Consider the following 57,671-nt stretch of genomic DNA (forward strand, 5'->3'; position numbering starts at 1 on the left):
GTGCAGGCCACGGTGACGAACATGCGCATGCCGGGCGACATCAAGCTCAACATCGGCGGCGACTTCCGCCGCTTCCGCGACGTGCAGAGCGGCATGCTGTGGCTGGTGCTGGCCGCGGTGCTCACCGTCTACATCGTGCTGGGCATGCTGTACGAGAACCTGATCCACCCGGTGACGATCCTGTCCACCCTGCCGGCGGCCGGCGTGGGTGCGCTGATGGCGCTGTGGATCACGGATACCGAGCTGTCGGTGATCGCGCAAATCGCACTGGTGCTGCTGATCGGCATCGTGAAGAAGAACGCGATCATGATGATCGACTTCGCCCTGGTAGCCGAGCGCGAGCACGGCAAGAGCCCGCTGGAGGCCGTGCACGAGGCCTGCCTGGTGCGCTTCCGCCCGATCATGATGACCACCATGGTGGCGATCCTCGCGGCGTTGCCGATCGCGATCGGCCTTGGCGAGGGCAGCGAACTGCGCCGCCCGCTCGGCATCGCGCTGATCGGCGGCCTGCTGATCTCGCAGAGCCTGACCCTGCTCAGCACGCCGGCGCTGTACGTGGTGTTCTCCTGTCTCGGCGCGCGCTGGAAGGCATGGCGTGCGCGCCGTGCCGGGCAGCGGCGCGCGGCCCCGTTGCGCCTGCCTGGCTGAATGGCCGGCAGCCGTTCTTGCCCGCAGGCGCGCCGCTGCCCGTAAGATGACAGCCCGGCGTCCGCCGGGTTGCCATCAGGGGCATGCAGCATGATTCGGTTTCCGTCGCGTTTCACGCGCAGCGGCGTGGTACGGGTATGCGCCGCGCTGGCCTTCGCGGCCTGCGTCTGGTCGACGGTGTGGCCGGAGCCGGAGCCGTTGCAGAAGCTGTTCGTGCTGGCGCTGATGCTGTGCGTCGCCGGTGCACTGCTGTGTGCCAGCTTGCGCCTCGCCTTTTCGCTGCTGCTGGGCGGCGGCTTGTTCTTCGCGTTGCGCTTCGTCTCCGACCTCAAGGAGAACTACCTCGAAACGGCGCTGATGCCGGCGGACTTCGTCTACTACGCGCGCTCCAGCCTGATCGCCACGCTGCGTCATTATCCGCACCTGTACCTGCTGAGCGTGGGTGTGCTGCTGCTGGTGCCGTTGCTGCTGGTGCTGGCGTGGCGGCTGGACCGGCCGTTGTCCGCGCAGCGACGCGGCTGGGGCGGGGCGGCTTGGCGCATCGGCGGCGTGCTGCTGTGCGCGGTGGCGTTCCGCGCGTGCCTGCTGCCGGAAGGCCCGTTCGCCGGGCTGCACAACCGCGACGTGTGGGACAAGCTTTCCGACGACGCCCAGCTCACCAACTTCTTCATCAACATCAACGACGGCGGCGTGACGATGCCGGCGATGTCCGACGACGCCACGGCGCAGCAGCAATGGGGCGCCACCGCGAGCGGCCGGCCCGGCACGCGGCCGCCGCCGTATCCGGACATCGTGCAGGTGCTGGAGGAAAGCACCTTCGATCCCTCGATCTACACGGCCTGCGACGTGCCGGGCTGCAAGTTCGCGCTGTTCCAGCCCGACGCGCGCACGCGCGGCACCGGCCTGTTGCGCACGCACACCTGGGGCGGCGGCACCTGGGTCAGCGAGTTCGCCGTGCATACCGGCCTGCCGCAGGACATCTTCGGCAAGGGCGGCATGTACGCGCCTTTCGTGCTGGCGCCGCACGTGCACGACACGCTGCCCGACCTGTTGCGCCGGCTGGGTTACCTCACCATCGCGATCTATCCCACCAACAGCGATTTCCTCAACGGCCGCGACGCGTACCGTGCCTATGGATTCGACCATCTCTACGGCGCGGAAGAGTTGGGCCTGGACGAATGGGACGAGACCGACGCGCAGATGTTCGCCGCGGCCAAGCACGTGTACGACAAGGTGAAGAAGCCGGGCCAGCCGGTGTTCGTGATGATCCTCACGATCAACCAACACGGCCCGCACGACGACAATCCGATGAACAAGCTGCCGTTGCCCTGGCGCAACATGGTGCAGGGGCTGGGCAGCAAGGACGAAAGTGCGCTGGATTTCGACACCTACCTGTGGCGCCTGCACGATTCCGACGTGGCGATGCGGGGTCTGGAGCACGATTTCCTCGACCGCGGGCAGCCCACCGTGCTGGTGCACTTCGGCGACCACCAGCCGTCCTTCGATGGCCTGATCCGCCCGCTCAAGCGCACGCTGCCGCCCGCGCTGGTGCCGCGGCGCGATTTCCTCACCTACTACATGGTCAAGAGCAACTTTGCCGGACCGCCGTTGCCAAGCTATCCCGCGCTCGACATCGCCTTCCTGCCGACCATGGTGCTGGAAGCCGCCGGACTGCCCGCCGATCCCTACTTCGCCGCCGCCGCCGAGTTGCGCGAGCGTTGCCAGGGCCGCTTCGACGACTGCCCGGACAAGGCGCTGCTGGCTTCCTACTACGCCTGGATCTTCGGGCGGCTGCACGTGTACGAGTAGGGCTGGCGCGATAGACCATGAACACGCAGGAACTCATCATCACCTGGGCCACGCCGGTGTTCTTCCTGCTGATCGGCATCGAGCTGCTGGTGGCGAAACTGCGCGGGCGCGACGCGTATGCCAGCAGCGACGCGATCAACAGCATCGGCCTGGGCGTGATCTCGCAGCTGGTGGCGGTGTTCACCAAGCTGCTGAGCATCGGCATCTACGCGTGGTGCGTGCAGCACTTCGCGCTGCTCAGGCTGCCGGTCCACAGCGCGCCGGTGTGGGTCGGCGCCTTGCTGGGCTACGACCTCTGCTACTACTGGCTGCACCGCATGGGCCACGAGGTGAACATCCTGTGGGCCGCCCACGTGGTGCACCACCAGAGCGAGCGCTACAACCTCTCCACCGCGCTGCGCCAGACCGGCAGCGGCGCGCTGCTGGGCTGGATCTTCTACCTGCCGCTGGCGATCCTCGGCGTGCCGGTCGAGGTGTTCGTGGTGGTGGCGCTGATCGACCTGCTGTACCAGTTCTGGGTGCATACCGAGCAGATCGGCCGGCTGGGCTGGTTCGACCGCGTGTTCTGCTCGCCGTCCAACCACCGCGCGCACCACGCGGTGAACGACCGCTACCTCGACCGCAACTACGGCGGCATCCTGATCCTGTGGGATCGCCTGTTCGGCAGCTTCGTGGAAGAGGACGGCACCGACCCGCCAGTGTACGGCACGCGCTCGCCGCTGCGCAGCTGGAATCCGCTGTGGGCGAACGCGGAGGTGTACTGGCGCACCGCGCAGGATGCGTGGCACGCGCAACGCTGGCGCGACAAGCTGCTGGTGTGGATCAAGCCGCCGGGCTGGCGGCCCGCCGACGTGGCGGCGCGCTTCCCCAAACCGGCTTTTGCGATGCCCGGCGAACGCTACGACCCGCCGATAGCCGTGCCGCTGAAGTTCTATGTGCTGTTGCAGTTCGCGCTGCTGCTGGGCATGGCCACCCAGTTCCTCGGCATGGCGGGCAGCGCCGCCTTGCCGGTGCTGCTGCTCTACGCGGCCTACCAGCTGGCTGGACTGTGCGTGCTGGGTGCCATGATGGAAGGCCGGCGCTGGGCCTGGTGGGTCGAAGGTCTGCGCGTGCTGGCCACCGCCGTGCTGCCGCTGGCCAGTGGACACTGGTTCGGCATCGGCCATCTGGATGGCCGAACCGCGTCGGCATTCGTGCTGGTGTTTGGCGCCAGCGCCTTGGCGTTGCCATGGCTGCGCGCTTCCTCGCTTGGTGCATCGCAGCGTGGGGAGTGCATGACCGCTGGCCCATGACCTCTGGCAGGGATTCGCTATGATCCGCCGGTTGCCCGCAGGAATGAGCCCATGCGTTTTCTGAGCCGAATGCTCCGCCACAAGTCCGTCGAGCAGTTGCAGAGCGAAGCCGGGCAGCGTGGCGACTTCCGCCGCGTGCTGGGTCTGTGGCAACTCACTGCGATCGGCATCGGCGGCATCATCGGCGTGGGCATCTTCGTGCTGGCCGGCCAGCAGGCGGCGATGAACGCCGGCCCCGCGGTGGCGCTGTCCTTCCTGATCGCGGGCGCGGGCAGCGCCTGTGCGGCACTGTGCTACGCCGAGTTCGCCGGGCTGATCCCGGTGACCGGCAGCGCCTACACCTACGGTTACGCGGTGCTGGGCGAGTTCGTGGCCTGGATCATCGGCTGGGATCTGTTGCTGGAATACGCGCTGGTGGTCGCGGTGGTCGCGATCGGCTGGTCGGGCTACGTGCAGGTGCTGCTGGCTTCGGCGGGTGTGCACCTGCCGGAATGGGCGCAGCAGAGCATGAGCGCGCAGACCATGCAGTACTACCTGCAGCAGATCTTCGGCGTGCACGGCGGCACGGTGATCGCCGCGCCCAGCGACGACCACCGCTTCAACGTGATCGCCGCCGGCGTGTCGCTGGCGGTGGCATTGCTGCTTACCGTGCGCATGGAATGGGGCGCGCGCTTCAATACCGTCATCGTGGCGATCAAGGTGGCCGGCGTGCTGCTGGTGATCGGCGTGGGCGCGTTCTTCATCCACACCGCGAACTGGCAGCCGTTCATCCCCGCACGCACGTTCGATGCGCAGGGCGTGGGCCATTTCGGCTGGGCCGGCGTGCTCACCGGTGCCAGCGTGGTGTTCTTCGCGGTGTTCGGCTACGACACGCTGACCACCGCGGCGGAGGAGGCGAAACATCCGCAGCGCGACCTGCCGCGCGCGGTGTTGCTGTCGCTGGCGGTGGCGATGGTGCTGTATATCACGGTGTCGCTGGTACTCACCGGCATCACCCATTACAGCAACTTGAACGGCGACGCCTCGGTGTCGCAGGCGTTCGAGTCGATCAGCCTGCACTGGGTAAGCATCGCGATCGCGGTGGCCGCGGTAGTGGGCGTCACCAGCGTGCTGTTCGCCTTCATGCTGGGCGCGGCGCGCATCTGGTTCGCGCTGGCGCGCGACGGCCTGCTGCCGGCGTGGTTCGCCAAGGTGAGCCCACGCTTCGGCACGCCGGCGCGACCCACCCTGATCCTCGGCGTGTTCACCGCGATCGTCGCCGGCCTGCTGCCGATCGGCGAGGTGGCCGAGCTGGTCAACATCGGCACGCTCAGCGCCTTCATCATCATCTGCTCGGCGGTGCTGGTGCTGCGCATCCGCAAGCCACAGCTGCCGCGCAGCTTCCGCATGCCGTGGATCGCCGTGCTGGCGCCGCTGGGCGTGCTGTTCTCGCTGCTGCTGATCTTCGGCCTGCCGTGGCAGGACGCGCACGGCTGGCAGCGCATCGGCGGCCTGCCCGCGATCACCTTCGAGCGTTTCGTGATCTGGATGGCGCTGGGCTGCCTGATCTACTTCGGCTACGGCATGCGGCACAGCAAGCTCGAACGGGGCGGCTGAGCGCTCCGGCATGCACATGCGCCGGCCTCGGGGCCGGTGCATGATGCCCCGATCCGGGAAAGGGGTATGTCATGCAGAAGCCGGGGGACTTGCCGGGTGAATCCGCTGCGGTCTGCGCAAACTGCGGTGCGCCGATGGGCGGCGAGTATTGCATGCAGTGCGGCGAGCGCCGCCTGCATCCGGACGAACACACGTTGCGGCATGTCGCGGGCGAGTGGTTCGAGGCGTTCTCGCATGGCGAAGGCCGCCTGCTCAATTCGCTGCGCACGCTGCTGTTCAAGCCGGGCGAGCTGACGCGCGAGTATTTCCGCGGCCGGCGCGTGCCCTACACGCGGCCGGTGGCGCTGTTCTTCGCGGTGAATCTGCTCTATTTCCTGCTGGCGGTCCTGCAGACCTTCAACACGTCGTTGAATACCCAGCTGGAGATACGTCCGCTCGCCGAGGTCAAGCAGGCCCTGGTCATGCGTCAGGTGGCCGGTGCCCCCGTCACCGGCGCGGAGAGCACCCGGCTGGCGGGCGCCTACTGGCGCTCGGAGAATCCTTCTGCATTGAACCCTCGCAAGAGCGCCCGGCCATCCGCCGTGGCATCGGCGAGCGGCGCTGTGCCTGCCCAGGAGGCCAAGGTGTTCGCGGCCCTGCAGGGCTATGGCAAGCGCTACGACGAGCGCACCGACGCCCTGTCGCGCGCACTCGTAATCGCGCTGGTGCCGATGCTGGCGTGCTGGCTGTGGCTTGCGCTGGTGCCGTGGCGGCGTGGCCTGGCCGAGCTCTCCATTTTCGCGACCCACACCTGGGCGGCGCTGCTGTTGATCCTGCTGGTCTTCGGTTGGGCATGGAGGGGCTTGGCGAATGCGATGCTGTGGTCCCGGGGCGAGCTGCCGGCATTCCTGCAGACCGACCGCTATGGCAGCGCGGCGCTGGGCCTGCTGATCCTGGCCTACGTCTATTGCGCGCTGCGGAACAACTTCCGGTTCACGTGGGTTGGCAGCGCGGCCCTGTGTGTCTGGACGATGGCTGGCCTGTACCTGTCGCTGGAGCTGTATCGCCTGCTGTTGTTCTTCGTGACGGTGTATGCGCTGCACTGAACGCGCCGGCGCAAAACAAAGTCGTTCGGGCGCTTCGTGATCTGGATGGCGCCGGGCTGCCTGATCTATTTCGGCTGAGGCATGCGGCACAGCCGGCTGGTGCATTCGAAGCGATAGTCGACCACGCTGCAGGTGCAGCATCGACACAGTCAGCCCGCGCCACCTTCCACCCGCGGTTTCGAGCGGCCAAGGGCCTTGTGCGACGTGGTAGTGCGGAGCACGGCGTGGCGGAACATCATTGCGGGCCGGCCGTCATGCCAGTCGCGTCGTCACGGGATGCTGGCGGTGCGGAAACCTTGACGCACCGGCATACGGGTTTTTCGGGTGCGATGAGCGCGCCGGTGCAGGTCCAGGTCCGGCGGAATCGATGATGAGGCGTGAACCCCGGCGGCGCAGCTTCTTGTAAGCTCGACACGAGTTGTTTGATCAGGGGAGCAGGATGACATTGTCAGCGCGGCGCATCGGCGCCATGTGCGCCCGGAGGGGTGTGGTCGTTTCAGGCGCGGTTTTCATCATGGCATTGGTGAGCGTGGGCCTGGTGTGGTGGCTGGATCCGGCGCTGCACGGCGCGTTTGACACGGCACTGCTGTGGCGCAATGCGCTGCCGGTGTTTTTGCTCATCCTGCTGATATACGGATTGGGCGGTCGTGCGCTGCTGGCGCTTTTACTGGGTGCGGGCTTCACCTGGCTCGTGTTCGAAGTGAATGCGATCAAGGAGTTCAATCTGAATGAACCTCTGATGCCGGGTGATCTGGTGCTCTGGCATCAGGTGTTGCACAACATGGGTTTCTTTGCGCATTACGCCGGGCATCGTCTTGCTTTGCTGCTGTTGGCGCTCGGGTTCGCCGTGATGCTGTGGGGCGCCTGGCGCCTGGAGCGCCGCTGGCGTCGCCCGGGCCGGGCGAGTCGCATGGCGTTGGCCGTGCTGTCGCTGGTGGCCATCATTACCTTGTACCGCGGGAATGGTTTCTGGTACGAGGCTTACGCGGGCGAGACGTCGATTCGCTTCCAGTTGTGGAGCCCGATCGACAACGTGCAGCATGTCGGCTTCATGGCAGGGTTGGTGCGGATGTCGCAGAGGGTGCGCATCGCGCTGCCGAAGGCCGATCAATCACTCGTTGAAGAGTTCGCCGCACGCCACGCCGAGGATCTGCAGGCACGCACGAAGCGCCAGCCGCCGGCCGAGTTGCCGGATATCGTGGTGGTGCAGAGCGAGGCGTTCTTCGATCCCGGCGTGTTGAAGGGGGTCGACTTCGATCAATTCGTGCCGAATTTCGGGCGTCTGGCTGCCACGGGCATCACTGGCAGCCTGACCACGCCCACCTACGGCGGCGGTACCATCCGCACGGAGTTCGAAACGCTCACCGGCTATCCGATGGAGGCATTTCCCACCATCGTCTATCCGTATTACGGATTGGCCGGCGCGTGGATGCCGAGCGTGCCGCGCCGGCTGGAGGCGCTGGGCTATTCGACGACGCTGTTCCATCCGTTTCGCAGCAGTTTCTGGAATCGTCGGCAGGTGATGCCCGAACTCGGATTCCAGCACAGCTATTACCGGGGATCCTTCGCCGGGGCCGCGCGCGCAGGCAAATACGTCTCCGACCACGCGCTGTTCGATTTCGTGCTGGCGCATCTCGACGATGCGCGACACGACCCGCAATACGCGATGGTGATCACGATGGAGAACCATGGTCCCTGGGACTCCGACGCGGGCGCGCTGGCCAACGTGCTGGATGGACACCCCTTGCCGCAGGGGCTTTCGGCGGCCGGTACCCAGGAGTTGACGTATTACCTGTCGCACCTGGTCAACGGCGACGCCGCGCTGGGCGACTTTGCAAAGCGCCTGCTGGCGCGGCCGCGCTGGACCGTGCTGCTGTTCTACGGCGACCACCTGCCCGCATTGCCGCATGCGTTCGCGGATCTGGGTTTCGATGACGACGGTGCGGAAGTGGAAGAACACACGCGCTACCTGCTGGTGTCGAACCGCCCGTTGACCCCGCGCACGATGAACCTCAGTTCCTATGAGCTGCCGGGTTTGCTGTTCGATACGGCGGGATTGCCCGAAGATGGTTATCTCGCGTTGAGCTCCGTCGCTCGGCAGGCGTGGGAGCAGGATCATTACCGGCATGGCCCGGAGTACGGTCAGGTGGAGTTCAATGGCGCGCGGCTGGAGGTGAGCTGCCGGCGCAAGCTGGATGCGGCGGGCCGATGCGGCGAGGGCAAACCCTGATGTGATTGCGCCAGCGGCCGGAAGGCGGCATGGATCATGGGGCGGTACATGCATGCCGCAATCGCGAAACGGTTGCAAACACGGCAGACCGGCCTTGTTCTCCGTGGATGCGCCATCGCGTGCCGCTGTTCTTCGAGGCGGCACGTCTCTCGACGGATATCGCCTGCGCAAAATCATGCGAGACGGCGCAAGTTCGCCGGGGTGACCTCTGGCAGGGTGGAGCATTGCAGGCTTCGCCTTACCATCGCCCGGTCACCCGCCGCTCGCCATCACGACGAACGACGCGTTCCTGCCGGCAGCGCGGCTTCCGCGCGGGCCGGTGCCTGCCCGGAGCTCCCCGTGAATCGTCATCCCTTCCGTTCCAGCCTGATCGCCGCCGCGGTGGTCGGGGCACTTTCGCTGTCCGTCGCCGCCACGGCGCAGGATGCCCACCGTGCCGCACCGCTCGACCAGCCGTATGCCGGCATGCTCACGGTGAACGTGGACCTCACCGACGCAGCGAAGCGGATGTTCCGCGTGCACGAAACCATTCCGGTGAAGCCGGGACAGTTCACCCTGCTGTATCCGGAGTGGATTCCCGGCGAGCACGCGCCGTCGGGCCCGATCCAGAACGTGGCAGGGCTGATCGTCACCGCAAATGGCAAGCAACTGGCATGGCGCCGCGACCTGCGCGACATGTACGCGATCCATCTCGACGTGCCGGCGGACGCGAGCCAGCTCGACCTCTCGTTCCAGTTCCTCTCGCCGGGTGATGGCGAGGGCAGCCTGTTCGGCGCGAGCGCCTCGTCCACGCCGAACCTGGTGGACATCGAGTTCAACCAGGTGGCGTTCTATCCGGCCGGCTACTACTCGCGCCAGATCCAGATCCAACCCACCGTGCAGTTGCCTGCCGGCTGGAAGTTCGGCACCGCGCTGCAGGTGGCCAGCCAGAATGGCGGCACCGTGCAGTTCAAACCGGTGAGCTTCAACAACTTCGTGGATTCGCCGCTGATCGCGGGCGAATACTTCAATCGCGTGGATCTGGCCCCGGGCGCGAAGGTGCCGGTGCACCTCAACGTGGTGGGCGATGGCGCGAAGGACGTGGAGCTCACCGACAAACAGCTGGAGCAGCAGCGCGCGGTGGTGAAGCAGACCAACCTGTTGTTCGGCGCGCACCACTACGACCACTACGATTTCCTGCTCACGCTGTCCGACCACACCGGCCACTTCGGCCTGGAGCACCACCAGTCCAGCGACGACCGCCTGCCGGCCGACTTCTTCACCAACGACGACATGCACACGCTGGCGGCCAGCCTGATGCCGCACGAATTCGTGCACTCGTGGAACGGCAAGTTCCGCCGTCCGGCCGACCTGTGGACGCCGAACTTCAACGTGAAGATGCAGGACGATCTGCTGTGGGTCTACGAGGGCCTCACCGACTACTGGTGCAGCGTGCTCACCGCACGCGCCGGCCTGTGGACGCCCGAGCAGTTCCGCGACACGATGGCGGACATCGACGCATCGATGAGCGAACGCACCGGTCGCGCCTGGCGTTCGCTGCAGGACACCGCCGATGCCGCGCCGCTCACCTATTACGGCGGCGGCGGCTGGGGCAACTGGCGCCGCGGCACCGACTTCTATCCGGAAGGCCAGCTGCTATGGCTGGACGTGGACACCAAGATCCGCGAACTGTCCGGCGGCAAGCACTCGCTGGACGACTTCGCGCACGCCTTCTACGGCATGGACAACGGCAGCTACGTCACCAAGACCTACACCTTCGACGACGTGGTGAACACGCTGAACCAGGTGCAGCCGTTCGACTGGGCGAAATTCCTGCGCGCACGGCTGGACTACACCGGCCCGGAACTCCCCGAGCACGGCATCGCGAGCGGCGGCTGGAAGCTGGTCTACACCGACAAGCCGAACGCGCAGACCAAGGCGATGGAGGGTCTCCGCCACGGCGTCGACCTCGCCGCCTCGATCGGCCTGTCCGCGTCGAAGAGCGGCAACATCTATGACGTGCAGTGGAACGGTCCGGCGTTCAAGGCCGGACTCGTGCCAGGCCTCACCATCGTGGCGGTGAACGGCAAGGACTATTCGCCTGACGCGCTGAAGGATGCAATCACCGCAGCCAAGGACGGCAGCGCGCCAATCGAGCTGCTGGTGAAGAACGTCGACGTGTACAGCACGGCGAAGGTCGACTACCACGGCGGCCTGCGCTACCCGCACCTGGTGCGCGCCGACGGCAAGGATCTGCTCGGTGCGATCATCGCGCCGCGCAAGTGACGGCATCGCCAACTCCAACGACAACGGCCGCCCGAGGGCGGCCGTTGCGCATGCACGGATGTCGTGCAGGCTTGCTCAGAAGCGATACTCGACCGAACCCGAGAACGCCGCCACGTTGAGGTGGCTCTGGCCGTCGCCGCGACGGCCGTACAGCAGGCGGTAGTTGTCGTAGTTGACGGCGAGGCTCACGTTCCGGGTGAGGTTGTAGCCCACGCCGGCGCCGGCGTACCAGCCGTTGTTCCAGCTCTTGCTGCGCGCCGCATCATCGCTGCCGACGCTCTCGCCCATGTAGCTCGTCGAGCGCATGTAGCCGGCATGGGCGGTGGCGAACCAGTCGCTGCTGCCGAAGTCGTACTTGCCATTCACGCCCACGGTGGCGGCGCGCGACTTGAGGTTGTTCTCGACGCCGTTGCTGACAGTCTTCGGACGGCCGAGGTAGACGTAGCCGATTTCCGGGCCGACGTAGCCGTTCCAGCGCCAGCCGAAACGCACGTTCTGGAACACGCTGTTGTCGTGGCTGAAGTCGGCGCGGTACTGGGTCTGGCCCAGATTGCCGGCGACGTAGAAGTTGTCCAGCGGGTTGGTGTTGCCGTTGCTGTTGTTGTCGTCCGCGCGCGCGGCCAGCGGGGAGGCGAGCAGGGCGGCGATGGCGGTGGTGACGAGTAGCTTGTTCATGGGGGACTCCACATCTTTTTGTTGTTCGCCACGGGCAGGGGAACCCGTGGTGCATCGCGCGGGGATACGCGAAGGCGTCGACGGTGGCGGCGCAGTCTTGCACCAGGCTTTCGCTTAACAATCCAGCACGGCCTTCGTTCAGCTCGATATGTCGCGCACGGGCGTGACCTCTGGCAGGGGAGCATGCCGCGCGGCAGGTCTAGCATCCGGGTTTCATGTCCGCGCCACACGTTCCGCGCGGCCGTTGCCCAAGGGAGAATCCATTGAAAGCCACACGTCTTGCCTCCGCCGTCGTCGCCGCTGCCATCGGCCTGGTCAGCCTCAACGTACTCGCCGATGACGTACCGCCGCCCAAGGACGTGACTTACCCGGGCACGCTGCAGATCAGCGTGGACGCTACCGATCTCGCGCACCGCGTCTTCCGCGTGCATGAAGTGATCCCGGCGCAGGCCGGCGCGCTGACCCTGCTCTACCCGCAGTGGTTGCCCGGCAACCACTCGCCCAGCGGCCCCATCGACAAGTTCGCCGGCCTGGTGGTGAAGGCCAACGGCCAGGTGATTCCGTGGGTGCGCGACCCGCTCAACGTCTACGCCTTCCACGTCGACGTGCCGCAGGGCGCGAGCAATGTCGAAGTGGACTTCCAGTACCTCACGCCGCAGAACCCCCGCGAGGGTCGCGTGGTGATGACGCCGGAAATGCTCGACCTGCAGTGGAATGCCAACGCGGTGTACCCGGCCGGCTATTACACGCGCCAGATCAAGGTCGATGCCAGCGCCAAGTTCCCCGCCGGCTGGCAGTTCGGCACGGCGCTGGAAACAGCCTCGCGCGACGGCGCCACCGTGCACTTCAAGACCACCACCTTCAACACCCTGGTGGATTCGCCGATCTATGCCGGCAAATACTTCAAGCGCCTCGACCTTGATCCGGGCGCCAAGGCCGCCGTGCACATGGACATCGTGGCCGACGACCCGAAGGATCTCGAGATCAAGCCGGAGCAGGAAAAGCCGTTCCACAACCTCGTGCAGCAGATGTACAAGCTGTACGGCGCGCATCACTACGACCACTACGATTTCCTCGTCTCGCTCAGCGACAAGATGGGCGGCGAAGGTCTCGAGCATCACCAGTCCAGCGAAGACGGCACGAGTGCCGACTTCTTCACCGCGTGGGACAAGAACGCGCTGGGCCGCGACCTGTTCTCGCACGAGTACAACCACTCGTGGGACGGCAAGTACCGTCGTCCTGCCGACCTGTGGACGCCCAACTTCAACGTGCCGATGCAGGACTCGCTGCTGTGGGTGTACGAAGGCCAGACCCAGTTCTGGGGCCAGGTGATGGCCTCGCGCGCCGGCCTGTGGAACGACGAGCAGGCGCACGACATGTGGGCCTACGTGGCCGCCACCTACGACAAGGGCCGCCCCGGCCTCGCCTCGTGGCGCAACGTGCAGGACACCACCAACGACCCCATCATCGCCCAGCGTGCGCCGCTGCCCTACCGCAACTACCAGAGCAGCGAGGACTACTACAGCGCGGGCCAGCTGATCTGGCTGGACGTGGACGGCAAGCTGCGCGAGCTCAGCCACGGCAAGAAGAGCATCGACGACTTCGCCAAGGCCTTCTTCGGCATGGACAACGGCAGCTTCGTCACCAACACCTACACCTTCGACGACGTGGTGAAGACGCTCAACGACATCCAGCCCTACGGCTGGGCGAAGTACCTGCGCGATCGTCTCGATGGCCACGGCCCGCTGATCGGTGGCTTCGAAGCACACGGCTGGAAGCTCGTCTACACCGACAAGCCCAGTGCCGCGGTGAAGGCGATCGAAGCGCGTCGCCACTTCGCCGACCTCACCTACTCGCTGGGCCTGTCGGTGGGCAAGGGCGGCCAGATCGGCGACGTGCTGTGGGACGGCCCCGCGTTCAAGGCTGGCCTCGCACCCAGCATGACCGTCGTCGCTGTCAACGGTCGCGACTACGATCCCGATGCGCTGAAGGACGCCGTCACCGCCGCCGCGAAGGACAAGAGCCAGCAGATCCAGTTGCTGGTGAAAGACTTCGACCAGTACAAGACCATCAACATCGACTATCACGATGGCCTGAAGTACCCGCACCTGGTGCGCGACACCAGCAAGCCCGACACGCTGACCGCGCTGTTCAAGGCCCGCTGATCGCGGTTTCCTCCCTCTCCCCTTTGGGGAGAGGGTTGGGGTGAGGGGGCGGCTCTTGCGTCAGCCACCCACGCAGACCCGGGTCGCCTCGCGTGGGCGATCCCCGGCATCTCGGCTATACTGCCCGTCCGCCGCGGATCGCAACGACCCGCGCGCAGTTCCGCAACACCACGCGCCCGTAGCTCAGCCGGATAGAGTAGTGGCTTCCGAAGCCATTGGTCGGGGGTTCGAATCCCTCCGGGCGCGCCATCCATCGACCAGACGTCGCGTGATCGAGTAACCGGCACATTTCTGCCGTGGCCCTGCACCACGAGGGATTTTTTGCGTTGCGGCATGGCAATTCGCGCGGGCGCGAGTACAGTCTCAGGCAGTCCCCGTGTCGCCTTCGCGGAAGATCACGAAAATCGTTCTTGCCAGGTTGGCATTTTTTTGATTAGGTGTATGTTAGCGCTAACACTCATTGGTGCAGGATACGCATGAGCTTGGTCGTCGGACTCGATGTAGGCACTCAGAGCGCGAAGCTCGTGGCGTACGACTTCGTGACGCATGAAGTCGTCGCCACGCATGGCCGTCCGCTCGAACTGAGCGCGGGCGACGACGGCAGCCGCGAGCAGGAGGCCGGCTGGTGGCTGGATGCGATCCGTGCCTGCTTCGCGGAGCTGGAGCCGGCACTGCGCGTGCGGGTCGCCGCGATCGGCGTGTCGGGGCAACAGCACGGCTTCGTGCCGCTGGATGCCGCCGGCCGCGTGCTGGCGCCGGCCAAGTTGTGGTGCGACACCAGCACGCAGCGCGAATGCGACGAGATCATGGCGGCGGCGGGTGGCGCGCAAGGCTGTGTGGCGCTGGCGGGCAACCCCATCCTGGCCGGCTACACGGCCTCGAAGCTGCCGTGGACGCGGCGCCACCGGCCGGAGGTCTACCGGCAACTGGCGAGCATCCTGCTGCCGCACGACTACGTGAACTTCTGGCTCACCGGCGAGCGCTGGATGGAGTGCGGCGACGCCTCCGGCACCGGCTGGTTGGACGTGCGTGGGCGGCGCTGGTCGGCGCCGCTGCTGGCCGCGACCGACGGCGAGCGCGAACTGGCCGCCTGCCTGCCGCCGCTGGTCGAGGCGGACACGAGTTTTTCCATCGCCCCGGCGATCGCCGACGAGCTCGGCTTGCCGCGCACGGTGCGGGTGTCGGCCGGCGGCGGTGACAACATGATGGCGGCGATCGGCACCGGCAACGTCGTCCCCGGCGTGCTGAGCATGAGCCTGGGCACCTCGGGCACGTTGTTCGCCTATGCCGACCGCCCGGTGGTGGACGATGCCGGCCGCTGGGCCGCGTTCTGTTCCTCCACCGGTGGCTGGCTGCCGCTGATCTGCACGATGAACTGCACCGTGGCCACGGAGAACGTGGCGCGCGCGCTGGGCTTCGACAGCCGCGAAGGCGATACGGTGATGGCGGACACCCGGCCGGGCGCCGGCGGGCTGACCCTGCTGCCGTTCTTCAACGGCGAGCGCACGCCCGACCTGCCGCACGCACGCGCCAGCCTGCACGGCATGGACGCGGGCAACCTCACCCGCGGCAACCTCTACCGCGCCGCGATGGAAGGCGCCACCTACGCGCTGCGGCATGGCTACGACGCCTGGCAGGCCGCCGGCCTGCGCTTCGATGCCATCCGCCTCACCGGCGGCGGCAGCCACAGCGCCGCGTGGCGGCAGATGGTGGCGGACGTGTTCGGGCTGCCGGTGGACGTGCCCGCACAGGCCGAAGGCGCCGCCTTCGGCGCGGCACTGCAGGCCCTGTGGGCGCTCGACCATGCCCACGGCGGCCGCACGGAACTGGCCGCCATCGCGCGCGAGCACGTGCGCCTTGCGCCGGAGCGCTCGACCTATCCCGGCACCGACGCCGCGGCGGTCTACCGAAGTCACTACGGCCGCTTCCTGCACCACCTGGAAGCGGCCGTGACCGCCCACGCGAACCAGTCCGCCGCCAACAGCGCCTGAGACCACGGCCGGATCCGACGCCACCCTCTGCAGACCAACCAAGGAACCGAACCCATGAGCGCTCCCTTCATCGGCAAACGCGAATACTTCCCCGGCATCGGCCGCATCCCCTACGAAGGCCGCGAGTCGGACAACCCGCTGGCGTTCAAGCACTACGACGCCGGCAAGAAGGTCGGCGACAAGACCATGGCCGAGCACCTGCGTTTCGCGGTGTGCTACTGGCACAGCTTCTGCAACGCCGGCCACGACCCGTTCGGCCCGGGCACCCGCGCCTATCCGTGGGACACCGCGGCGAGCACGCCGCTGGGCCGCGCCGAGGACAAGCTCGATGCCGCGTTCGAGTTCTTCACCAAGCTCGGCGCGCCGTACTACTGCTTCCACGACATCGACATGGCGCCGGATGCCGACGACGTGGCCGAGTACGAGAAGAACCTCAAGCACATGGTGGCGCTGGCCAAGGAGCGCCAGCAGGCCACCGGCATGAAGCTGCTATGGGGCACGGCGAACCTGTTCAGCCACCCGCGCTACATGAACGGTGCCGCGACCAATCCGGATTTCGCGGTGGTGGCGCGCGCCGCGGCGCAGGTCAAGGCCGCGCTGGAGGCCACCGTCGAGCTGGGCGGCGGCAGCTACGTGTTCTGGGGTGGCCGCGAGGGCTATTCCACGCTGCACAACACCGATACCAAGCGCGAGCTCGAGCACTTCGCGCGTTTCCTCGCCGCCGCGCGCGACCATGGCCGCAGCATCGGCTTCAAGGGCAATTTCCTGATCGAGCCCAAGCCGATGGAGCCGATGAAGCACCAGTACGACTTCGATTCTTCGACCGTGATCGGCTTCCTGAAGCAGCACGGCCTGGACCGGGATTTCAAGCTCAACATCGAGGCCAACCACGCCACGCTCTCCGGCCATACCTTCGAGCACGACCTGCAGATGGCCTCCAACCACGGCCTGCTCGGCAGCATCGACGCCAACCGCGGCAACGCGCAGAACGGCTGGGACACCGACCAGTTCCCCAGCGACCTGTACGACACCGTGGGCGCGATGCTGGTGGTGCTGCGCCAGGGCGGCCTGGCACCGGGCGGGCTGAACTTCGACGCCAAGGTGCGCCGCGAGTCCACCGACCGCGACGACCTGTTCCTTGCCCACGTCGGCGGCATGGACAGCTTCGCGCGTGGACTGGAAGTGGCGCATGCACTGTTGACGGCCTCGCCGTGGGAGCGCATGCGCGCCGAGCGCTATGCCAGTTTCGACCAGGGGCCGGGACAGAGCTTCGCGCAGGGCAAGCTGGGCCTGGCCGCGTTGCGCGACCTCGCGGCCGCCGGCGGCGAGCCGGTCCAGGCGAGCGGCAAGCAGGAGCGCTACGAGAACCTGGTCAACCAGTACCTGATGCGTTGACGGCGGATGCGCCGCGCTTCCATGTCGGATGCGTGGCGCATCGCCCGGGTTGCCGTTCGTGCTGAGCGCAGCTTGCGCGAGCAAGTGTACGCGGAGAGGGGCCATGGATGGCACCGGCTTTGGGGAGCGAGGAAGTCGAAGCATCCCTCAGTGCCCTTCGACTCCGGCCCTGCGGGCCTACGCTCAGGGCGAACGGTGGTTGGGACGCAGCGCACACTGGGAAATCACAGGCCGGCTGAGCCGGTCGAGGGGAGGGGAACCGGCTCATGGCAGCAGATACCTATGACACGCAGGGCACCGTGCTCGAAGGCGCCGCGCCCGCGCAGCGGACGGAGAACACACGGCTGATCGTGCAGGTCAGTTGCGTCGCCACGCTGGGCGGCTTTCTGTTCGGCTTCGACAGCGGCGTCATCAACGGCACCATCGACGGACTGAAGAAGGCCTTCCAGTCCGGCGCCAGCGCGACCGGCTTCGAGGTGGCCTCGATGCTGCTGGGCTGCGCGATCGGCGCGTTCTTCGCCGGGCGCGTGGCCGACCGCTGGGGGCGGCGCTCGGTGCTGATCGTCGCCGCCGTGCTGTTCCTGCTGTCCGCGCTGGGCGCCGGGGCGGCGCAGGCGGCGTGGTGGTTCATCGCCGCGCGGGTCGTCGGCGGCTTCGCCGTCGGCGCCGCCAGCATCATCGCGCCGGCCTACATCGCCGAGGTGGCGCCGGCGCGCTACCGCGGGCGGCTGGCCACGGTGCAGCAGATCGCGATCATCGGCGGCCTGTTCTGCGCCTTCCTCAGCAACTACCTGCTGGCCCAGGCGGCCGGCGCTTCCACCGGCACGCTGTGGCTGCGCCAGGATGCGTGGCGCTGGATGTTCTGGGTGCAGGCATTGCCCGCGTCGCTGTTCCTGGGCTCGCTGCTGTTCATCCCGGAGAGCCCGCGCTTCCTGGCGCTGAGGCGGCGCGACGACGAGGCCGTGGCGGTGCTGGGCCGGTTGTACGGCGCGGGCGAGGCCCGCGGCAAGCTGGCCGAGATCGGTGCTTCGCTGGCGGGCGACCGCCATCGCCCGCGCCTGTCGGACCTGCTCGACAAGGCCAGCGGCCGCGTGCGTCCGATCGTGTGGGTGGGCATCGGGCTGGCCACGTTCCAGCAGCTGGTCGGCATCAACGTGGTGTTCTACTACGGCGCGGTGCTGTGGCAGGCGGTGGGCTTCTCCGAGAGCGACGCGCTGCTGATCAACGTGCTGTCCGGCGCGCTGAGCATCGGTGCCTGCCTGGTCGCCATCGCGCTGATCGACCGCATCGGCCGCAAGCCGCTGCTGTGGATCGGCTCGATCGGCATGACGATCACCCTGGCCCTGGTCGCGGCGGCTTTCGCCCACGCCGGGCTCGATGCCAGTGGCCACCTGGTGCTGCCGCACGCAGCCGGCACGCTGGCGCTGGTGGCCGCCAATGCCTACGTGGTGTTCTTCAACATGTCGTGGGGGCCGGCGATGTGGGTGATGCTGGGCGAGATGTTCCCGAACCAGATCCGTGGCTCGGGCCTTGCGGTGGCGGGCGCAGCGCAGTGGATGTCGAACTTCGCGATCACCGTGAGCTTCCCGCTGCTGCTCGCCGGCATCGGCCTGGCTGGCACCTACGGCCTGTATGCGGCGGCGGCGGCGCTGTCGGTGCTCTTCGTGTTCCGTTGCGTGCGCGAGACGCGCGGCAAGGAACTGGAACAGATGGAAGGCTAGGGCGATGTGTCGTCGCCCTGTCCCCGGAAGGCATTCGCTGCGGACGGCTGGCGCGAAGCGTTGCCTCGTGTCAGCCGCGCGACTTGCCGCCGTCGACCGGTGGCGCCACCGAATCGCGCAGCACCAGCTGGTGTGCCACCACGTGGTCGACCACCACGCGGGTATCGCTGGGCCGATGGCGGATCGTGCGCAGCAGGATGTCGATGGCCGAGTCGGCCATGCTGGAGATCGGCTGGCGCACGGTGGTGAGTTCGGGCCACACGGTGGTCGCCGCCGAAGTGTCGTCGAAGCCCACGATGGACAGGTCGCGCGGCACCTCCAGCCCGCGCCGGTGCGCCACCGAGATCGCCGCGGCGGCCATGTCGTCGTTGCTGGCAAAGATCGCGGTGGGCGGCTTGCGCAGTGCCAGCAGCTTTTCCACCGCATCCAGTCCCGAGCGGTAGGTGAAGTAGCCCTGTTGCACCAGGTTCGCGTCCGGCGCGATGCCGGCTTCCTTGAGCGCGGCCTGGTAGCCCTCGAAGCGGCGCGTGCTGGCCATCTGGTTGGGGTGGCCCTTGATGCAGGCGATGCGCGTGTGGCCCGCCTTGACGAGGTGCTCGACGATCTCCTTGCTGGCCAGGTAGTCGTCGATGCGCACGCTGGAGATGTCGTGGTTGAAGTGGCCCGAAGCGATCGCCACCACCGGCACGCCGGCGCGGGTCAGTTCCTCGATCACCACCCGGGATTCGCACAGCGGCGGCGGCAGGATCACGCCGCCCACGCTCCTGGCCAGCGCGCGCGCGGCCTTGCGTTCGGCGGCGGCGTCGAACCCCTCCCAGTCGTCGATCACCAGCTGCGCCGCGGTGCGCGCCGCGCCGTGCAGCGCGCCCAGCAGCAGCTCGCGCAGGTAGGCGGCGCTGGGGTTGGTGTAGATCAGCGCGACGCGTGCGTCCTGCGCGGCGGCCAGCGAGCTGGCCGCGCGGTTCGGCACGTAGCCCATCGCGCGTACTGCCTCCATCACCCGCTCGCGGGTCGATTCACGTACCTTGCTGTGGCCGTTGACGACGCGCGACACCGTCATCGGCGAAACCTTGGCGTGCGCGGCCACCTCGTCGATGGTGACGGCCATGCCCTTGCGGCGAACCGATTTCCTGCCTGCCTGCTTCAATGCCGTTTCCCTCCAGCGGACGCGCGGCGACAGGGGTCACGGCGCGCTTGCCGCATCACTCGACACCCATCCTGACGACGGATCGGACATGCATGCATCTTGGCATAGGTTAGCGGTAACAGGCGCGGGCGACGACGAAGGTCGTGCCGGCGGAATGGCCCTGCGCGCGGAACCCGCGCGACGGGCGACGGGCTTGCGCCGGTTGCTCGCCGGCCTGTTGATGCTGGTCGCCGGCTTGGGCGCGGGACACGCCCGCGCCGAGGACGGCCATGACCTGTGGCTGCGCTATCGTCCGCTGCCGGCCGCGCAGGCCGACGCTGCGCGCGGGCACGCCACGCAGCTGGTCGCGGGCACGGCGAGCGCGACCCAGGCGGTCACCCGCGCCGAGCTGCTGCGTGGCCTGGGCGGCCTGCTGGGCCACGCGCCGGTGCCGGCCGACGCGGTGAGCCGCGACGGCGCCATCGTGGTCGGCACGCCGGCCTCGTCGCCGTTGGTCGCAGGCCTGCACCTGGACCTGCACGATCTCGGCCGCGAGGGCTACCTGATCCGCAGCGTGGTGCTGGACGGCCATCCGGCCACGGTGATCGCCGGCAACGACGATATCGGCGTGCTGTACGGCGCGTTCGGCCTGCTGCGCCGGCTGCAGACCGGGCAACCGATCGACCGGCTCGACCTGCGCGAGCGCCCGCGCGTGCAGCTGCGCGTGCTCGACCACTGGGACAACCTCGACGGCAGCGTCGAGCGCGGCTACGCCGGCGCCTCGATCTGGGACTGGTGGAGGCTGCCGGACTACCTGCCGCCGCGCTACACCGACTACGCGCGCGCGAATGCCTCGATCGGCATCAACGGCACCGTGCTCAACAACGTCAACGCCGATCCGCTGATCCTCAGCCACGCCTACCTGGAGAAGGTGGCGGCGCTGGCCGGCGTGTTCCGCCCGTACGGCATCCGTGTCTACCTCAGCGTGCGCTTCAGCGCGCCGATCGAGGTCGGTGGCCTGAAGACCGCCGATCCGCTGGATCCGCAGGTGCAACGCTGGTGGCGCGGGAAGGCCGACGAGATCTACCGGCTGATCCCCGACTTCGGCGGTTTCCTGGTCAAGGCCAATTCCGAGGGCCAGCCCGGCCCGCAGGACTACCACCGCAGCCACGCCGACGGCGCCAACATGCTTGCCGCCGCGCTGGCGCCGCACGGCGGCGTGGTGATGTGGCGCGCCTTCGTCTACGCGAACAAGCCCGGCGAGGACCGCATCAAGCAGGCGTACGGGGAGTTCAAGCCGCTGGACGGCAAGTTCGCCGCCAACGTGCTGCTGCAGGTGAAGAACGGCCCGCTCGACTTCCAGCCGCGCGAGCCGTTCAACCCGCTGTTCGGTGCGATGCCGAAGACGCAGTTGATGATGGAGTTCCAGATCACCAAGGAATACCTGGGCTTCGCCACCCACCTGGTCTACCTCGGGCCGCTGTACCAGGAGGCGCTGGCCGCCGACACCATGGAGCACGGCAAGGGCTCCACCGTGGCGAAGGTGGTCGACGGCACGCTGGACGGCCACGCGCTCACCGGCATGGCCGGCGTGGCGAACATCGGCGCCGACCGCGACTGGTGCGGCTCGGTGTTCAACCAGGCCAACTGGTACGTGTTCGGGCGCCTCGCCTGGGATCCCACGCTGTCCGCGCGCGCCATCGCCGAGGAATGGACGCGCATGACCTTCGGCAACGACGAGGCCGTGGTGCGCCCCGTGGTCGACATGATGATGGGCTCGCGCGAGGCCGCGGTGGACTACATGACGCCGCTGGGCCTGGCCCACCTGATGGGCCACGGCCACCACTACGGCCCGGAGCCGTGGGACGCCAGCGGCCCGCGCGCCGACTGGACGCCGGTGTACTTCCATCGCGCCGACAAGGGCGGCATCGGCTTCGACCGCACCGCCAGCGGCAGCGACGCCGTGGCCCAGTACGCGCCGCCGGTCGCCAACGAGTTCGCCAGCCTCAGGCAGATCCCCGACGAATACCTGCTGTGGTTCCACCACGTGCCGTGGAGCTACCGCATGCGTTCCGGCCGCACGCTGTGGGACGAGCTGGTGCGGCATTACACGCAGGGCGTCGAAGACGTTGCGCGAATGCGCGAAACCTGGGCCGGCCTCAAGGGCCACATCGATGACGAACGCTACCGGCAGGTGGCCACCTTCCTCGCCATCCAGCAGCGCGAGGCGCAGTGGTGGCGCGACGCCTGCATCGCCTATTTCCAGAGCATCAACGGCCTGCCGCTGCCGGCCGGCTACGCGCCGCCGGCGCATCCGCTGAAGTACTACCAGTCCCTTTCCTTCAAGTACGTGCCGGGGTATTCCGCATGGTGACCAACGCAGTGCCGACGAGGTTCCACTCCCGCATGCTCGCCGCCACGGCGGTGCTGCTGTGCCTGGGCACAGGCGCGGCGCACGCCGCGGACGCCGTGCTGCTCAACCCGCTGTTCCAGGATCACGCCGTGCTGCAGCGCGACCGCGCCGATCCGGTCTGGGGCCAGGCGAAACCCGGCGTGGCGCTGACGGTGAGCTTCGCCGGCCATACCGTGCATGGTCGCGCCGATGCCGACGGGCACTGGCAGGTCGCGTTGCCCGCCCTGCCCGCGGGCGGCCCGTACACGCTCACCGTGAGCAGCGCGGACGGCGCCACGCAGACGATCAGCGACCTGCTGGTCGGCGACGTGTGGCTGTGCTCGGGCCAGTCCAACATGGTGCTGCAGGTGAGGCGCACGCTGGATCTGGATTCCGAGACCCGGGATGCATCGAACGACCGCCTGCGCATGCTCACCGTGGACGACACCGCCAGCGTCACTCCGCAGGAGGAAATCCCGCGCACGGACCACTGGCTGCCGACCACGCCGGCCAACGTGCCGAATTTCTCCGCCACCTGCTACTACTACGCGCGCGAGCTGCAGAAGAAGGTGCCGGTGCCGATGGGCATGGTGGTGGCCGCCTGGGGCGGTTCGCGCATCGAGCCGTGGATGAGCGCGCAGGCGCTGCGCAAGGTCGGCGGCTACGACCAGGGGCTGGATCTGCTCGCGCTCTACGCCAAGGACCGACCGCGTGCCGAGCAGCAATGGGACCGCGAGTGGAAGGCCTGGTGGCTGTCGCGCCCCGGCGCCACGCCCGCCAATGCTCCGTGGAACACGGCGAGCCTGGGCGAACCGGGCTGGCAGCGCGCGCCGCTGGAGCGCGGCGCCTGGCAGCACTGGGGCATGCCCGCGCTGGCCGATTTCACCGGCATGCTGTGGTACCGCACCACGGTAAAGCTGGACAAGGCGCAGGCCGCGCAGGGCGCCGTGCTGGACCTGCTCGCCAACGAGATCGACCAGACCTGGGTCAACGGACACTGGGTCGGCACCGCCTACGGCAGCGTGCAGCGCCATTACAAGATACCGGCCGGCGTGTTGCACGAAGGCGTGAACCTGATCGCGCTGAACGTGCTCGGCACCTATCGCGACGACGGCCTGCAAGGCCCGGCGTCCAGCCGCGCGCTGAAGCTGGCGGATGGCACGTCCATCCCGTTGCAGGACTGGCAGTACCAGGTGGTGCCTTCGTCGTACGGCGCACCGCCGGACTTGCCGTGGCAGTCCACCTCCGGCCTCAGCACGCTCTACAACGGCATGATCGCGCCGCTCGGCCACTACGGCTTCCGCGGCCTGCTGTGGTATCAGGGCGAATCCAACACCGGCGACCCGGGCAACTACCGTGCCCTGCTGGAGGGCCTGCGCGACGATTTCCGTGCGCGCTTCGGTATGGCGCTGCCGATGCTGATCGTGCAGCTCTCCAGCTACGGCCCCTCGCCCACCCAACCCGGCGAAAGCGGCTGGGCCGACGTGCGCGACATCCAGCGCCGGGTCGCCGCGGAGGATCCGCACTCGGGCCTGGCCGTCGCGGTGGATATCGGCGAACGCTACGACATCCACCCCGCCAACAAGCAGGAGCTGGGGCACCGGCTGGCGCGGGTGGCGCGCCATGTGATCTACGGCGTCAAGGCATTGCCGCCATCCGGTCCGGCCGTGCGCTCGGCCACGCGCGACGGCGACGCGGTCACGCTGGATTTCGGCGACGTCACCGGCAAGCTGGTCGCCTACAGCACCGACCACCCCACCGGCTTCGAACTGTGCGGCGCGCAGCCCGGCTCCTGCCATTACGCCGTCGCCGGCATGCGCGGCGACCAGGTCACGTTGCACGTGCCGACTCCGGCGGACACGATCACGCGCGTGCGCTACTGCTGGGCCGACAGCCCGATCTGCACGCTCTACGACCAGGCGGGCCTGCCCGCAGGGCCGTTCGAGATTCCCGTCACTTCCCCTGCGAGCCGGCACTGACATGCACACCGCTTCCGAAACCTCCGCCCACGGCTCGGCGCGCGACCGCGAGATCGTCGCGGCGCGCGTCATCGTCACCAGCCCGGGACGCAACTTCGTCACCCTGAAGATCGAGACGCGCAGCGGCATCAGCGGCCTCGGCGACGCCACCCTGAACGGTCGCGAGCTGGCGGTGGCGTCCTACCTGCAGGACCACGTGGTGCCCAACCTGATCGGCCGCGACGCCGGCCGCATCGAGGACCTCTGGCAGTTCCTCTACCGCGGCGCCTACTGGCGGCGCGGCCCGGTGACGATGAGCGCGATCGCCGCGGTGGACGTGGCGCTGTGGGACATCCTCGGCAAGCTGGCCGGCCTGCCGCTCTGCCAGCTGCTGGGCGGCCGTTCGCGCGAGGGCGCGCTGGTGTACGCGCACGCCAACGGCCGCGACATCGAGGAGGCCAGCGACGAGGTGGGCAAGTTCGTCGAGCAGGGTTTCCTTGCCGTGCGCGCGCAGTGCGGCGTACCGGGCATCAAGAAGCCCTACGGCCTGTCCGCCAAGGGCAAGCCCTACGAACCGGCCGAGAGCGAGCTGCCGCTGGAGACGACGTGGTCCACGCCGCGTTACCTCGACGTGGTGCCGCGGCTGTTCGAGCGCCTGCGCGCCGACCACGGCGACGGCGTCGAGCTGCTGCACGACGCGCACCACCGGCTCACCCCGATCGAGGCCGCGCGGCTGGCGCGCAGCCTGGAGCCCTACCGCCTGTTCTGGCTGGAGGACGCCACGCCGGCGGAGAACCAGGCCTCGTTCGAATTGATCCGCCGGCATTCGGTGACGCCGCTGGCGGTGGGCGAGGTGTTCAATTCGATCTGGGACTGCAAGCACCTGATCGAGCAGCAGCTGATCGACTACATCCGCACCACGATCGTGCATGGCGGCGGCATCACCGCGATGCGCCGGCTGGCCGACTTCGCCGCGCTGTACCAGGTGCGCACCGGCTTCCACGGCGCCACCGACCTGTCGCCGGTGACGATGGGCGCGGCGCTGCACTTCGACGCCTGGGTGCCCAACTTCGGCATCCAGGAATACATGTTCCATTCCGACGAAGCCAACGCGGTGTTCCCGCACGACTACGCGTTCCGCGACGGCCGCCTGCACGTGGGCGACACGCCGGGGCATGGCGTGACGATCGACGAGAAGCTCGCCGCGAAGTACCCGTACGCGCCGAAACAGTTGCCCGTCGCACGGCTGGAAGACGGCGCGATGTGGAACTGGTGACGATGAGAAAACCACGCATTGCAACATTTCTCGCCGCGTCGGCATTCGCCGCCGTGGCGTCGGCATCGACGCAGACGCCGGTCTACCAGGACACCTCGCGCAGCTTCGGGCAGCGCGCAGCCGACCTGGTGGCGCAGATGACGCTGCCGGAAAAGGTCGCGCAGATGCAGAACAGCGCACCCGCGATCCCGCGCCTGGGCGTGCCGGCCTACGACTGGTGGAGCGAGGCGCTGCACGGCGTGGCGCGCGCCGGCGAGGCCACCGTGTTCCCGCAGTCGATCGGGCTGGCCGCCACCTTCGATCCCGGTCTCCTGCACCAGGAGGCCAGCGCGATCAGCGACGAGGCGCGCGCCAAGTACGACGACTTCCAGCGGCGCGGCATGCGCGGCCGCTACGAGGGCCTGACGTTCTGGTCGCCCAACATCAACATCTTCCGCGACCCGCGCTGGGGCCGCGGACAGGAAACCTACGGCGAGGATCCCTACCTGACTTCGCGCATGGGCGTGGCCTTCGTGCGCGGCCTGCAGGGCGACGACCAGGCCGCGGATTCGCTGGCGGATCCGCGCAATCCGGACAAGTACCGCAAGCTCGACGCGACCGCCAAGCATTTCGCCGTGCACAGCGGGCCGGAGCCCGAGCGCCACCGCTTCGACGTGCATCCCGATGAGCGCGACCTGTACGAGACCTACCTGCCGGCCTTCAAGGCGGTGGTGCAGCAGGGCGGGGTGGATGCGGTGATGGGCGCCTACAACCGCGTGGACGGCGTGCCCGCCACCGCCAGCCAGCGCCTGCTTGAGGACACCTTGCGCAAGGACTGGGGCTTCCAGGGCTACGTGGTCTCCGACTGCGACGCGGTGGCCGACATCTACATGTTCCACAAGGTGGTAGCTACCGCCGAGCAGGCGGCCGCGCTGGCGGTGAACCACGGCGACGACCTCAACTGCGGGACCACCTACGCCACGCTGGTCAAGGCCGTGCACGACGGCCTGGTCAGCGAGCACACGATCGACACTGCGGTGACGCGGCTGATGCTGGCCCGCTTCCGCCTCGGCATGTTCGACCCGCCCGCGCGCGTGCCGTGGTCGACGCTGCCGCTCTCGACCATCCGCTCGCCGCAGCACGACGCGCTGGCGCGCCGCGCCGCGCAGGAGTCGATGGTGCTGCTGAAGAACGACGGCGTGCTGCCGTTGTCGCGCGACCTGCGGCGCATCGCGGTGATCGGCCCCACCGCCGACAGCGTGCAGGCGCTGGTGGGCGACTACCACGGCACGCCCAGGGCGCCGGTGACCATCCTGCAGGGCATCCGCGCGGCGGCGCCGCACGCGCAGGTCAGCTACGTGCAGGGCGCGGAACTGGTGCAGGGTTTCGACGGCCCGGACGTGGGCAGCGTGATCGACAGCGCCTGGCTGCGTCCGGCGCCGGGCTCGGGCGAGCACGGCCTCAAGGGCGAGTACTTCCGCAGCGCCGACTTCGCGGCGCCGCCGGTGATGACGCGCATCGACCCGCAGGTCGGCTTCCACTTCATCCACGGCAGCCCCACCGACGCGCTGGTCGCCAGCGGCAAGCTGCCCGACGCGCAGGCACTGGATAACAACCAGTTCGCCGTGCGCTGGAGTGGCGAACTGGTGCCGCCGGTGTCGGGCCGCTACGAGCTGGTCGCCGCCGCCGACAGCGGCTTCCGCCTCTACCTCGACGGCCGCCTGTTGCTGGACCGCTGGGATGCCAGGTCGAAGCAGCGCGGACAGGGCGCCTTCGTCGACCTGAAGGCCGGCAAGGCCTACGCGATCCGCCTCGACTACGTGCGCGCCGCGCACAACGCCAGTATGCGGCTGGCCTGGCGCATGCCCGGCGCGAAGCCGCCGTTCGAGGCGGCGCTGGACGCGGCGCGGCAGGCCGACGTGGTGGTCTTCGCCGGTGGCCTCACCAGCGACCTGGAAGGCGAGGAGATGCCGGTCGACTACCCGGGCTTCGCCGGCGGCGACCGCACCACGCTGGCGCTGCCGGCGACCCAGCTGAAACTGCTGAAGGCCCTGCAGGCCACCGGCAAGCCCGTGGTGCTGGTGCTGACCACCGGCTCGGCGCTGGCGATCGACTGGGCGCAGCAGCACCTGCCGGCGATCCTGCTGGCCTGGTATCCGGGCCAGCGCGGCGGCAGTGCGGTGGCCGACACGCTGTTCGGCGACGCGAACCCCGCGGGCCGGCTGCCAGTCACCTTCTACAAGAGCGTGGCGCAACTGCCGCCATTCGACGACTACGCCATGCAGGGCCGCACCTACCGTTACTTCAAGGGCGAGCCGCTGTACCCGTTTGGTTACGGCCTGTCGTACACGCGCTTCGATTACGCCAACCTGCAACTCGACCACGACGCGCTGGGTGCGGACGGGCACCTGCGGGTCACCCTCAAGGTGAAGAACAGCGGCCAGCGCGCAGGCGACGAAGTGGTGCAGCTCTACCTGCGTCCGCTGCAGGCGCCGCGGATGCGCGCGATCAAGTCGCTGCGCGGCTTCCAGCGCATCCACCTCGAACCCGGCGAGGAACGCAGCGTCAGCTTCGACCTCGTGCCGAGCCGCGACCTGCACTACTACGATGTGGCGCGGCATGCCTGGGCCGTCGAGTCCGGTCGCTACCAGGTGCAGGTGGGCGCCTCCAGCGCCGACATCCGCCTCACCCGCGATTTCACCGTGCAGCGCTGAGAGACCGTGGACGGCTTGCGCGAACGTTGCTCAGTGAACCCCTCTCCCTCCGGGAGAGGGTGGCGACAGCCGGGAGAGGGTACGTTCGGAGCGAAGCGTGGCGGCGTTGCCGAACCCTCACCCCAACCCCTCTCCCGGAGGGAGAGGGGCTTCGCAAGCACGCGCGCACCGCACCACCGGCTTTCCATGAGTGACGAGAAACCATGATGTCGCACGATCCACAAACCGGGCCTGGCAAGGCCCGCATCGTCTGCTTCGGCGAATTGCTGCTGCGGCTGTCGCCGCCGGGACATGAGTTGCCGCTGCAGTCGCCGCGCTTCGAGGCGCGCTTCGGCGGCGCGGAGGCGAACGTGGCCGTCTCGCTGGCCATCCTCGGCCACGCCAGCGCGATGGTCAGCGCGCTGCCCGACCATGCCATCGGCCGCGCCTGCGCCGGCGAGTTGCGCCGGCATGGCGTGGACACCGCCGGCCTGCGCCATGCGGAAGGCCGCATGGGCCTGTACTACCTCGCGCCCGGCGCGATGCAGCGGCCTGCCGAAGTGATCTACGACCGCGCGGAATCGGTGTTCGCGCGCAGCCCGGCCGCGGCCTGGGACTGGCCGCGCCTGCTCGCGGGCGCGCAATGGCTGCACCTGTCCGGGATCAACCTCGCGCTGGGCGAAGCCACGGCGCAAGCCGCGCTGGAGGCGGTGCGGGCCGCGCACGCGGCCGGCGTGCGGGTGTCATTCGATTGCAATTACCGTGGCAAGCTGTGGGGCGCGCGCGCCGCGCAGGCGCCCGCGCTACTGCGCGAGATCGTGGCCGGCGCCGAGCTGGTGTTCGGCGGCGAGCGCGACATCGCGCTGATCCTCGGCGAGGACTTTGCCGCGGTGCCGGCGGGCGAACGCTTCGGCCACGCTGCCGCGGCCGCCTTCGCGGCATGGCCGAAGCTGCAGTGCCTGGCCACCACCGAACGCGAGCAGCACAGCGTGGACGAGCAGGCGCTGCTCGGCCGGCTGGCACGGCGCGGGCGCACGCTGGCCACCGTGCCGCGCGGCCTGGCCGGTATCGTCGACCGCATCGGCAGCGGCGATGCCTTCGCCGCGGGACTGCTGCACGGCCTGCTGCGCGGCATGGCCGACGCGGCCGCGCTGGATTTCGCGCTGGCGGCGGCCTGCCTGAAGCACTCGGTGCCCGGCGACGCGAACCTGCTGGGCGAGGCCGACATGCTGGCCCTGCTCGCGGGCGGCGGCTTCGAGGTGCGGCGCTGATGGCGACCCTGTCCACCCGTCGCGAACAACGCTTGTCGCCGGCGTCGTTGCTCGCGTTGCCGGCCGCCGTCGCGCACCCGCGCTATGCGTTGGACGATGTGCGTATCGGCATCGTGCACTTCGGCCCCGGCGCATTCCACCGCGCGCACCAGGCAGCCTACGTCGACGAATTGCTGGCCGGGGATCCCGACTGGGCGATCTGCGCCGTCTCGCTGCATAGCGCCGAGGTGCGCGACGCGCTGCGGCCGCAGGGCGGGCTCTATACCCTGGCCCTGCTCGGCGAAGCGGGCGGCCTGCGCGTGATCGGCGCGATCCGCGAACTGCTGTGCGCTCCCGAGGAACCCGACGCCGTGCTGGCGCGGCTGGCCGATCCGGCGGTGCGGCTGGTCACGCTGACGGTGACCGAGAAGGGTTATGCGCTGGCGGGCGAGGGCCTCGACCTTGCCCACCCGGAGATCGTCCACGACCTCGCCGCGCCGGCGACGCCGCGCAGCGCGGTCGGCTACCTGGTCGCCGGCCTAGCCGCGCGCTGGCGGCGGGGCATCGCGCCGTACACGGTGCTGAGCTGCGACAACCTCGCCGGCAACGGCCGGCGCCTGCGCTGCGGCGTGCTGCAGTTCGCGCAGCGGATCGATTCCGCGCTGGCCGCGTGGATCGCCGACGCGGTGGCCTTCCCGTGCTCGATGGTGGACAGCATCACCCCCGCCAGCGACGACGCGCTGCGCGCGCGCGTCGACGGCGAGCTGGGCTGCACGGATGCCTGGCCGGTGCAGCGCGAACCCTATGCGCAGTGGGTGATCGAGGACCGCTTCTGCAACGCGCGGCCGCCGTTCGAGCGCGTCGGCGTCACGCTGAGCCGCGACATCGCCGGCTACGACCGTGCCAAGCTGCGCCTGCTCAACGGCGCGCATTCCACGCTGGCCTACCTGGGCTCGCTGCTGGAGCTGGAGACGGTAGCCGACGCGATGGCCGAACCGTCGCTGGCGGCCTTCGTCGAGCGGCTGATGCGCGCATCCATCGCGCCGGCCACCGCGCTACCGGATGGCCTGGATGCCGGCACCTACATCGACGCCATCCTTGCGCGTTTCCGCAACCCGGCGATCCGCCACCGGCTGGCGCAGATCGCCTGGGACGGCTCGCAGAAACTGCCGGTGCGGCTGTTTGGCACGATCGCCGACGCGCTGGCGCAAGGCCGCGACGTGGCGCCGCTCTGCCTCGCCGTCGCCGGATGGATGCACTTCGTGCGGCGACAGGCGCAGCGTGGCGTGGCCCTGGTCGACCCGCTGGCCGGGCCGCTCGCGGCGATCGGCCGGGCGTGCCGTGGTGAGGCCGCGGCCGACGTGGCCGCGTTCCTCGCGCTCGACGCGGTGTTCGCGCCGTGGTCGGGCGACGCGCGTTTCGTGGCGGCATTGCAGGCCGCCTATGCCGCGCTCGGCGACGCGGGTTCCGCCGCGGTGCGTCGCACATTGGCGCTGTAGGAGCATCCTGTGCGCGAACTTCTGGCGCCGATCGGAGCAAAAGCATTCGCGCGCAGAGTGCGCTCCAACGGGGACGCCGGTCAGAGCTTGTAGGCCCGTTTCGGCAGCTTGTAGGCGAGGTCGATGGCGACTTCCGCCGCCTCGTCCTCGTCCAGGCGATGCTCGGCTACCAGTCTGGCGAGGAAGGCGCAGTCCACGCGGCGCGCCACGTCGTGGCGGGCGGGGATCGACAGGAAGGCGCGGGTGTCGTCGTTGAAGCCCACGGTGTTGTAGAAACCGCCGCTTGCCAGGGTCTGCTCGCGGAAGCGCCACATGCCTTCCGGCGCGTCGTGGAACCACCAGGCCGGGCCGAGGTACAGGCAGGGATAGTGACCGGCCAGCGGCGCCAGCTCGCGGCTGTAGCTGCTCTCGTCCAGGGTGAACAGGATCAGCTGGAAGCGCGGCTCGTTGCCGTAGCGGTCCAGCAGCGGCTTCAGCGCGTTGACGTAGTCGGTGCGCAGCGGCAGGTCGGCGCCCTTGTCGCGGCCGTAGCGCGCGAACAGCCCGGCGTTGTGGTTGCGGAAGCAGCCGGGGTGGAGCTGCATCACCAGGCCGTCGTCCAGGCTCATCGCCGCCATCTCGGTGAGCATCTGCGCGCGGAACAGTTCGGCGTCCGCGGCGCTGGCGCGGCCGTGCGCCACCGTGTCGAACAGCCGGCGCGCCTCGGCGGGCGACAGGTCGGCGGTGGCCGCGCTGGGGTGGCCGTGGTCGGTCGAGGTGGCGCCCATCCGCGCGAAGAAGGCGCGGCGCTGGCGGTGCGCGGCGAGGTAGCCGTCCCAGCCGTACACGTCCTCGCCGGTGAGTTCGCCGAAGCGCCGCAACGCGTCGGGGAACTGCTCGTGTTCCGGATCGATCACCGGGTCGGGCCGGTAGGCGGTGATGACGCGCCCCGGCCAGCCGCTGGCGCGGATCGCCGCATGATGATCGAGCGGATCGAGCGGCGATTCGGTGGTGGCGAGCACTTCGATGCCGAAGCGCTCGAACAGCGCGCGTGGGAGGAACGCCGGCGTGGCCAGCGCCGCGGTGATGGTGTCGTAATAGAGGTCCGCCGTGGCCTCCTCCAACCGCACGCGCAGCCCGAACACTTCGTGGAACACGTGGTTCAGCCACAGCGACGACGGCGTGCCGCGGAACAGCCGGAAGTGCCGCGCGAACATCCGCCAGGCCTCGCGCGGGTCGACCACCGCGCGCGAACCGTCGCGGCGCGGGATGCCCAGCGCATCCAGCGGCACGCCCTGGCTGTAGAGCATGCGGAACACGTAGTGGTCGGGCACCAGCAACAGTTCGGTGGCGTTCGCGAACGGCTTGTTGTCGGCGAACCACGCCGGATCGGTATGGCCGTGCGGGCTGATGATCGGCAGGCGCGCGACCTCGGCGTACAGCCGGCGCGCGATCGCGCGCTGGGTGGGCTCGGCCGCGAACAGGCGGTCTTCGTGCAGGTGCAGCGGATGGGCGGGGGTGTTCATGCGCAATGGTTTCTCGGGAAACGGGGCCGCTCACGGAACCGGCGCGGCGACGGGCAGGTAGGTGCTTTCCGGCGGACCCAGGTAGCTGCGGTCGGGCGTGCCGCGGTACAGCTCGACGCGCTGGAACACCACGCCGGGATCGATCCGCCACAGCTTCAGCGTGTGGGCGCCCGCCCGCGCGACCTGGTGCTGCGAGGTGGCAGTGTAGACGGCGTCGCTGACCGCGCGGTTCCAGGCCTCGAAGCCGGGATGGCCGGGCTCGGGATCGAGTGCGATGGTGGCGACCTGCGGCGGCTCGTCGTCGATCGACACGGCGTAGCGCAGCCCGCCGCGATGCAGGAAATCCAGCGACGGCGACAGCCGCACGCGCACCGTGATCTCGCCCGCCGCGCGCAGCCAGATCGGGTATTCGAGCCAGGCGCCGGCGGCGGTGGGTGGCGTGGCCGGCGCGGTTGCCGGGGTGCTGGTGACGCCGCCCAGCGTGCGGCCGAGGTTCGGGATGGTCTGCCATGCGAGTCCGGCGGGAGCCACGGCGCGCGTGTGGTGCGGTGCCTCGATCGCGATGTGGCCTGCGCTTTCCACGAAGCCGCCGGGCACGGCGTCGTGCGGCAGCGGTTCGACCGGCACCGTCACGTCCACGCGGCTGCCTTCGCTGCCGCGCAAGGTCAGCCGCGCGCTTTGCGTGCCGTCGGGCACGGCATTCCAGTCGACCGTCATGCGCAGCGTCTGCGCGTCCGCGACCTCGCCGCTGGCGGGCGTCACCCGCAGCCACGGTTGCGAACTGCCCGCGGTGTAATGGAACGGTGTGGCGCCACGGTTGAACACGGTGACGTCGCGGGTGTCGGCGCCAAACGGGGCCAGCGGCGGCAGCCGCGGGGCATCCGGCGGGCCGGGCCAGGCGCGCGCGTCGCCTTCGACGGCCACTCCCATCGCGGCCTTGTCCGGCACGGCGAGCGTCAGCGTGGCCGGGATCACGTTCTTCGCCGGCTGCTGCCAGCCGGTGTAGCCGATGTGCGTCTGCTCCATCATGTGCGTCCACTTGCCGCCGGCGATGTCCTGCTCGTAGACGCGCGCCAGTTCGGCGTCGCGCGCGAACAGGCGCTGCGTCAACGCGGCCTGTCCGTTGGTGCTGGCGCGCCCCTGGGCGGCGTACTCGCGGTTGCGCGCCGCGGCGATGTACAGCGCGTTGAGGTTGGCGCTGGCCAGGATGGGGTAACCGACCAGTTCGTACCAGGCGTCGTGCCAGGCGGTCGGGAGGGCGGCGCCGATGCGTTGCGCACGGGTGGCCAGGGCGTTCCAGTCGGCTTCGACGCGTGCGGCCTCGTGGAAGTCCGTCAGGCTCCAGGTGTCCGGCGACAGCAGCTCGGGTTTGCGTCGCGCGTTGTATTGCGTATAGCGGGTCAGCAGCTCGCCGATCTCGGCCGCGTACCGCGGGCCGAATTGTCCGGCGGCCCAGTCCGCCGGATACGCGGCGAGTCGCTGCGCGGTCATCGCCTGCGGATTCCAGGCCACGTCGAGGAAGAAGCTGATCGGAAATTCCAGCGGCTTGATGTCGCCGACGTTGACCATCCACAACTGGTTGGCGCCATAGGCCGAGGCCAGCCGCATCTGTTCCCAGACGCGCTCGATCTGCGTGCTGTCGACCCACTTGTAGTTGCGCGGCCCGCCCACGTAGTCGAAGTGGTAGTAGATGCCGTAACCGCCCTGGCGCACCTCGCCGGGTTTGGGCAGGCGCCGCAGGTTGCCCCAGTTGTCGTCGGAAAACAGCAGGGTGACATCGTCGGGCACGCGCATGCCGGCGTCGAAGTAGTCCTGCACTTCCTTGTATAGCGCCCATACCTGCGGCGTCTGCGCGGCGGGCTGGCCGGTGACCTCGCTGATGATGCGCCGCTGGTCGGCGACGATGCGTTCGAGCAGGCCGATCGCGGTGCCTTGCGTCATCGGTTCGTCGCCGTCGCCGCGCATGCCGATGGTGACCAGGCTTTCGTGGCCGTCCATGCGTTCGATGCCGCGGCGCCAGAACGCCTGCAGCGCATCGGCGTTCTTCGTGTAGTCCCACGGGCCGCGGCCGTAGCGTTGCCACTCGGCGTGGGCGCGCATCATCGGTTCGTGGTGCGAGGTGCCGATCACCACGCCGTATTCGTCCGCCAGCGCCGCGTTCTGGGGGTCGTCGTCGGCGAAGGCGCGATCTCCCCACATCGCCGGCCACAAGGTGTTGCCCTTCAGGCGCAGGATCAGCTCGAACACGTGCTGGTAGAAGCGGTGGTTGGGGCCGCCGAACTTCGCGTTCATCCAGCCGCCGAGGTCGGGATCCTCGTCGTTGAGGAAGATGCCGCGGTAGCGCACCCGCGGCGCGTCCACCAAGCGTCCCGGCGCCACGTACAGGGCCGCTTGCCGCGGCACCGGCACATCCGCCCACCAGCTCCACGGCGATACGCCGATGCGCCGCGACAGCTCGTAGATGCCGAAGATGGTGCCGCGCTTGTCGGCGCCCGCGATCAGCAGTGCGCGACCGATGCCGGGTTCGGGATGGTCCACCACCTGCAGCAGGTAGGCCTCCCAGCGTCCCTCGACGCCGGCGGTGTCGATGTGCCGCTCGCGCACGATGCGGTCGATGCGCGCGCTCTTGCCCAGCGTGCCGACGATGATCGCCGTGGGTTGCCCGGGCGCGTCGCCGGTGGAAAACGCACCCGTGTTCCCGGCCACCTTGGCGAGGTCGGACTGCAGGTCGCGCGCCGCGCGCCGCACGCCGGGGTAGTCGTGCGCATCGGCGAGCACGGCTATCGGATGCGCGTGGTCGACCAGCGCCAGCGCATCCGCGACGGCGGTATCGCAGACGGTGGCCGGCTGCGTGCAGTCGGTCTTCGCATGGACGACCGGCGCGCAGGCCAGCAGCGCCAGGCCGGCTAGCGCGGCGCGCAGCCGGAAACCCCGGAAAAACTTCCCGGACACCGTTCGCGAGAACACGCGGCTTGCCCGTTCGCGCAAGCGTGGCCCAGCGAAACCCTCTCCCTCCGGGAGAGGGTGCCGGCAGGCGGGTGAGGGTACGTGCGGAGCGGGGCGCAGCGGCGTTGCCGAGCCCTCACCCCCAACCCCTCTCCCGGGGGGAGAGGGGCTTGGCATGGCGGCGGTGCCGCGGGCATGACGGCCGACGAAGCGGCTTTTCGATGCTCCCCCGAGGTTCACGGAGCCACCACGTGCGCAGGGTCGTGCACGTAGCGACGCAGCCAGGCCAGCGCCGGGCGCTCGCTGCCATCGGGGTTGATCAGGTAAGCCCGCTCCTTCTCGCGCCACAGGCCGGGACGGAAGCCCCACAGGGTGATGCCCTTCACCGCCGGGTCCTTCCAGAACACCGGGAACACGCGCTGGTATTCCTTGAGCTGCGCGGCGTCGGTGGTGCCGTCGATGTCCATCTCGGTGATGTAGACCGGCAGGCCGGTGGCGGCCAGCGTGTCGAGGTTCGCGCGCAGCGTGGCGGCCGGCACGCCTGCCGTCTCGAACGCGTGCGCCTGTACGCCGATGCCGTCGAGCAGCTTGTCCTTGCGCAGCAGGTCGATGATGGCGCGGTAGCGGCGGGTGTTTTTCGCCTTGTTGATCACGTTGTAGTCGTTGATCAGCAGCTTCGCGTGCGGGAAGTAGTGGCGCGCCAGCCGGTACGATTCGATCACCCAGTCCCAGCCGCTGGCGCCGCTGCCGCCCAGTGCCCCGATGTAGTTGCCACCGCCCTCATCGTCCTTCGAGGGCGGATCGTTCAACGCCTCGTTGACCACCTCGACGTAGTCGAGGTCGGGATAGCGTTGCGCCACCGCGGCGAACCAGTGCTCGATCTCGCGGCGTTGCTCGGCGCGCGGCAGGTGCTTGATCCATTCCGGCTGCTGGTTGCCCCACACCATCACGTGCATGTGGAACGGGAAGCCGTGCGCCTTGGCGAACCGGTAGGCCTGGTCGAGCCCGCTCCAGTCCATGTGGCCGCGTACGGCTTCCACCTCGCCCCATTTGCCCGCGTTCTCCGGGGTGACCTTGTTCCAGTAGCCGGCGAAATCCCGCGCCTGGGCCGGGCTGTAGGTGCAGCCGAGGAATTTCGCCTGGCCGGCGGCCAGCGGCGCATCCTGGGCCTGCGCGACGGGGGCCAGCAGCGCCAGCGCGGCGGCGAACAGCAGGGCTCGCAGCGTCGTCTTCATGGGTTTCCCTCCGGGAATGGTTGCGGATCGTCGAGCCGGGCCGGCTGCAGCTGCGGCACGAGCAGGTGGACGGCGAGCAGGGCGACGAGGTAGGCCGAGCCGGCCAGCAGGAACACCGGCGTGTAGCTGCCGGTGAGTTCGAGCAGCAGGCCGACCACGGTGGAGATCAGCATGCCGCCCACCGCGCCGGCGAAGCCGCCGATGCCCACCACCGAGGCCACCGCGTGGCGCGGGAACATGTCCGAGGCCAGGGTGAACACGTTCGCCGACCAGCCCTGGTGCCCCGCGGTGGCCAGGCCCACCAGCGCCACCGCCAGCCACAGGTTGCCGGCTTTCGCCGCGAACATCACCGGCACCACGGCCAGCGCGCAGGCCAGCATCGCGCCCTTGCGCGCGCGGGCGTGGCTCCAGCCGCGGCGGATCAGCCGGCCGGCCAGCCAGCCGCCGGCGATGCTGCCCGCATCCGCGCACAGGAAGATCGCGATCAGCGGCGGCCCCAGCTGCAGCAGGTCGAGTCCGTACTCGGCGTGCAGGAACTTGGGCAGCCAGAACAGGAAGAACCACCAGATCGGGTCGGTGAGGAACTTCGCCGCCGCGAACGCCCAGGCCTGGCGGTGGCGCAGCAGATGCAGCCACGGCACCCGTACCGACGGACCGGGCGGCTGCGTGCCGATCCAGGCGCGCTCGGCGGCGCCCAGCCGGGGTTGCCGGTCCGGCGCGCGGTAGCGCAGCAGCCAGGCGGTCACCCAGCTTGCGCTCAGCACGCCGGTGAACAGGAACGCCGCCTGCCAGCCCCAGTAGGCGGCAATCACCGGCACCAGCAGGGGCGCCACGATCGCGCCGATGTTCGAGCCGGAGTTGAAGATGCCGGTGGCCAGCGCGCGCTCGCGCTGCGGGAACCACTCCGCCACCGTCTTGATCGCGGCCGGGAAATTGCCCGCCTCGCCCAGCCCCAGCGCGAAGCGCGCTGCCGCGAAGCCGAGCACGCCGGTGGCCAGGGCGTGGCTCATCGCGGCCAGGCTCCATACGCCGATCGACAGCGCGTAGCCGATGCGCGTGCCGAAGCGGTCGATCACCGCGCCGGCGCCGAGCAGGCCGATCGCGTAAGCGGCCTGGAAGGCGGTGACGATGCTGCTGTAGTCGAGCTCGCTCCAGCCCATCTTCGTTTGCAGGAACGGCGCGAGCACGCCCAGCACCTGGCGGTCGATGTAACTGATCGTGGTGGCGGCCAGCAGCATGGCGCAGACGCGCCAGCGATAGCGGCCGATCCCCGGGCCCGGCGTGGTGGCGGCCGGCTGGTCGTTGCCTTGCATGTCAGCCCCCGCGGCCCGTCAGCGCACCCGGCAACGGCCGCGCTCGTGGTGCGTGTCGTGGTGCGTGCGATTCCCGGCCCATGTTCCGTCGCCCCCTTCGCTCGGTCCAGTGGATGTTAGCGCTATCAGATCATTTGGCAAACATGCCGGCCTCCGTCCCGCAACACGTATGAAATTGCGATACCGAAAAGACATCGCGTGAGCATATCTGCTTGTTTTGTCCTGCTTTACACCGCGCAAGTTTTTGTTGCCATGCAGCGTGCACGCGTAAATTGTTAGCGCTACCTTCGCAAGAAGAAGTGGTTGTGGCGCTGGAACTCGAAACGCAGGGGTACGTCGCGATCGGCGTGCCGGGGGCAGTTGGATCACCAGATACCGTGAGGGGAGCAGTCATGGCGCAGGTTCGTATCGCACAAACCGTGTTGTCGCACGCGTTGGGTCTGGCCTTGCTTGGCGCAGTGGGGGTAGCGCAGGCACAAGAGGCAACGCAGGCACAGGCCGCCCAGCAGGGCCAGCAGGACCAGCAGGATGGCTCGAAGCCGAAGCCGGAGTCGGCCAGGCAGCTTGAGGGAGTGAACGTCACCGGCAGCTACCGCAGCAGCATCCAGTTCTCGACCGAGGCCAAGCGCGACGCGACCGGCTTCACCGATTCGATCTTCGCCGAGGACATCGGCAAGTTCCCGGACACCAATATCGCCGAGTCGCTGGCGCGCATCCCGGGCGTGCAGCTCAACCGCGACGTCAACGGCGAGGGCCTGAACATCGCCATCCGCGGCCTGGGCAGCAGCTTCACCAAGACCACGATCAACGGCAATTCGGTCGCCACCGCCTCGATCGGCCTGGACGCGACCAACCAGAACCGCGAAGTCGACCTGAACCTGTTCCCGACCGAATTCTTCAGCCAGCTGACGGTGTACAAGTCGCCCAAGGCCAGCCTGCCAGAAGGCGGCGCCGCCGGCGTGGTGGACATGCGCAACGCGCACGCCTTCGACAACCCGGGCACGCACCTGACCTACTCGCTGCAGGCCGCGGACAACAGCATCGCGAAGAAGGTCGGTCCGCAGGGCTCGGTGATCGGCAGCTGGACCAACGAGTCGGGCACCTTCGGCGCGCTGTTCGGCATCTCCTCGGTGCGCGACAAGATGGCGGTGGACAGCTGGGAGGACGGCAACGGCGGCTGGATCGATCCGGGCCTGACCGCGGCGCAGTGCGGCACCGACTGCGGCCGCAATCCGTCGTCCAACCGCTGGCGCATTCCCGACACGGTATCCGGCAATGCCGCCACCATCGGCGCCGGGCTGACTCCGGGCCAAACCATCGATGCCGCCTGGCTGCAGGCGCACAACCCGGGCCTGAGCACCGCCCAGATCGGCAACGCGCTGGTGCCCTACCTGCCGCGCCCGGTGAAGATGACCGGCGATCGCGACCGCGATGCCCTGCTCGGTTCGCTGGAGTGGCGCCCCACCTCGAATGCCCACTTCTGGGTGGACTACCTCTACACCAAGGCCAAGCGCAGCAACGAACGCATCGACATGGACCTGGTGGCGCGCAACAACGACGCCAACGGCATGATCCCGATGAACATGCAGGTGGATTCCAACGGCGTGGTCACCAACGCCACCTTCACCAACGCGCAGTTCTTCCTGGAGGCCCGGCCATACCACGAGAAGGTGGATTACTGGCAGGTGGATCCGGGCGCCACGTTCTGGTTCGGCGACAGCGACGAGATCAAGCTGGACGTCCAAGGCGGCCTCAGCCGCAGCTGGATGCGCCGCGATTCGCCCACCATCCTGGTCACCTCGCCGTTCACCACGGTCAACTACGTCAACAACAACGGCATGCCGGTGATCACCTCGGACCTGGATCTCAACGATCCGAACCTGGGCTGGTCGTGGAGCAACGGCGGCCGCGTCAACGTGCAGAACGAGCACCGCCTGACCCGCACCGCGAACCTGCGCGCCGACCTGCAGCTGGGCGGCGACGACAAGAACAACGTCAAGGTCGGCGTGGCCTGGGACAAGGACTATCGCCGCATCCAGGGCTTCGACAACAGCGCGGCGTGGCAGGACTACGTGTTCTCGCAGATCCCCGACTCGGCGCTGTCGAAGTACCTGGTGCCCGGCCCGGCGGGCTTCATCAGCGCCGACTTCAACGCGTTCATGGCCGCCACCAACTATGCCTACTACCGCGACAGCGCGCCGGAAGGCGGTTCGACCAACAACACGGCCCAGACCGGCAGTTTCAGCGAGGCCAACCGCGCCGCCTACGTGGAGTTCAACTCGGCCAGCGACGTGTGGGGACGCGAGCTGCGCATCAACGCAGGCGTGCGCTATGCCGCCACCAACCAGTGGGTCAGCGGCCCGGTGACCCTGGGCGGCATACGCCAGTGGCAGGTGCTGGACAGCTCCTACAGCGAGTGGTTGCCTTCGTTCAGCGCGGCCTGGAGCGTGGCGCCCGACGTGGTGCTGCGCCTGTCCGGTTCCAAGACCATGACCCGGCCGAACCCGAGCGCGATGCTGCCGGCGACCACTTTCACCGGCGTGGGTGCGGATGCCGCCCGCCAGGGCAACCCGAACCTGTCGCCGTACACCTCGACCAACTTCGACATCGGCGGCGAGTGGTACACCGGCGAAGAAGGCTTCGTGGGCCTGACCTTCTTCAACAAGCGCGTGGAGGGTTACACCTTCAACGGCCAGACCCACATGACGCTGGGGCAGCTCGGCGTTCCCTACGATGCGCTGAACGACATCCAGCAGAGCCAGGTCGACGCCAACGGCGGTTACGACAAGTTCCTGGTCGACGTGTCGCAGCAGGTCAACGCGGACGCGGCCTTGAACGTGCGCGGCTGGGAGGTGACCTGGGTGCAGCCGCTGGACTTCGCGTTGAAGGGCCTGGGCTTCCTCGCCAACTACACCAAGCTCGACCTGACCACGGAAGGCCACGACGCCAGCGCGCTGGCGGGCAACATCTACGGTGTCTCGCCGAAGATGTGGAACACCACGCTGTACTGGGAGAACTACGGCGCGTCGGTGCGCCTGTCCTACAACTGGCAGCAGGGTGCGAAGGGATCCTCGACCAACCAGAACAGCATCCCGTTCGCGTACTACTACGGCGCCGACCGCGGCCAGCTGGATCTCTCGGCGAGCTACACGCTGGCGAAGGTGCCCAGCAAGCCGCAGATCACGCTGAACGTGTCGAACCTGACCAACAAGCCGATCACCTCGTACTTCGGCCTGAACAACATGGTCGACAAGTACTACGAGCCGGGCCGCACGGTCACGCTCGGCATCCGCGGCACGTTCTAGCGGCAAATGCGGCCGTGCGCGCGGGGTTTGCCGGAAGCCCCGCGCGCACGAAAACCCCCATGCACGGGAGGTCGGGGCGGCGTACAGGGGGTAGCAATAGTGGTAGCGCTACCAAAATATTTTGTGAATAACATCATGAAGGGGGACTCTCTCCAGGCAAAAGACACCAGGTGAAATAACACAACTGACTGTATTTGCAGTACTTCATGCCATGACCTGATCATGCTGCTACGCAGCGTGCGTGACTTTTTTGTTAGCGCTATCTTCACGGACCAATGCAGGGGTAGAAGCGGTCAGGACGCTGCAAATCGAACGTTGCCGGCATCGTTGCGCCGGCACGACTTACTTGTTGGATCACCTGGTTGTAACCGTGAGGGGAGTCAGTCATGGCACAGATCCGTATCGCACGAACGGTGTTGGCACACGCGCTGGGCCTGGCCCTGTTTGGCGTGGTGGGGGGATTGCAGGCACAGGAGGCGCCGCAGGGGCAGGCAGCATCACCGCAGGGACAGGCGTCGCAGCAGCAGTCGGGGACGGCGCAGGGGCAGGCGGCCCCGCCGGCACAGAAGAGCAACGCGCAGCTGGATGCGAAGTCGGTCAAGCAGCTCGGCACGGTGAACGTCACCGGCAGCTACGCAAGCAGCATCGAGTTCTCCACCGATGCCAAGCGTGACGCGACCAATGTCATCGACACCGTGTACGCCGAGGACATCGGCAAGTTCCCGGACACCAACATCGCCGAATCGCTGAGCCGCGTGCCGGGCGTGCAGATCTCGCGCGACGCCGACGGCGAAGGCATGAACATCCAGGTCCGCGGCCTGGGCACCGACTTCACCAAGATCCTGCTCAACGGCGACCAGATCGCGGTGGCCTCCTCCGGCTCGCTGGACGGGCAGAACCAGAATCGCGAGGTGGATCTCGACCTGCTGCCCAGCGAGTTCTTCACCCAGCTGACGGTGAACAAGACGCCGATGGCCAGCATGACCGAGGGCGGTGTCGCCGGCGTGGTCGACATGCGCACGGCGCGTCCGTTCGACAATCCCGGCACGCATCTCACCTATTCGGCCCAGGGCAGCTACAGCTCGGTCGGCAAGGACACCAAGCCGCGCGGCTCGCTCATCGGCAGCTGGACCAACGACGACGGCACCTTCGGCGTGCTGGCCGGCGTGACCGGTTCGCGCAGCGACTACGACATCCGCGGCTACGAGACGATCGGCTGGACCACGCCGCAGCTGAGCGCCGCGCAGTGCGGTGGCAGCGCCGGCTGCAGCCCGGCCGGCGGCAGCTGGGTGATCCCGTCCACGGTGCCCGCCGGCGCCGGCGCCGGGCTGGCCGCGGGCGAGACCATCGACAACGCCTGGCTGCTGGCGCACAACCCCGGCCTCACCACGCAGCAGATCGCCAACGCGCTGATCCCGCGCCTGGGCCGCGATGCCTACATCCAGGGCACCAACGACCACCAGTCCGGCCTGCTCTCGTTCGAGTTCCGCCCCAGCGAACGCGCGCATTTCTACCTCGACACGCTGTTCTCCAAGCAGGAGCGCGACTTCAACCGCCTCGACATGGACCTGGTCGGCCGCAGCGGCCAGATGATCCCGGTCAACATGCAGGTGGACCAGAACGACGTGGTGACCGGCGCCACGCTCGCCAACGCGCAGTACTTCCTGGAGGCGCGGCCGTACCGGGAGCACGTGAATTTCTTCAACATCAACCCGGGCGGCGAGCTGCTGTTCGGCGACGAGGAGAACATCAAGCTCGACTTCCAGGGCTACGTGCAGCGCAGCTGGTACAAGAACGAGCAACCCTCAATGCTGGTCATGACGCCGTCGGGCCAGGGCACCACGGTCGACTACAGCAACGGCGGCGGCGAGTTTCCCGACACGGCATCCACCAACGCCAGCCTGAACAACCCGAATGCCGGCTGGGAGTGGTACCGCCTCAACGTGCAGAACGAAACCCGCGTCACCGACAACAAGGGCACGCGCGAAGATCTGCAGCTCGGCGGCGACGACAACAACATCCGGGTCGGCGTCGCCTACGACGACATCTCGCGCCAGATCAAGGCCTACGACAACAGTGCCGCATGGCAGGCGGCGGCGGAATCGGCGATCCCGAATTCGGCGCTGTCCTCGTACCTGATGCCGGGTCCGGGCGGTTTCATCGGCGTGAACTATGCGGCGCTGATGGCCGCGACCAATTACGGCTATTACAACGCCACCGCCCCGCTGACGACGTCCGCCGCCACCGGCGCCAACACCGCGGACATCCAGGAGCGCACCTGGGCCTGGTACCTCGAGGGCAACACCAAGTTCGAGTTGTGGGGCAACGACCTGCGCATCAACGGCGGCGTGCGGCACGCCTACACCAACCAGACCATCGCCGGTCCGTCGAACTTCGGCAACCAGCTGCAGTACGTGACGCTGCAGCACACCTACGGCTACTACCTGCCGTCGTTCAACATGGCCTACAACGCCACCGACGATATCGTCCTGCGCCTGGCCGCGTCGCGCACGATGACGCGGCCCGACCCCAGCGCCATGGTGCCCAACACCAACTTCAGCGATCCCGCCGCCGAGATCGCCACGCAGGGCAACCCGAAGCTCGCGCCCTACCTCTCCACCAACCTCGATTTCGGTGGCGAGTGGTACACCGGCAACGCAGGCTATGTCGCGCTTGACCTGTTCGGCAAGCGCATCACCGGCTTCACGGTCAACGGCGTCAACCTCGTCCCGTTCACCCAGCTCGGCATCCCCTTCGCGGACCTGACCGACACGCAGCAGCAGGCGATCAACCTGCGTGGCGGCCCGAATTCGGCGACGGTACAGGTGCAGCAGCAGGTGAACGCGGATGGCACGCTGTTCATCAAGGGCGCCGAGGCGAGCTGGGTGCAGCCGCTGGACTTCATCTACAGGGGCCTTGGCCTGCAGACGAACTACACGGTGGTGTCGCAGAAGAGCATCGGCAGCGGCGTGCCGGCGCAGGCCGTCGGCATCTCGCCGCATACCTACAGCGCCACCGCCTACTGGGAAGGCCACGGTGCGTCGGTGCGGCTGTCGTATACCTGGAACTCGACGCAGATCAGCTCCACCGCGAACCAGAACGGCCTGCCGTTCGGGCAGATCAAGACGGACGCGCGCGGCCAGCTCGACCTGGGTTCCAGCTACCAGTTCGCCAACCTGCCGTCGAAGCCGACGATCACGCTGGACGCGATCAACCTGACCAAGGCCAAGCTGCGTTCCACGTTCACCTACAACAACGCCGCCTACACCTACTACACCCCGGGCTACACCGTCATGCTGGGCATCCGGGGCAGCTTCTGACAATGTGCGCCACGACGGCCTTCCCGATGCGCAGGCACCGGGAAGGCCGTGATGCAGGGGAGCCGTTGTGCTCACCGCCTTCTGCCGCTTTCCGGACCACGACATGAAGACGAGCCAACGCGCATGAACGTTTCCCAGAAGCTTTCGGTCACCGAGAAGCTCGGCTACAGCCTCGGCGACCTGGCCGCCAACCTGATCTTCCAGACGCTGGTGACCTTCCTGGCGTTCTTCTACACCGACGTGTTCCGCATCCCCGCGGCCACCGCGGCGACGATCATCTTCGTAGTCGGCCTGCTGGGCGCGTTCGTGTTCACTCCCGTGGTCGGCCTGGTGGCCGACCGCACCCGCACGCGCTGGGGCAAGTTCCGGCCGTGGGTATTGTGGACGGCGGTGCCGTTCGGCGTGCTCTCGCTGCTGGCGTTCAGCACGCCGGACCTGGGCGAGGGCGGCAAGGTGACCTACGCATTCGCCACCTACACCCTGCTGGTGCTGGTGTACGTGGCGAACAACCTGCCGTACTCGGCATTGAGCGGCGTGCTGACCGGCAGCATGGAACAGCGCAACAGCCTGTCGTCGTGGCGCTTCGTGGCGGTGATGGTGGCGCAGTTCATCATCCAGGTGCTGCTGCTGCCGCTGGTGCTGCTGTTCGGCGACGGCGACAAGGCGCACGGCTTCCACGTGGTGATGACGCTGTTCGCGGTCGTCGGCACGGTGTTCTTCCTGGTCACCTTCTTCACCACCCGCGAACGCGTCGTTCCCGACCGCCAGCAGGCCTCCAGCGTCCGCGAGGACCTGGTCGACCTGGCGCGCAACCGGCCGTGGCGGATCATGCTGGCGGTCACCGTCCTGGTGTTCGTCAACCTCGCCCTCAAGGGCGGCATGTACATCTACTACTTCAAGTACTACCTGAGCGGCGCGGCGTTGACGGATTTCCTCGACCGCATCGGCTTCGAGCGCTTCGTCACGGGGCTCGACCGGCTGCTGGTCGGCATGGGGCTGGACGGGTTCCACTGGCCGCAGGACGCGCCCACCTCGACCTTCAGCCTGTTCAGCGCGCTCGGCATCATCTTCATGATCATCGGCATCGGCTGCTCCAAGCGGCTGGCCGATCGTTTCGGCAAGCGCAACGTGTTCGGCGGCGCGCTGCTGGTTTCCACGCTGTTCCTGCTCGCCTTCTGCTTCTATCCGCCCGACGCGATCGGCCTGGTCGTCGGTTCGTACGTCTGCCACGGCTTCTTCTACGGCATCACCACGCCGCTGCTGTGGGCGATGATCGCCGACGTGGCGGATTACTCCGAATGGAAGAACCGCCGCCGCGCCACCGCGATCATCTTCTCGGCCATGTTGTGCGGGCTGAAGATCGGCCTCAGCATCGGCGGCGCGCTGGTGGCCGGCACCCTGGCGTTCTACGGCTATCGCGCCGATGTGGCGGTGCAGGCGCCGGCGGTGGTCGACGGCATCCGGCTGGCGGTCAGCGTGTTCTGTTCCGTGCCCTTCCTGCTGGCCGTGGCGCTGTTGTCTCGGTACGAGATCGACAAGCCGATGGAGTCGCGCATCGAGCGCGAACTCGACGCCCGCCGGCTGGCGGGCGAGGGCGCCTGATGACGACGACCGCCGAGACCAAGCCACCCACCATGCCCGACGAAACCACCGACCTCGCCTCCCTGGCCGCGCGCGCCATCTCGCCGCCGCTGGTCACCCGCATCTACACCGCCGACCCGTCCGCGCACGTGTTCGACGGCGCGATCTACATCTACCCCTCGCACGACATCGACGGCGGCGTGCCGTTCAACGACAACGGCGACCACTTCTGCATGGAGGACTACCACGTCTTCCGCATGGATTCACCCGACGGCGAGGCGGTCGACTGTGGCGTGGCGCTGCACGTGAAGGACGTGCCGTGGGCGGCGCGGCAGCTGTGGGCGCCGGACGCGGCGCGCAAGGACGGCCGCTATTACCTCTACTTCCCGGCCAAGCGCCCCGATGGCCTGTTCCAGATCGGCGTGGCCGTGGCCGACCGCCCGGAGGGTCCGTTCCAGGCCGAGCCGCAGCCGATCGAGGGCAGCTACTCCATCGACCCGGCGGTGTACGCGGACGACGACGGCGCGCATTACCTGTATTTCGGCGGCATCTGGGGCGGCCAACTGCAGAAGTACCGCGACAACGCCTGGGCCGAGGCGAACGAGGAGCCGCCACCGGACGCCCCCGCGCTGGGGCCGCGCGTGGCACGGCTCGATGCCGGCATGAAGCAGTTCGCCGAGGCGCCGCGCGAGGTGGCGATCGTGGACGAGGCGGGGCGGCCGCTGCGCGCGGGCGACCACGCACGCCGCTATTTCGAGGCGCCGTGGCTGCACAAATACCAGGGCCGCTATTACCTGTCCTGGTCCACCGGCGACACGCACTTCCTGTGCTATGCCACCGGAGACAGCCCCTATGGTCCGTTCACCTACCAGGGGCGCATCCTCAGCGAAGTCGTCGGCTGGACCACGCACCACTCGATCTGCGCGTACGGCGGCAAGTGGTATCTGTTCTATCACGACGCCCTGCTGTCCGGCGGCGTGACCCACCTGCGCTCGATCAAGATGGCAGAGCTGCAGCACGACGCGCAGGGCCGCATCGCCATGCTGCATCCCTATGGCGACTGACGCCGCGTTGCGCCCGCTGGCGCCCGGCCCGCTGCTGCGCATCGGCTGCGGCGCGCTGACCGTCGACATCGCCCCGCAGGCGGGCGGCCGCCTCGCGCAGGTCGCCTTCGACGGCGTCGACTGGCTGGTCGGCCATGACGCAGGCCATGCGGCGACGATCGCCTGGGGCAGTTACCCCATGTTGCCGTGGGCGGGCCGGGTGCGGCATGGCCGCTTCGATTTCCGCGGGCGACATTGCCAGCTTCCCGTCGACCTCGGTGCACACGCGATCCACGGCATCGGCCTCGGCCTGCCGTGGCAGGTCGAGGAGCAGGCGCCCACGCGCGCCGTGCTGGCGCTGCGCCTGCCCGAGGACGTGCGCTGGCCGTTCGGCGGCAGCGCCCGCCAGTGCATCGAGGCTGGCGAACGCCGCCTGCGCCTGACGCTGACGCTGGATGCGGGCACGCAGGCGATGCCCGCCGTGCTCGGTTGGCACCCCTGGTTTCAGAAGCCGGACACGCTCGATTTCCGACCCGACCGCTATTACCCGCGCGACGCGGAAGGCATCGTGCAGCTGCCGCTGCGCGATCCGCCGCCGGGGCCGTGGGACGACTGTTTCGTCAACCGCGAACCCGTCCTGCTCCGGCGTGGCGGGCAGTGCCTGCGGCTCAGCTCCGACTGCGACCACTGGGTGGTCTACGACGAGGCCGCCCACGCCACCTGCGTCGAGCCGCAGAGCGGGCCGCCCGATGCGTTCAACCTGGGGTTGGCGCGGGTGCTCGAGCCGGGCGAGACGCTGTCCGCTGGATTCCTGTGGGAATGGTGAGCGACGCGGGCCCCGGCGTATCGCCTATGCTCGCTGCCTGACGGCAGCGACGGGATCGGCCATGAACGGGAAACCGCTTGCCGCGCGGGTGCGGGTGATCGCCCACCGCGGCGCCAGCGCGCACCTGCCCGAGCACACGCTGGCGGCGTATGCGCGGGCGATCGCCGATGGCGCGGATTTCATCGAGCCGGACCTGGTGATGACGCGCGACGGTGTGCTGCTGTCGCGGCACGAGAACGAGATCTCCGGCACCACCGACGTGGCGGCGCATCCAGAATTCGCGGCGCGCAGGACGGCGAAGCGCGTCGACGGCGTGGCAGTGGAAGGCTGGTTCACCGAGGATTTCACGCTGGCCGAGCTGAAGACGCTGCGGGCGCGCGAACGCTTGCCGGAACTGCGCGGCACGGCGCACGACGGCCGCTATCCGCTGGCGACGTTCGCGGAGATCGTGGCGCTGGCCGCCGCGTGCGGGCGCGTGGTGGGGATCATCCCCGAGATCAAGCACGGCACGTATTTCCGCGAGATCGGCCTGCCGATGGAAGATGCCCTGCTCGACGCGCTGGCCGCGCATGCATACACGTGCCGTGCGCCGGTGGAGATCCAGTCGTTCGAGATCGGCAACCTCCGCCATCTCGATAGCGGGCGGAAGCGGCGTGGCATGGCGAATGTGCGCCTGCTGCAGTTGCTGGGCGAACCGGAGGAACAGCCGTACGACGTGGCCGCCGCCGGCGGTGCGCTGGATTACGCGGCGATGATGAGGCCGCCAGGCCTGCGCGACATCGCCGCCTACGCGGATGCCATCGGCCCCGCGACGCGCGCGGTGCTGCCGCTCACCCCGGATGGCCACCTCGGCACAGCCACGCCGCTGGTGAGTGAAGCGCACGCGGCGGGGCTGGAAGTACACGTGTACACGCTGCGCCCCGAGAACGCCTTCCTGCCGCCGGCGCTGCGCGAAGGCGGCGATCCCGCTCGCCGCCACGAGGCCGGCAGCCTGGCCGAGATGCGTGCCCTGCTCGACGCCGGCATCGATGCGTTCTTCACCGACGATCCGGCGCTGGGTCGGCGGGCGGTGGACGAACGGGGAGTGGGTGAAAAGTAGCGGAAAAAACGGGGGCCGACTTCCGAAGCCGCTCCCGTTCCTTTTCACCCGCTTCCCGACTTGCCGTCACCGTACCGTCATTCCGCGCTTCTACGGTGCGGACATGATGCGCGCCAGCCCTCGTTGCAACGGATTCGTCGCCATGGCCCGTGTTGCCGGGTGGCCGGCGTGAGCCGCTCGCGGCGGGATTTCCTGCGTGCCGCCGGCAGCCTGCTCGGCGTGGGCCTGCTGGCCGATGTGCTGCCTGCGCCGGGCATGGCAGCCGACGCGATGGCGGGCATGCCCATGCGCACGACCGCGGCGCGGCTGGCCGCGCCGAACGTGCCGCTGGTGAATCCGGCCGCGCTGGCGCCGTTCGTGGATACGTTGCCGCTGCCCGCGCGTGCGCGCCCCGTGGGGCGACGCGGGCATCCGGCGTGGCCCGGGCGCCTGCTGCCGTGCTATCGCATGGAGATGCGCGCGTTCGCGGCGCGCCTGCATCGCGACCTGGCGCCCACACCGCAATGGGGTTACGCCGGCAGCTCACCGGGGCCGACGATCGAGGTGGAGCGCGACGAAGCGGTGCTGGTGGAGTGGGCGAATGCGCTGCCGTCGCGGCATTTCCTGCCGATCGACCACACGATCCACGGCGCGGAGCGCGACCGGCCCGAGGTGCGCGCCGTGACCCACGTGCACGGTGCGCGCGTGCCGGCGGACAGCGACGGCTGGCCCGAGGACTGGTACGTGCCTGGCCGCTCCGCGCTCAGCCGCTATCCGAACGCGCAGGACGCGGCCACGCTGTGGTACCACGACCACGCGATGGGCATCACCCGCCTCAACATCTACGCCGGCCTGTACGGCGCATGGCTGGTGCGCGATGCGCAGGAGCGCGCGCTGGGCCTGCCGTCGGGGGAATACGAGCTGCCGTTGTTCCTGTGTGACCGCCTGATCGGCCGCGACGGCCGGCTGTACTACCCGGTGTCCGACGATCCCGCGGCGCCGTGGGTGATGCAGTGCCAGGGCAATGCCGTGCTGTGCAACGGCAAGCTGTTTCCCTATCTCGACGTGGAGCCGCGGCGTTACCGCCTGCGCTTGCTCAACGCGGCGAACAGCAGTTTCTTCGAGCTGGCGCTGACGCACGGCCTGGCGTTCCGGCAGATCGGCAGCGACCAGGGCTTGCTGCCGGCGCCGGTGGAACGCAGCCGCATCACGCTGTATCCCGCCGAACGGGCCGACGCGGTGGTCGATTTCGCCGGGCTGGCGGGACAGCGGGTGCAGCTGCAGTTGCACGGCGGCGGCATCCTGGAATTCCGCGTACGCGATCGCGGCCGCCGCGACGACTCGGTGCTGCCAGCGCAACTGCGGCCGGTGCCGCGTCTCGATGTCGCCGCCGCGCGCGATCGCATGCTGAGCCTGGGCGAGGTGGACGATGCCGGCGGCAATGCGTTGCGCATGCTGCTCGACGGCAAGCGCTGGTCCGATCCGGTGTCCGAACGGCCGCGCGCGGGTGCGGTGGAAACCTGGAGTTTCGTCAACCTCAGCGGTGACGCGCATCCGGTCCATCTGCACCTGGTGCGCTTCCAGGTGCTCGAGCGGCGGCCGTTCGATCTGTTTGCCTGGAATGCGCGGCGCGAGCTGAAGTACACCGGCCCTGCGCAGCTGCCGCCGCCGCATGAGGCGGGCTGGAAGGACACCGTGCGCGCCGACCCGGGCATGGTCACGCGCATCGCGGTGCGCTTCGAAGGCGAGCCGGGACGCTACGTGTGGCATTGCCATCTGCTCGAACACGAAGACAACGAAATGATGCGGCCGTACGAGCTGCTGCCTGCCTGAGAGCACTGCCGTGTCGCGGCACTGTCATCGTGGCCGCCACTGCTGTCTTGCGCATGCCAACGGGCGGTCACCTTGCGAGGCCAGACTCCGCTGCAGGTTCGCGGGCTGCACGCACGGACCTGAACCAGGGGGTCATCGATCAGGGAGTACAAGCATGTCCATGATCTTCGGTCGTACCCGATGGAAAACGCTGGCCGTGGGTGCATTCGTCAGTGGCTTCGCCGGCCTGGCCGGCGCGCAGACCGCCGGCACGCCGCCGCCCCAGGACGCGCCGTTCCGCTCCGCCGTGCACACCGCCGGCCACACTTCGCCGCAGGGGCTGCCCGGCGGCGTCGTCACCCTGTACCGCTCCGACGACGCCAGCGACCGCAGCAACCAAACGCGCACGCCGATCAAGCATGTGATCCTGCTGATCGGCGAAAACCGCACCTTCGACCATGTATTCGCCACCTACACGCCGCCGCAAGGCCAGCAGGTGCGCAACCTGCTTTCCGAAGGCATCGTCAATGCCGACGGCACGCCGGGCCCGCAGGTGGCGAAGGCACAGCAGTGGCAGGCGCAGAGCGCCGGCAAGTTCGCGCTGGCGCCGCAACACACGGCGCCCTACGCCACGCTGCCGGCGATGAACACCGGCAGTGCGCCGACCCAGGCGCCGTTCGCCTCGGCCCAGCAGGCGCAGGCCTTCGAGCCGGCCCTGCCGGACGATGCCTATGGCGAACTCGCCGCCGGCGGCACCGGCCTGCCGAACGACGTGGTCGACACGCGCTTCCCCGCACAGCTGCCGAATGCCCCGGTCGACATGCATGCCTCGCTGAGTTACGACGCCTACGCCAACAGTCCCGTGCACCGCTTCTTCCAGATGTGGCAGCAGCTCGACTGCAGTGCCGCGGCAGCGACGAAGGGCAACCCAAGCGGTTGCCGCAACGACCTGTTCCCCTGGGTGGAGACCACCATCGGCGCAGGCAGCAACGGCGAGGCGCAGCCGGCGAACTTCACCGACGAGACCACCGGCGAGGGTTCCACGGCGATGCAGTTCCTCAACGTCGCCCAGGGCGACGTGCCGTACTTTGCCGAGCTGGCGAAGACCTACGCGCTCAGCGACAACTTCCACCAGTCGGTGATGGGCGGCACCGGCGCCAACCACATCATGCTCGGCTACGGCGACCTCATCTGGTACGCCGACGCGCAGGGCCGGCCGGCGGTGCCGCCGGCGAACCAGATCGAGAACCCCGACGCGCAGCCGGGTACCAACAACTGGTATGTGCAGGACGGCTACGGCGGCGGTTCCTACGTCGATTGCGCCGACGACAGCCAGCCGGGCGTGGCCCAGGTCAGGAACTACCTGCACGCGTTGCCCTACCAGACCTTCCGCGGCGGCGACTGCAAGGCCGGCGCCTACTACCTGGTCAACAACTACAACCCGGGCTACCTCGGCGACGGCACGCCCGCGCCGCTGGGTGCGGACCAGTTCACCATCCCGCCGACCCGGCAGGACAACCTGGCCCTGCTGCTGAATCGCCACCACGTGAGCTGGAAGTACTACGGCGAGGGCTGGGACGGCGGCAAGGAGGACGGCGAAGGCGGCAGCTACTGCAACATCTGCAACCCGTTCCTGTACTCCGAACAGGTGATGACCAACCCGAAGCTGCGTGCGCGCAACCAGGACATCAACGACCTGTACAGCGACATCCAGAACGGCACCCTGCCGGCGGTTTCCATCGCCAAGCCCGACGGCCTGCTCGACGGCCACCCCGCCTCGTCCAAGCTCGACCTGTTCGAGGGCTACGTGCAGAAGATCGTGGAGATGGTGAAGGCCAACCCGACGCTGTGGAACGACACCGCGATCATGGTGACCTTCGACGAGGGCGGCGGCTACTACGACTCCGGCTACGTGCAGCCGATCGACTTCTTCGGCGACGGCACGCGCATCCCGCTGCTGGTGATCTCGAAGTACTCCGAGGGCGGCCACGTGGTGCACACCTATTACGACCACGTCTCCTTCGACAAATTCGTCGAGGCCAACTGGGGGCTGCACGAGCGCATCTCGGCGCGCAGCCGCGACAACCTGCCGAACCCGGTCAGCACGGCCAGCAACCCCTACGTTCCGCTCAACGCTCCGGCGATCGGCAACCTGATGGACATGTTCGACTTCCGCCTGGCGCATGAGCCGGGCCACGGACACGACGACGAGGCGCTGCAGGATTGAGCGCAGGCAAGGTGACCGCAGGCGAACCGGCATGCCGGGCAGCCACGGGCCGCACGATGGAGGCGCAAGCATGACTGCATCGGTCCGAAGGACGGTGCGCCGGACGCGCATGGCGATCCGGCGTTTCGGCCTGCCCGTGATGCTGCTGTTCGGCGTGGCGTGTGTCGCCGTCACCTGGGCCGATCCCGCCGACTTCCAGGCGATGCCCGGCCTGTGGCGGGTCGTGCTGCGCGCGGTCAGCAACGGCCATGCCGGGCCATCCAGGGTGGAATGGCACTGCGTGAACGAGGGGGATGATCCCTGGGCACGCTTTGCTGCCTTGCCCATGCCCGCGCCGCAGTGCCGACGCGGCGACCAGCATCGCAGCAGCACCGCGCTGGACTGGACGCTCAGCTGCGCCGGCATGCCGGCGCCGAGCGGGCACGGCCGGGTGGAGTTCGACACGCCTGAGCACTACACCGCCAGCATCAGCCTGCAAGGGCGTGGCGAGGTGCTGCAAGTGGAAGGCGTGCGCCGCGCCGCCTGCACCGGGCCCAGCGACTGAGGTGACGCGCGCCGTATCAGCGCTTCCCGATCTCGAAGTCGCGGCTGGCGACGGACTTGCCGTTCAGCGAGATCTCCACGCTGTACTTGCCGGCGGGCCAGCGGTTGGGATTCTGCACCTTGAACGTGGTGACGGCGGGGCCATTGGCGGCGACAGTCTGGCGGAGCTCGTTGACCAGCACGCCCTGGCCCTCCAGGTAGCGCCAGCGCGCTTCGAGCGTGGCACCAGCGGTACGGCCGGTGGTGGCGACGCTGGCGTAGATCACGGGAGTGTCGTCGGCGAAGCGGGTGGCGGGTGCGGTCACGGCGTAGCCGGTGTCGATCGCGCTGCCCAGGGTAAGGGTGGCGACGCGGAAAGCGTTGTCGCTCGGGATGGCGGCCTTGCCCGTGCTGGCGGCCGGTGCGGGCACCGTGGCGGCGGTGGCCGGCGTGGCGTGGTTCGCGGCGGCCGGCTGGTTCGTGTGCACCGCGGCGGGAGCTTTCCCGGACGCGTTGGCGATCGGTTCGACCGGCGAGCCGTCGTGGTGATGGCAACCGCACAGCAGCAGGCCGGCGCAGCACAGGACGAGCGGATGGGCGAGACGGTACATGGCGGTATCCCCGTGGTCGCGGCATCGCGCCGGGTGCGACGCCGTTGCAGGCGAGTGATGCCGAGGCTAGCGCGTGCGTTCTGAAGCGCCGGTTACTGCCGCGCGCCGCGCCGGTTGTCGGGGATGTTGTCCGGTGCGGCCGGTGCGCTGCTGCGGAACGGGTTGATGTCCAGGCCGCCGCGGCGGGTGTAGCGCGCGTACACGCTGAGCCGCTCGGGCGCGCAGCGCGCGGTGACGTCCATGAAGATGCGTTCCACGCACTGCTCGTGGAACTCGCTGTGGGTGCGGAACGAGACGAGGTAGCGCAGCAGGCCCGCGCGGTCGATCGGCGCGCCGCGGTAGCGGATCTGCACGCTGCCCCAGTCGGGCTGGCCGGTGACCGGGCAGTTCGAGCGCAGCAGGTCGGAGACGAGGGTTTCCTCGATCGCCACGGCGCTGGTGTCGACGCGAAGGTAGTCGGCCTTGGGCGGGCCGTAGTCGTCGATGGCGACGGGCAGGGTGTCGATGGACTCGCCCTCCAGGTCGGCGAAGGGATGCATGGCGGTGCGCGCGGGATGCAGGGTTGCTTCCACCACGTCGCCCGCGGCGGCGGTGAGGTCCCGCTGCAGCAGGGCGCGTAGCGCGGTCGGGTTCGCCAATGGTTCCTGCGCGAAGCTGTTGAGGTAGAGCTTGAACGACTTCGATTCGATGATGTTCGGCGTGGTCGCCGGCACGCGGAATTCGGCCAGCGCCACCTGCGGCTTGCCGTGCAGGTCCAGCCAGGACAGCTCGTAGGCGTTCCAGATGTCCGTGCCGTGGAACGGCAACGGCATGCCCACGCCGATTTCGGCGCGCTTGGCGGCGCGGGGGATGGGAAACAGCAGCTTGGGGTCGTAGCGATCGGCGTAGGCGGTGGACTTGCCGAGCGGGGAATGGTCGGGCGTGCTCATGCATCCATTCTAGCGGGTGGCCGCGAGCAGTACTTCTGGCCTATCCGCTCATGCGGCGTGGTTCCTATAGTGGGCGGGCCTCCTCATGCCGAAGAACCCTCTGATGAAGCATCCGACCCCGGTCCGCCGAGCGGCCGCCCTGTTCGCCGTGGCTGCCGCCCTGTGCGCGCCGGCCTTCGCCCAGGACAAGAACTCCCCCTTCGACCCGCAGGCGCTGTTCGCGCCGCTTTCCCTGCCGTACCCAGCCAACGCGTTCCGCGACGGTGCCGGCAAGCCCGGCCCGGAGTTCTGGCAGAACCGCGCCGACTACGACATCAAGGCGCGCATCGATCCGGCCACGCACAGCCTGGCCGGCGAGGAAACCATCACCTACACCAATCACAGCCCCGACGCGCTCGACGAGCTGTGGCTGCAGCTCGACCAGAACATCTACAAGTCCGATTCGCGCGGCGCGCTCACCTCGCCATGGCCGAAGAAGCCCGGCCAGACCACCGACGGCTACCAGCTCGACGCGGTGGAAGTGGACGGCAGGCCGGTGCATTACCTGGTGGACGACACGCGCCTGCGCGTGGACCTGCCGGTGGCGCTCAAGGCCAAGGGCGGCCAATTGAAGCTGCACATCCGCTACCACTACACCGTGCCCGGCGAGTGGGGCGGCCGCACCGCGGTGACGCCGACCAAGAACGGCGACATCTACGAGATCGCGCAGTGGTTCCCGCGCATGGCGGTGTACGACGACCTGCGCGGCTGGGACACGCTGCCCTACCTCGGCCAGGAGTTCTACCTCGAGTACGGCAACATCGATTATGCGGTCACGGTGCCGTGGAACTGGATCGTGGAAGGCTCCGGCCAGTTGATGAATCCCGACCAGGTGCTCACCGCCACCGAGCGCCAGCGTCTGGCCGAGGCGGCGAAGAGCGACCGCACCGTGTACATCCGCAAGCCGGAGGAAGTGAACGATCCTTCATCCCGCCCCACGCGCAGCGGCACGCAGACCTGGCGCTTCCGCATGGAGCACACCCGCGACGTGGCCTTCGCCGCGTCGCCCGCGTTCGTGTGGGACGCCGCGCGCATCAATCTGCCTGACGGCAAGCACGCGATGGCGATGTCGATCTATCCGGTCGAGGGCGTGGGGGCGGACAAGTGGAACCGCTCCACCGAATACCTGAAGGGTGCGATCGAACACTTCTCGTCGAAGTGGTATCCGTATCCCTGGCCGAACGCGATCAACCTCGGCGGCCACGGCGCCGGCATGGAATACCCCGGCATCGTGTTCGACGGCTACACCGACAGCGGCAAGCTGCTGTTCTGGATCAGCGCACACGAGATCGGCCATACCTGGTTCCCGATGGTCGTGGGTTCGAACGAGCGCCGCCATGCGTTCATGGACGAGGGCTTCAACACCTTCATCGACGTGTACGCGTCGGATGCCTTCAACCACGGCGAATACGCGCCCAAGCGCGACAGCGAGTACGCACCACACGGTGGCAACCCGGTGGACGAGATCCTGCCGTTGCTGGCCGACCCGGACGCGCCATCCCTGATGGCGCACGCCGACGCGATCAGCGAGAAGTACCGTCACTCGCTGACCTACTTCAAGGGCGCGCTGGGCCTGGTGCTGCTGCGCGAGCAGATCCTCGGCCCCGACCGCTTCGACCCCGCGTTCCGCGCCTACATCCGCACCTGGGCATACCACCATCCCACGCCCTCGGATTTCTTCCGTTTCATGGACAGCGCGGCGGGCGAGGACCTGTCGTGGTGGTGGCGCGGCTGGTATTTCCACAACTGGCAGCTCGACATGGGCATCACCGGCGCCAGCTACGTGGACAACGACCCGGCCAAGGGCGTCACGGTGAACCTGGTCAGCAGGCAGAAGCTGGTGATGCCTGCCACGTTGCGCGTGGACTTCGCCGACGGCAGCCACCGCGACATCCGCCTGCCGGTGGAGACCTGGCGCTTCAGCGCCACGCCGAAGGTGACGCTGGACACCGCCAAGTCCATCACCAGGCTGGAGCTCGATCCCGACCACAAGCTGCCCGACGCGGACCGTTCCAACAACAGCTACGCGATGCACTGACGCCCGAAGCCCCTCTCCCGCTTGCGGGAGAGGGGCTGGGGAGAGAGCGCCCGGCCTCAGCCGTTGATGTGCGTCATGCTCGCCGCCGCATAGCGCGCGCCTGCCACGGCCTCGGGCGGAAACACCGCATCGATGGCGGCCAGCTCGTCTTTCGACAGTGCCACGTCCAGCGCGCCGAGGTTTTCGTCCAGCCGCGAACGCCTCTTGGTGCCGGGAATCGCCAGCACGTCCTTGCCCTGCGCCAGCACCCAGGCCAGCGCCAGCTGCGCGGGCGAGCAGCCCTTGTCGGCGGCGAG

At 68.6% G+C, this 57,671-nt stretch carries 36 protein-coding genes and 1 tRNA gene (2 of these 37 running past the window's edge); 28 read left to right on the forward strand and 9 right to left on the reverse strand.

Annotation, left to right across the window (positions count from 1 at the left end):
* The 7 genes from ABQJ54_RS08495 to ABQJ54_RS08525 form a co-directional block, all read left to right on the forward strand.
* Nucleotides 1-648, forward strand: the final stretch of a protein-coding gene (locus ABQJ54_RS08495; protein WP_367853863.1) for an efflux RND transporter permease subunit. Its footprint begins 2,478 nt before the window's first position; the window shows 648 of its 3,126 coding nt (coding positions 2,479-3,126); the start codon falls outside the window, past its left edge; its stop codon occupies nt 646-648.
* A 90-nt stretch (nt 649-738) separates the two neighbouring features.
* Nucleotides 739-2,457 (forward strand): sulfatase-like hydrolase/transferase, encoded by a 1,719-nt coding sequence (locus tag ABQJ54_RS08500; RefSeq protein WP_367853864.1) that lies wholly within the window; start codon nt 739-741, stop codon nt 2,455-2,457.
* 17 nt (nt 2,458-2,474) lie between these two features.
* Nucleotides 2,475-3,749: a sterol desaturase family protein gene (locus tag ABQJ54_RS08505; RefSeq protein WP_367853865.1), complete on the forward strand. Its 1,275-nt coding sequence runs from the start codon at nt 2,475-2,477 to the stop codon at nt 3,747-3,749.
* Between the two features lie 51 nt (nt 3,750-3,800).
* Nucleotides 3,801-5,345: an amino acid permease gene (locus tag ABQJ54_RS08510; protein WP_367853866.1), complete on the forward strand. Its 1,545-nt coding sequence runs from the start codon at nt 3,801-3,803 to the stop codon at nt 5,343-5,345.
* 71 nt (nt 5,346-5,416) lie between these two features.
* Nucleotides 5,417-6,430 (forward strand): DUF3667 domain-containing protein, encoded by a 1,014-nt coding sequence (locus ABQJ54_RS08515; RefSeq protein WP_367853867.1) that lies wholly within the window; start codon nt 5,417-5,419, stop codon nt 6,428-6,430.
* Nucleotides 6,431-6,848: 418 nt separating this feature from the next.
* The gene (locus ABQJ54_RS08520) at nt 6,849-8,660 is read left to right on the forward strand and encodes an LTA synthase family protein (RefSeq protein WP_367853868.1); all 1,812 of its coding nucleotides are present in this window, start codon (nt 6,849-6,851) and stop codon (nt 8,658-8,660) included.
* Nucleotides 8,661-8,999: 339 nt separating this feature from the next.
* Nucleotides 9,000-10,925: a M61 family metallopeptidase gene (locus ABQJ54_RS08525; protein ID WP_367853869.1), complete on the forward strand. Its 1,926-nt coding sequence runs from the start codon at nt 9,000-9,002 to the stop codon at nt 10,923-10,925.
* 75 nt (nt 10,926-11,000) lie between these two features.
* Here ABQJ54_RS08525 and ABQJ54_RS08530 read toward each other — a convergent pair whose 3' ends face one another.
* Nucleotides 11,001-11,600, reverse strand: coding sequence for an outer membrane protein (locus ABQJ54_RS08530; protein ID WP_367853870.1), 600 nt, complete (start codon nt 11,598-11,600; stop codon nt 11,001-11,003).
* Between the two features lie 263 nt (nt 11,601-11,863).
* On the opposite strand from ABQJ54_RS08530, the gene ABQJ54_RS08535 reads away from it, so the two are divergent.
* From ABQJ54_RS08535 to ABQJ54_RS08555, 5 genes are all read left to right on the forward strand, one after another.
* Nucleotides 11,864-13,765, forward strand: a complete 1,902-nt coding sequence (locus ABQJ54_RS08535; RefSeq protein WP_367853871.1) for a M61 family metallopeptidase — start codon at nt 11,864-11,866, stop codon at nt 13,763-13,765.
* Nucleotides 13,766-13,937: 172 nt separating this feature from the next.
* Nucleotides 13,938-14,014 (forward strand) — tRNA-Arg (locus ABQJ54_RS08540).
* A 227-nt stretch (nt 14,015-14,241) separates the two neighbouring features.
* Nucleotides 14,242-15,756 carry a xylulokinase gene (gene xylB / locus ABQJ54_RS08545; protein ID WP_367853872.1) on the forward strand — a complete coding sequence of 505 codons (1,515 nt, stop codon included), beginning with the start codon at nt 14,242-14,244 and terminating at the stop codon, nt 15,754-15,756.
* Nucleotides 15,757-15,810: 54 nt separating this feature from the next.
* Nucleotides 15,811-17,151, forward strand: a complete 1,341-nt coding sequence (gene xylA / locus ABQJ54_RS08550; protein WP_367853873.1) for a xylose isomerase — start codon at nt 15,811-15,813, stop codon at nt 17,149-17,151.
* A gap of 266 nt (nt 17,152-17,417) precedes the next feature.
* Entirely contained in the window at nt 17,418-18,872 is a 1,455-nt protein-coding gene (locus ABQJ54_RS08555) for a sugar porter family MFS transporter (RefSeq protein ID WP_367853874.1), read from the forward strand.
* A 70-nt stretch (nt 18,873-18,942) separates the two neighbouring features.
* Here ABQJ54_RS08555 and ABQJ54_RS08560 read toward each other — a convergent pair whose 3' ends face one another.
* On the reverse strand, nt 18,943-19,980 hold the full coding sequence (locus tag ABQJ54_RS08560) for a LacI family DNA-binding transcriptional regulator (protein WP_367853875.1): 1,038 nt from the start codon (nt 19,978-19,980) through the stop codon (nt 18,943-18,945).
* A 193-nt stretch (nt 19,981-20,173) separates the two neighbouring features.
* Here ABQJ54_RS08560 and ABQJ54_RS08565 point away from each other — a divergent pair, with 193 nt between their 5' ends.
* From ABQJ54_RS08565 to ABQJ54_RS08590, 6 genes are all read left to right on the forward strand, one after another.
* On the forward strand, nt 20,174-22,372 hold the full coding sequence (locus ABQJ54_RS08565; RefSeq protein ID WP_437343332.1) for an alpha-glucuronidase family glycosyl hydrolase: 2,199 nt from the start codon (nt 20,174-20,176) through the stop codon (nt 22,370-22,372).
* Nucleotides 22,366-24,369 carry a sialate O-acetylesterase gene (locus ABQJ54_RS08570; RefSeq protein ID WP_367853876.1) on the forward strand — a complete coding sequence of 668 codons (2,004 nt, stop codon included), beginning with the start codon at nt 22,366-22,368 and terminating at the stop codon, nt 24,367-24,369. Before ABQJ54_RS08565 ends, ABQJ54_RS08570 begins: the two co-directional genes overlap by 7 nt.
* A gap of 1 nt (nt 24,370) precedes the next feature.
* On the forward strand, nt 24,371-25,624 hold the full coding sequence (gene manD, locus ABQJ54_RS08575; RefSeq protein ID WP_367853877.1) for a D-mannonate dehydratase ManD: 1,254 nt from the start codon (nt 24,371-24,373) through the stop codon (nt 25,622-25,624).
* A 2-nt stretch (nt 25,625-25,626) separates the two neighbouring features.
* Nucleotides 25,627-28,317, forward strand: coding sequence for a glycoside hydrolase family 3 C-terminal domain-containing protein (locus ABQJ54_RS08580; protein WP_367853878.1), 2,691 nt, complete (start codon nt 25,627-25,629; stop codon nt 28,315-28,317).
* A 203-nt stretch (nt 28,318-28,520) separates the two neighbouring features.
* Nucleotides 28,521-29,567: a PfkB family carbohydrate kinase gene (locus ABQJ54_RS08585; RefSeq protein WP_367853879.1), complete on the forward strand. Its 1,047-nt coding sequence runs from the start codon at nt 28,521-28,523 to the stop codon at nt 29,565-29,567.
* A complete protein-coding gene (locus ABQJ54_RS08590; protein WP_367853880.1) occupies nt 29,567-31,045 on the forward strand; it encodes a mannitol dehydrogenase family protein in 1,479 nt (492 codons plus the stop codon). Before ABQJ54_RS08585 ends, ABQJ54_RS08590 begins: the two co-directional genes overlap by 1 nt.
* Before the next feature lie 80 nt (nt 31,046-31,125).
* Here ABQJ54_RS08590 and uxaC read toward each other — a convergent pair whose 3' ends face one another.
* From uxaC to ABQJ54_RS08610, 4 genes are all read right to left on the reverse strand, one after another.
* Nucleotides 31,126-32,550 carry a glucuronate isomerase gene (gene uxaC / locus ABQJ54_RS08595; RefSeq protein WP_367853881.1) on the reverse strand — a complete coding sequence of 475 codons (1,425 nt, stop codon included), beginning with the start codon at nt 32,548-32,550 and terminating at the stop codon, nt 31,126-31,128.
* Nucleotides 32,551-32,580: 30 nt separating this feature from the next.
* Nucleotides 32,581-35,517: a glycosyl hydrolase 115 family protein gene (locus ABQJ54_RS08600; RefSeq protein WP_367853882.1), complete on the reverse strand. Its 2,937-nt coding sequence runs from the start codon at nt 35,515-35,517 to the stop codon at nt 32,581-32,583.
* 215 nt (nt 35,518-35,732) lie between these two features.
* Nucleotides 35,733-36,731: an endo-1,4-beta-xylanase gene (locus ABQJ54_RS08605; protein WP_367853883.1), complete on the reverse strand. Its 999-nt coding sequence runs from the start codon at nt 36,729-36,731 to the stop codon at nt 35,733-35,735.
* Nucleotides 36,728-38,044, reverse strand: coding sequence for an MFS transporter (locus ABQJ54_RS08610; RefSeq protein WP_367853884.1), 1,317 nt, complete (start codon nt 38,042-38,044; stop codon nt 36,728-36,730). Before ABQJ54_RS08610 ends, ABQJ54_RS08605 begins: the two co-directional genes overlap by 4 nt.
* 392 nt (nt 38,045-38,436) lie before the next feature.
* Between ABQJ54_RS08610 and ABQJ54_RS08615 the strand changes: the two genes are divergently transcribed.
* The 9 genes from ABQJ54_RS08615 to ABQJ54_RS08655 all read left to right on the forward strand — a co-directional run bounded on the left by ABQJ54_RS08615 (nt 38,437) and on the right by ABQJ54_RS08655 (nt 53,780).
* A complete protein-coding gene (locus tag ABQJ54_RS08615; RefSeq protein WP_367853885.1) occupies nt 38,437-41,349 on the forward strand; it encodes a TonB-dependent receptor in 2,913 nt (970 codons plus the stop codon).
* Between the two features lie 386 nt (nt 41,350-41,735).
* Nucleotides 41,736-44,669 (forward strand): TonB-dependent receptor, encoded by a 2,934-nt coding sequence (locus tag ABQJ54_RS08620; RefSeq protein ID WP_367853886.1) that lies wholly within the window; start codon nt 41,736-41,738, stop codon nt 44,667-44,669.
* A 123-nt stretch (nt 44,670-44,792) separates the two neighbouring features.
* On the forward strand, nt 44,793-46,271 hold the full coding sequence (locus tag ABQJ54_RS08625) for an MFS transporter (RefSeq protein WP_367853887.1): 1,479 nt from the start codon (nt 44,793-44,795) through the stop codon (nt 46,269-46,271).
* 32 nt (nt 46,272-46,303) lie between these two features.
* Nucleotides 46,304-47,314 carry a glycoside hydrolase family 43 protein gene (locus ABQJ54_RS08630; RefSeq protein ID WP_367854417.1) on the forward strand — a complete coding sequence of 337 codons (1,011 nt, stop codon included), beginning with the start codon at nt 46,304-46,306 and terminating at the stop codon, nt 47,312-47,314.
* The gene (locus ABQJ54_RS08635; protein WP_367853888.1) at nt 47,304-48,119 is read left to right on the forward strand and encodes an aldose 1-epimerase; all 816 of its coding nucleotides are present in this window, start codon (nt 47,304-47,306) and stop codon (nt 48,117-48,119) included. Before ABQJ54_RS08630 ends, ABQJ54_RS08635 begins: the two co-directional genes overlap by 11 nt.
* A 61-nt stretch (nt 48,120-48,180) precedes the next feature.
* The gene (locus tag ABQJ54_RS08640; RefSeq protein ID WP_367853889.1) at nt 48,181-49,218 is read left to right on the forward strand and encodes a glycerophosphodiester phosphodiesterase family protein; all 1,038 of its coding nucleotides are present in this window, start codon (nt 48,181-48,183) and stop codon (nt 49,216-49,218) included.
* A 168-nt stretch (nt 49,219-49,386) separates the two neighbouring features.
* Complete coding sequence (locus ABQJ54_RS08645; RefSeq protein WP_367853890.1) at nt 49,387-51,030, forward strand: multicopper oxidase family protein; 1,644 nt, start codon at nt 49,387-49,389, stop codon at nt 51,028-51,030.
* 154 nt (nt 51,031-51,184) lie between these two features.
* Complete coding sequence (locus ABQJ54_RS08650) at nt 51,185-53,236, forward strand: alkaline phosphatase family protein (protein ID WP_367853891.1); 2,052 nt, start codon at nt 51,185-51,187, stop codon at nt 53,234-53,236.
* Nucleotides 53,237-53,306: 70 nt separating this feature from the next.
* Nucleotides 53,307-53,780 (forward strand): DUF3617 domain-containing protein, encoded by a 474-nt coding sequence (locus ABQJ54_RS08655; protein WP_367853892.1) that lies wholly within the window; start codon nt 53,307-53,309, stop codon nt 53,778-53,780.
* Between the two features lie 16 nt (nt 53,781-53,796).
* Here ABQJ54_RS08655 and ABQJ54_RS08660 read toward each other — a convergent pair whose 3' ends face one another.
* Together ABQJ54_RS08660 and queF are read right to left on the reverse strand one after the other, a co-directional pair.
* Nucleotides 53,797-54,369 (reverse strand): hypothetical protein, encoded by a 573-nt coding sequence (locus ABQJ54_RS08660; protein ID WP_367853893.1) that lies wholly within the window; start codon nt 54,367-54,369, stop codon nt 53,797-53,799.
* A 92-nt stretch (nt 54,370-54,461) separates the two neighbouring features.
* Nucleotides 54,462-55,298, reverse strand: coding sequence for an NADPH-dependent 7-cyano-7-deazaguanine reductase QueF (queF, locus tag ABQJ54_RS08665; protein WP_367853894.1), 837 nt, complete (start codon nt 55,296-55,298; stop codon nt 54,462-54,464).
* 103 nt (nt 55,299-55,401) lie between these two features.
* On the opposite strand from queF, the gene ABQJ54_RS08670 reads away from it, so the two are divergent.
* Nucleotides 55,402-57,375, forward strand: a complete 1,974-nt coding sequence (locus ABQJ54_RS08670; protein WP_367853895.1) for a M1 family metallopeptidase — start codon at nt 55,402-55,404, stop codon at nt 57,373-57,375.
* Between the two features lie 56 nt (nt 57,376-57,431).
* On the opposite strand, the gene ABQJ54_RS08675 is transcribed toward ABQJ54_RS08670, so the two are convergent.
* Nucleotides 57,432-57,671 carry the final stretch of an aldo/keto reductase gene (locus ABQJ54_RS08675; RefSeq protein WP_367853896.1) on the reverse strand. Its footprint extends 753 nt past the window's final position, so 240 of the gene's 993 nt are visible here — the last part of the coding sequence; the start codon falls outside the window, past its right edge — the gene reads right to left on this strand; it ends in the stop codon at nt 57,432-57,434.

It is taken from the genome of Rhodanobacter lycopersici, assembly GCF_040812335.1.
GTDB lineage: Bacteria > Pseudomonadota > Gammaproteobacteria > Xanthomonadales > Rhodanobacteraceae > Rhodanobacter_A > Rhodanobacter_A lycopersici.

Excerpts from the sequence above, each read along its gene's own strand:
- ABQJ54_RS08500 (WP_367853864.1), top strand. The coding sequence starts at position 739 with ATGATTCGGTTTCCGTCGCGTTTCACGCGCAGCGGCGTGGTACGGGTA.
- ABQJ54_RS08505 (WP_367853865.1), top strand. The coding sequence starts at position 2,475 with ATGAACACGCAGGAACTCATCATCACCTGGGCCACGCCGGTGTTCTTC.
- ABQJ54_RS08510 (WP_367853866.1), top strand. The coding sequence starts at position 3,801 with ATGCGTTTTCTGAGCCGAATGCTCCGCCACAAGTCCGTCGAGCAGTTG.
- ABQJ54_RS08515 (WP_367853867.1), top strand. The coding sequence starts at position 5,417 with ATGCAGAAGCCGGGGGACTTGCCGGGTGAATCCGCTGCGGTCTGCGCA.
- ABQJ54_RS08530 (WP_367853870.1), bottom strand. The coding sequence starts at position 11,600 with ATGAACAAGCTACTCGTCACCACCGCCATCGCCGCCCTGCTCGCCTCC.
- xylB (WP_367853872.1), top strand. The coding sequence starts at position 14,242 with ATGAGCTTGGTCGTCGGACTCGATGTAGGCACTCAGAGCGCGAAGCTC.
- xylA (WP_367853873.1), top strand. The coding sequence starts at position 15,811 with ATGAGCGCTCCCTTCATCGGCAAACGCGAATACTTCCCCGGCATCGGC.
- ABQJ54_RS08555 (WP_367853874.1), top strand. The coding sequence starts at position 17,418 with ATGGCAGCAGATACCTATGACACGCAGGGCACCGTGCTCGAAGGCGCC.
- ABQJ54_RS08560 (WP_367853875.1), bottom strand. The coding sequence starts at position 19,980 with ATGGCCGTCACCATCGACGAGGTGGCCGCGCACGCCAAGGTTTCGCCG.
- ABQJ54_RS08565 (WP_437343332.1), top strand. The coding sequence starts at position 20,174 with ATGGCCCTGCGCGCGGAACCCGCGCGACGGGCGACGGGCTTGCGCCGG.
- ABQJ54_RS08570 (WP_367853876.1), top strand. The coding sequence starts at position 22,366 with ATGGTGACCAACGCAGTGCCGACGAGGTTCCACTCCCGCATGCTCGCC.
- manD (WP_367853877.1), top strand. The coding sequence starts at position 24,371 with ATGCACACCGCTTCCGAAACCTCCGCCCACGGCTCGGCGCGCGACCGC.
- ABQJ54_RS08580 (WP_367853878.1), top strand. The coding sequence starts at position 25,627 with ATGAGAAAACCACGCATTGCAACATTTCTCGCCGCGTCGGCATTCGCC.
- ABQJ54_RS08585 (WP_367853879.1), top strand. The coding sequence starts at position 28,521 with ATGATGTCGCACGATCCACAAACCGGGCCTGGCAAGGCCCGCATCGTC.
- ABQJ54_RS08590 (WP_367853880.1), top strand. The coding sequence starts at position 29,567 with ATGGCGACCCTGTCCACCCGTCGCGAACAACGCTTGTCGCCGGCGTCG.
- uxaC (WP_367853881.1), bottom strand. The coding sequence starts at position 32,550 with ATGAACACCCCCGCCCATCCGCTGCACCTGCACGAAGACCGCCTGTTC.
- ABQJ54_RS08605 (WP_367853883.1), bottom strand. The coding sequence starts at position 36,731 with ATGAAGACGACGCTGCGAGCCCTGCTGTTCGCCGCCGCGCTGGCGCTG.
- ABQJ54_RS08610 (WP_367853884.1), bottom strand. The coding sequence starts at position 38,044 with ATGCAAGGCAACGACCAGCCGGCCGCCACCACGCCGGGCCCGGGGATC.
- ABQJ54_RS08615 (WP_367853885.1), top strand. The coding sequence starts at position 38,437 with ATGGCGCAGGTTCGTATCGCACAAACCGTGTTGTCGCACGCGTTGGGT.
- ABQJ54_RS08620 (WP_367853886.1), top strand. The coding sequence starts at position 41,736 with ATGGCACAGATCCGTATCGCACGAACGGTGTTGGCACACGCGCTGGGC.
- ABQJ54_RS08625 (WP_367853887.1), top strand. The coding sequence starts at position 44,793 with ATGAACGTTTCCCAGAAGCTTTCGGTCACCGAGAAGCTCGGCTACAGC.
- ABQJ54_RS08630 (WP_367854417.1), top strand. The coding sequence starts at position 46,304 with ATGCCCGACGAAACCACCGACCTCGCCTCCCTGGCCGCGCGCGCCATC.
- ABQJ54_RS08635 (WP_367853888.1), top strand. The coding sequence starts at position 47,304 with ATGGCGACTGACGCCGCGTTGCGCCCGCTGGCGCCCGGCCCGCTGCTG.
- ABQJ54_RS08640 (WP_367853889.1), top strand. The coding sequence starts at position 48,181 with ATGAACGGGAAACCGCTTGCCGCGCGGGTGCGGGTGATCGCCCACCGC.
- ABQJ54_RS08650 (WP_367853891.1), top strand. The coding sequence starts at position 51,185 with ATGTCCATGATCTTCGGTCGTACCCGATGGAAAACGCTGGCCGTGGGT.
- ABQJ54_RS08655 (WP_367853892.1), top strand. The coding sequence starts at position 53,307 with ATGACTGCATCGGTCCGAAGGACGGTGCGCCGGACGCGCATGGCGATC.
- ABQJ54_RS08660 (WP_367853893.1), bottom strand. The coding sequence starts at position 54,369 with ATGTACCGTCTCGCCCATCCGCTCGTCCTGTGCTGCGCCGGCCTGCTG.
- queF (WP_367853894.1), bottom strand. The coding sequence starts at position 55,298 with ATGAGCACGCCCGACCATTCCCCGCTCGGCAAGTCCACCGCCTACGCC.
- ABQJ54_RS08670 (WP_367853895.1), top strand. The coding sequence starts at position 55,402 with ATGAAGCATCCGACCCCGGTCCGCCGAGCGGCCGCCCTGTTCGCCGTG.